54 protein-coding genes (2 of these 54 only partly in view) are annotated in these 55840 nt (G+C 75.6%); 33 read left to right on the top strand and 21 right to left on the bottom strand.

The window, feature by feature from the left end; genetic code table 11:
- The 4 genes from EYB28_RS00515 to EYB28_RS00500 form a co-directional block, all read right to left on the bottom strand.
- Window positions 1-842 carry the 5' portion of a cation diffusion facilitator family transporter gene (locus EYB28_RS00515; RefSeq protein WP_166851436.1) on the bottom strand. The gene continues 70 nt to the left of window position 1, outside the view, so the window shows 842 of its 912 coding nt (coding positions 1-842); it begins with the start codon at window positions 840-842; the stop codon falls past the left edge of the window.
- Between the two features lie 2 nt (window positions 843-844).
- Window positions 845-1564, bottom strand: coding sequence for a cation diffusion facilitator family transporter (locus tag EYB28_RS00510; protein ID WP_166843933.1), 720 nt, complete (start codon window positions 1562-1564; stop codon window positions 845-847).
- Entirely contained in the window at window positions 1561-1953 is a 393-nt protein-coding gene (locus tag EYB28_RS00505; RefSeq protein WP_166843931.1) for a helix-turn-helix transcriptional regulator, read from the bottom strand. The genes EYB28_RS00510 and EYB28_RS00505 overlap by 4 nt, the downstream gene beginning before the upstream one ends.
- Window positions 1954-2066: 113 nt before the next feature.
- Window positions 2067-3002: an oxidoreductase gene (locus EYB28_RS00500; RefSeq protein WP_166843929.1), complete on the bottom strand. Its 936-nt coding sequence runs from the start codon at window positions 3000-3002 to the stop codon at window positions 2067-2069.
- Window positions 3003-3098: 96 nt separating this feature from the next.
- On the opposite strand from EYB28_RS00500, the gene EYB28_RS00495 reads away from it, so the two are divergent.
- Window positions 3099-3755 (top strand): response regulator transcription factor, encoded by a 657-nt coding sequence (locus tag EYB28_RS00495; protein WP_205710799.1) that lies wholly within the window; start codon window positions 3099-3101, stop codon window positions 3753-3755.
- A gap of 21 nt (window positions 3756-3776) precedes the next feature.
- On the opposite strand, the gene EYB28_RS00490 is transcribed toward EYB28_RS00495, so the two are convergent.
- Both EYB28_RS00490 and EYB28_RS00485 read right to left on the bottom strand, forming a co-directional pair.
- Window positions 3777-4433, bottom strand: coding sequence for a response regulator transcription factor (locus tag EYB28_RS00490; RefSeq protein WP_166843925.1), 657 nt, complete (start codon window positions 4431-4433; stop codon window positions 3777-3779).
- Window positions 4434-4539: 106 nt separating this feature from the next.
- Window positions 4540-5700, bottom strand: coding sequence for a sensor histidine kinase (locus tag EYB28_RS00485; protein ID WP_166843923.1), 1161 nt, complete (start codon window positions 5698-5700; stop codon window positions 4540-4542).
- 137 nt (window positions 5701-5837) lie between these two features.
- On the opposite strand from EYB28_RS00485, the gene EYB28_RS00480 reads away from it, so the two are divergent.
- The 5 genes from EYB28_RS00480 (at window position 5838) to EYB28_RS00460 (ending at window position 10649) form a co-directional block, all read left to right on the top strand.
- On the top strand, window positions 5838-6278 hold the full coding sequence (locus EYB28_RS00480; protein ID WP_166843921.1) for a hypothetical protein: 441 nt from the start codon (window positions 5838-5840) through the stop codon (window positions 6276-6278).
- Window positions 6275-7774 carry a multicopper oxidase family protein gene (locus EYB28_RS00475; protein ID WP_240930319.1) on the top strand — a complete coding sequence of 500 codons (1500 nt, stop codon included), beginning with the start codon at window positions 6275-6277 and terminating at the stop codon, window positions 7772-7774. The genes EYB28_RS00480 and EYB28_RS00475 overlap by 4 nt, the downstream gene beginning before the upstream one ends.
- A 30-nt stretch (window positions 7775-7804) precedes the next feature.
- On the top strand, window positions 7805-8239 hold the full coding sequence (locus EYB28_RS00470) for a GNAT family N-acetyltransferase (protein ID WP_166843919.1): 435 nt from the start codon (window positions 7805-7807) through the stop codon (window positions 8237-8239).
- A 169-nt stretch (window positions 8240-8408) separates the two neighbouring features.
- Entirely contained in the window at window positions 8409-9677 is a 1269-nt protein-coding gene (locus EYB28_RS00465; RefSeq protein ID WP_166843917.1) for a mechanosensitive ion channel, read from the top strand.
- Between the two features lie 177 nt (window positions 9678-9854).
- Window positions 9855-10649: an SDR family oxidoreductase gene (locus tag EYB28_RS00460; protein ID WP_166843916.1), complete on the top strand. Its 795-nt coding sequence runs from the start codon at window positions 9855-9857 to the stop codon at window positions 10647-10649.
- A 97-nt stretch (window positions 10650-10746) separates the two neighbouring features.
- Here EYB28_RS00460 and EYB28_RS00455 read toward each other — a convergent pair whose 3' ends face one another.
- Window positions 10747-11292, bottom strand: coding sequence for a GNAT family N-acetyltransferase (locus tag EYB28_RS00455; RefSeq protein ID WP_166843915.1), 546 nt, complete (start codon window positions 11290-11292; stop codon window positions 10747-10749).
- A 76-nt stretch (window positions 11293-11368) separates the two neighbouring features.
- On the opposite strand from EYB28_RS00455, the gene EYB28_RS00450 reads away from it, so the two are divergent.
- From EYB28_RS00450 to EYB28_RS00435, 4 genes are all read left to right on the top strand, one after another.
- Window positions 11369-12568 carry a winged helix DNA-binding domain-containing protein gene (locus tag EYB28_RS00450; RefSeq protein WP_166843913.1) on the top strand — a complete coding sequence of 400 codons (1200 nt, stop codon included), beginning with the start codon at window positions 11369-11371 and terminating at the stop codon, window positions 12566-12568.
- A complete protein-coding gene (locus EYB28_RS00445; protein WP_166843912.1) occupies window positions 12565-13509 on the top strand; it encodes a GlxA family transcriptional regulator in 945 nt (314 codons plus the stop codon). The genes EYB28_RS00450 and EYB28_RS00445 overlap by 4 nt, the downstream gene beginning before the upstream one ends.
- Before the next feature lie 166 nt (window positions 13510-13675).
- Window positions 13676-14671, top strand: coding sequence for a type I glyceraldehyde-3-phosphate dehydrogenase (gene gap / locus EYB28_RS00440; RefSeq protein WP_166843910.1), 996 nt, complete (start codon window positions 13676-13678; stop codon window positions 14669-14671).
- Window positions 14672-14740: 69 nt separating this feature from the next.
- The gene (locus EYB28_RS00435; RefSeq protein WP_166843909.1) at window positions 14741-15886 is read left to right on the top strand and encodes a GNAT family N-acetyltransferase; all 1146 of its coding nucleotides are present in this window, start codon (window positions 14741-14743) and stop codon (window positions 15884-15886) included.
- Between the two features lie 12 nt (window positions 15887-15898).
- Here the strand turns inward: EYB28_RS00435 and EYB28_RS00430 are convergent, their stop codons facing one another.
- Both EYB28_RS00430 and EYB28_RS00425 read right to left on the bottom strand, forming a co-directional pair.
- The gene (locus tag EYB28_RS00430; RefSeq protein ID WP_166843907.1) at window positions 15899-16780 is read right to left on the bottom strand and encodes an alpha/beta fold hydrolase; all 882 of its coding nucleotides are present in this window, start codon (window positions 16778-16780) and stop codon (window positions 15899-15901) included.
- A gap of 209 nt (window positions 16781-16989) precedes the next feature.
- Window positions 16990-17946: an endonuclease/exonuclease/phosphatase family protein gene (locus EYB28_RS00425; RefSeq protein ID WP_166843906.1), complete on the bottom strand. Its 957-nt coding sequence runs from the start codon at window positions 17944-17946 to the stop codon at window positions 16990-16992.
- Between the two features lie 214 nt (window positions 17947-18160).
- On the opposite strand from EYB28_RS00425, the gene EYB28_RS00420 reads away from it, so the two are divergent.
- On the top strand, window positions 18161-18523 hold the full coding sequence (locus EYB28_RS00420; protein WP_166843904.1) for a DUF3817 domain-containing protein: 363 nt from the start codon (window positions 18161-18163) through the stop codon (window positions 18521-18523).
- A 102-nt stretch (window positions 18524-18625) separates the two neighbouring features.
- Window positions 18626-20956 carry a bifunctional UDP-sugar hydrolase/5'-nucleotidase gene (locus EYB28_RS00415; protein WP_205710798.1) on the top strand — a complete coding sequence of 777 codons (2331 nt, stop codon included), beginning with the start codon at window positions 18626-18628 and terminating at the stop codon, window positions 20954-20956.
- A 51-nt stretch (window positions 20957-21007) separates the two neighbouring features.
- Here EYB28_RS00415 and EYB28_RS00410 read toward each other — a convergent pair whose 3' ends face one another.
- On the bottom strand, window positions 21008-21466 hold the full coding sequence (locus EYB28_RS00410; RefSeq protein WP_166843903.1) for an Lrp/AsnC family transcriptional regulator: 459 nt from the start codon (window positions 21464-21466) through the stop codon (window positions 21008-21010).
- 117 nt (window positions 21467-21583) lie between these two features.
- Here EYB28_RS00410 and ddaH point away from each other — a divergent pair, with 117 nt between their 5' ends.
- The 3 genes from ddaH (at window position 21584) to EYB28_RS20465 (ending at window position 25241) form a co-directional block, all read left to right on the top strand.
- Window positions 21584-22498: a dimethylargininase gene (gene ddaH / locus EYB28_RS00405; protein WP_166843902.1), complete on the top strand. Its 915-nt coding sequence runs from the start codon at window positions 21584-21586 to the stop codon at window positions 22496-22498.
- Window positions 22495-23703, top strand: a complete 1209-nt coding sequence (locus tag EYB28_RS00400) for an ornithine cyclodeaminase (RefSeq protein ID WP_166843900.1) — start codon at window positions 22495-22497, stop codon at window positions 23701-23703. Before ddaH ends, EYB28_RS00400 begins: the two co-directional genes overlap by 4 nt.
- 107 nt (window positions 23704-23810) lie before the next feature.
- Window positions 23811-25241, top strand: a complete 1431-nt coding sequence (locus EYB28_RS20465; RefSeq protein ID WP_166843899.1) for an RNA polymerase sigma factor — start codon at window positions 23811-23813, stop codon at window positions 25239-25241.
- 4 nt (window positions 25242-25245) lie between these two features.
- Here EYB28_RS20465 and rlmC read toward each other — a convergent pair whose 3' ends face one another.
- Window positions 25246-26490 (bottom strand): 23S rRNA (uracil(747)-C(5))-methyltransferase RlmC, encoded by a 1245-nt coding sequence (rlmC, locus tag EYB28_RS00390; RefSeq protein WP_166843897.1) that lies wholly within the window; start codon window positions 26488-26490, stop codon window positions 25246-25248.
- Between the two features lie 88 nt (window positions 26491-26578).
- Here rlmC and EYB28_RS00385 point away from each other — a divergent pair, with 88 nt between their 5' ends.
- Complete coding sequence (locus tag EYB28_RS00385) at window positions 26579-27103, top strand: excalibur calcium-binding domain-containing protein (RefSeq protein ID WP_166843896.1); 525 nt, start codon at window positions 26579-26581, stop codon at window positions 27101-27103.
- A gap of 16 nt (window positions 27104-27119) precedes the next feature.
- On the opposite strand, the gene EYB28_RS00380 is transcribed toward EYB28_RS00385, so the two are convergent.
- Window positions 27120-27737 carry a DinB family protein gene (locus tag EYB28_RS00380; protein ID WP_166843895.1) on the bottom strand — a complete coding sequence of 206 codons (618 nt, stop codon included), beginning with the start codon at window positions 27735-27737 and terminating at the stop codon, window positions 27120-27122.
- A 205-nt stretch (window positions 27738-27942) separates the two neighbouring features.
- Between EYB28_RS00380 and EYB28_RS00375 the strand changes: the two genes are divergently transcribed.
- Complete coding sequence (locus tag EYB28_RS00375) at window positions 27943-28590, top strand: heme oxygenase (biliverdin-producing) (RefSeq protein ID WP_166843893.1); 648 nt, start codon at window positions 27943-27945, stop codon at window positions 28588-28590.
- An 18-nt stretch (window positions 28591-28608) separates the two neighbouring features.
- Here the strand turns inward: EYB28_RS00375 and EYB28_RS00370 are convergent, their stop codons facing one another.
- The gene (locus EYB28_RS00370) at window positions 28609-30381 is read right to left on the bottom strand and encodes a SpoIIE family protein phosphatase (RefSeq protein WP_166843892.1); all 1773 of its coding nucleotides are present in this window, start codon (window positions 30379-30381) and stop codon (window positions 28609-28611) included.
- 111 nt (window positions 30382-30492) lie between these two features.
- On the opposite strand from EYB28_RS00370, the gene EYB28_RS00365 reads away from it, so the two are divergent.
- The gene (locus EYB28_RS00365) at window positions 30493-31368 is read left to right on the top strand and encodes a CPBP family intramembrane glutamic endopeptidase (protein ID WP_166843891.1); all 876 of its coding nucleotides are present in this window, start codon (window positions 30493-30495) and stop codon (window positions 31366-31368) included.
- 6 nt (window positions 31369-31374) lie between these two features.
- Here the strand turns inward: EYB28_RS00365 and EYB28_RS00360 are convergent, their stop codons facing one another.
- The gene (locus EYB28_RS00360) at window positions 31375-32364 is read right to left on the bottom strand and encodes an iron-siderophore ABC transporter substrate-binding protein (protein ID WP_166843889.1); all 990 of its coding nucleotides are present in this window, start codon (window positions 32362-32364) and stop codon (window positions 31375-31377) included.
- A gap of 106 nt (window positions 32365-32470) precedes the next feature.
- Between EYB28_RS00360 and EYB28_RS00355 the strand changes: the two genes are divergently transcribed.
- Both EYB28_RS00355 and EYB28_RS00350 read left to right on the top strand, forming a co-directional pair.
- The gene (locus EYB28_RS00355) at window positions 32471-33499 is read left to right on the top strand and encodes an iron ABC transporter permease (RefSeq protein ID WP_166843888.1); all 1029 of its coding nucleotides are present in this window, start codon (window positions 32471-32473) and stop codon (window positions 33497-33499) included.
- Window positions 33496-34539 (top strand): iron chelate uptake ABC transporter family permease subunit, encoded by a 1044-nt coding sequence (locus tag EYB28_RS00350; RefSeq protein ID WP_166843887.1) that lies wholly within the window; start codon window positions 33496-33498, stop codon window positions 34537-34539. The genes EYB28_RS00355 and EYB28_RS00350 overlap by 4 nt, the downstream gene beginning before the upstream one ends.
- A gap of 12 nt (window positions 34540-34551) precedes the next feature.
- Here the strand turns inward: EYB28_RS00350 and EYB28_RS00345 are convergent, their stop codons facing one another.
- Entirely contained in the window at window positions 34552-35571 is a 1020-nt protein-coding gene (locus EYB28_RS00345; RefSeq protein ID WP_240930318.1) for a DMT family transporter, read from the bottom strand.
- A gap of 51 nt (window positions 35572-35622) precedes the next feature.
- On the opposite strand from EYB28_RS00345, the gene EYB28_RS00340 reads away from it, so the two are divergent.
- Window positions 35623-36975, top strand: a complete 1353-nt coding sequence (locus EYB28_RS00340; RefSeq protein ID WP_166843884.1) for a YibE/F family protein — start codon at window positions 35623-35625, stop codon at window positions 36973-36975.
- A gap of 9 nt (window positions 36976-36984) precedes the next feature.
- On the opposite strand, the gene EYB28_RS00335 is transcribed toward EYB28_RS00340, so the two are convergent.
- Window positions 36985-37833: a hydrolase gene (locus tag EYB28_RS00335; RefSeq protein WP_166843883.1), complete on the bottom strand. Its 849-nt coding sequence runs from the start codon at window positions 37831-37833 to the stop codon at window positions 36985-36987.
- Between the two features lie 61 nt (window positions 37834-37894).
- On the opposite strand from EYB28_RS00335, the gene EYB28_RS00330 reads away from it, so the two are divergent.
- Window positions 37895-39301, top strand: coding sequence for a sensor histidine kinase (locus EYB28_RS00330; protein WP_166843882.1), 1407 nt, complete (start codon window positions 37895-37897; stop codon window positions 39299-39301).
- Complete coding sequence (locus EYB28_RS00325; protein ID WP_370459415.1) at window positions 39298-39990, top strand: response regulator; 693 nt, start codon at window positions 39298-39300, stop codon at window positions 39988-39990. Before EYB28_RS00330 ends, EYB28_RS00325 begins: the two co-directional genes overlap by 4 nt.
- A 40-nt stretch (window positions 39991-40030) precedes the next feature.
- On the opposite strand, the gene EYB28_RS00320 is transcribed toward EYB28_RS00325, so the two are convergent.
- Entirely contained in the window at window positions 40031-40366 is a 336-nt protein-coding gene (locus EYB28_RS00320) for a hypothetical protein (RefSeq protein WP_166843880.1), read from the bottom strand.
- A 151-nt stretch (window positions 40367-40517) separates the two neighbouring features.
- Complete coding sequence (locus EYB28_RS00315; RefSeq protein ID WP_166843878.1) at window positions 40518-41012, bottom strand: type IV toxin-antitoxin system AbiEi family antitoxin domain-containing protein; 495 nt, start codon at window positions 41010-41012, stop codon at window positions 40518-40520.
- Between the two features lie 185 nt (window positions 41013-41197).
- On the opposite strand from EYB28_RS00315, the gene EYB28_RS00310 reads away from it, so the two are divergent.
- The 8 genes from EYB28_RS00310 (at window position 41198) to EYB28_RS00275 (ending at window position 51341) form a co-directional block, all read left to right on the top strand.
- A complete protein-coding gene (locus EYB28_RS00310; RefSeq protein ID WP_166843876.1) occupies window positions 41198-42133 on the top strand; it encodes an ABC transporter ATP-binding protein in 936 nt (311 codons plus the stop codon).
- The gene (locus EYB28_RS00305) at window positions 42130-43350 is read left to right on the top strand and encodes an ABC transporter permease (RefSeq protein ID WP_166843874.1); all 1221 of its coding nucleotides are present in this window, start codon (window positions 42130-42132) and stop codon (window positions 43348-43350) included. Before EYB28_RS00310 ends, EYB28_RS00305 begins: the two co-directional genes overlap by 4 nt.
- Before the next feature lie 148 nt (window positions 43351-43498).
- Entirely contained in the window at window positions 43499-44782 is a 1284-nt protein-coding gene (locus tag EYB28_RS00300; RefSeq protein WP_166843872.1) for a cytochrome ubiquinol oxidase subunit I, read from the top strand.
- Window positions 44779-45789, top strand: a complete 1011-nt coding sequence (locus EYB28_RS00295) for a cytochrome d ubiquinol oxidase subunit II (RefSeq protein WP_166843870.1) — start codon at window positions 44779-44781, stop codon at window positions 45787-45789. Before EYB28_RS00300 ends, EYB28_RS00295 begins: the two co-directional genes overlap by 4 nt.
- Window positions 45790-45866: 77 nt before the next feature.
- The gene (locus EYB28_RS00290) at window positions 45867-46127 is read left to right on the top strand and encodes a hypothetical protein (RefSeq protein WP_166843868.1); all 261 of its coding nucleotides are present in this window, start codon (window positions 45867-45869) and stop codon (window positions 46125-46127) included.
- Window positions 46128-46259: 132 nt separating this feature from the next.
- Window positions 46260-47873, top strand: coding sequence for a PQQ-binding-like beta-propeller repeat protein (locus EYB28_RS00285; RefSeq protein ID WP_205710797.1), 1614 nt, complete (start codon window positions 46260-46262; stop codon window positions 47871-47873).
- Window positions 47870-49543, top strand: a complete 1674-nt coding sequence (locus tag EYB28_RS00280; protein ID WP_166843864.1) for a PQQ-binding-like beta-propeller repeat protein — start codon at window positions 47870-47872, stop codon at window positions 49541-49543. Before EYB28_RS00285 ends, EYB28_RS00280 begins: the two co-directional genes overlap by 4 nt.
- 55 nt (window positions 49544-49598) lie before the next feature.
- Window positions 49599-51341, top strand: coding sequence for a PQQ-binding-like beta-propeller repeat protein (locus EYB28_RS00275; RefSeq protein ID WP_166843862.1), 1743 nt, complete (start codon window positions 49599-49601; stop codon window positions 51339-51341).
- Window positions 51342-51352: 11 nt separating this feature from the next.
- Here the strand turns inward: EYB28_RS00275 and EYB28_RS00270 are convergent, their stop codons facing one another.
- Window positions 51353-52108 (bottom strand): PadR family transcriptional regulator, encoded by a 756-nt coding sequence (locus EYB28_RS00270; protein WP_240930317.1) that lies wholly within the window; start codon window positions 52106-52108, stop codon window positions 51353-51355.
- A 139-nt stretch (window positions 52109-52247) separates the two neighbouring features.
- Here EYB28_RS00270 and EYB28_RS00265 point away from each other — a divergent pair, with 139 nt between their 5' ends.
- The gene (locus tag EYB28_RS00265) at window positions 52248-54155 is read left to right on the top strand and encodes a sodium:proton antiporter (protein WP_166843860.1); all 1908 of its coding nucleotides are present in this window, start codon (window positions 52248-52250) and stop codon (window positions 54153-54155) included.
- On the opposite strand, the gene EYB28_RS00260 is transcribed toward EYB28_RS00265, so the two are convergent.
- Window positions 54085-54999 carry an alpha/beta fold hydrolase gene (locus EYB28_RS00260; RefSeq protein WP_166843859.1) on the bottom strand — a complete coding sequence of 305 codons (915 nt, stop codon included), beginning with the start codon at window positions 54997-54999 and terminating at the stop codon, window positions 54085-54087. The two genes, EYB28_RS00265 and EYB28_RS00260, sit on opposite strands and share 71 nt — an antisense overlap.
- 57 nt (window positions 55000-55056) lie before the next feature.
- Here EYB28_RS00260 and EYB28_RS00255 point away from each other — a divergent pair, with 57 nt between their 5' ends.
- A complete protein-coding gene (locus tag EYB28_RS00255; RefSeq protein WP_166843857.1) occupies window positions 55057-55521 on the top strand; it encodes a MarR family winged helix-turn-helix transcriptional regulator in 465 nt (154 codons plus the stop codon).
- A 55-nt stretch (window positions 55522-55576) separates the two neighbouring features.
- On the opposite strand, the gene EYB28_RS00250 is transcribed toward EYB28_RS00255, so the two are convergent.
- Window positions 55577-55840, bottom strand: partial view of an ABC transporter permease gene (locus EYB28_RS00250; RefSeq protein ID WP_166843855.1) — the final stretch only. Its footprint extends 501 nt past the window's final position; the window shows 264 of its 765 coding nt (coding positions 502-765); its start codon lies beyond the right edge, outside the window; the stop codon is at window positions 55577-55579.

Raw genomic sequence — 55840 nt, 5'->3', positions numbered from 1 at the left:
TCGAAGTGCTCGGCCACGCACGCCTGCAGCTCGTCGAGGATGCGCCCCGCGTGCCCGTCCGTGAAGCACCCGGAGTCGACCACGACGTGCGCCGAGAGCACCGGCAGACCCGTGGCGATCAGCGAGGCGTGCACGTCGTGCACCTCCCGCACGTGCTCCACGCGCATCAGGTGCGTGCGCACCTCGCCCAGATCCAGGCCCGGAGGCGTCGACTCCAGCAGCACCGCGCCGGCCTCGCGCAGCAGCTTCAGGGCGCGCGGCAGGATGAGCGCGCCGATGAGCAGCGCGGCGACGGCGTCCGCGCGCTGCCACCCGGTCGTCGCGATCACGATCGCCGCCACGATGACGCCCACCGAGCCGAGCGCGTCGTTGAGCACCTCGAGGAACGCCGCGCGCAGGTTGAGGCTCGCGCCGCGCCCGCCGGCCAGGACGGCCAGCGCGACGACGTTCCCTGCCAGGCCGACCACGCCGAAGACGACGAGCTCCGTCGACGGGATCTCCGGCGGGTCGAGCAGCCGCAGCACCGTCTGGACCAGCACGTACACGCCGACGACCAGCAGGATCGCGGCCTGCGCCAGCGCCGCCAGCACCTCCGCGCGCCGCAGGCCCCACGTGCGCCGCGGGGACGGCGGCCGCAGCGACAGGTGCGCGGCGAACAGCGCCAGGCCCAGCCCGCCGACGTCGGTGAGCATGTGCACGGTGTCCACCAGCAGGGCGAGGCTGCCGGTGAGGACCGCGCCGGCGAGCTGGACCAGCAGGATCGCCGCGCTGATGCCGAACGCGGCCGCGAGCCGGCCGCGGTGGTCGGCCGCCCCGTGCGCGTGCGAGTGGTCGTGGCCCACGGTCACCGCCCGGCGCCGTGCTCGTGGTGGGCGTGGGAGTGCTCGTGCTCGCCATCGTGGTCGTGCACCAGCTCGCCCTCCCACGCCTCGCGGCCCTCGTGGATCGCGAACCCGGCGACGACGAAGCCGGCGACCGGGTCGATCCACGCGGCTCCGGTCAGCTGGAACGCCACCAGCCCGAGCAGCGTGGAGACCGACAGCAGCACGCACACGCGGGTCTCGGCGGCGTCGGCGAGGACGAGCGGGTCGCGCAGCGCCCGCCCCACGCGAGTCTTGGCCGCCGCGAGCACCGGCATCACGACCAGCGACGCGGCCAGCACCGCGATCCCCACGGGGGAGGTGTCCGGGGTCTCGCCCGTGACCAGCGCACGGACGCCCTCGACCGTCACCCAGGCCGCGAGCAGGAAGAACGTCGTCGCGACCAGGCGCAGGGCGCGGCGCTCGCGGCGCAGCTCGCGCTCGTCGGGCTCGGCGTCGGGCCCGACGCCGCGGCGCAGCCGGGCGGACAGCCGCAGCGCGACGAGCACGGCCGCGACCGTCTCGATGCCGGAGTCGATGCCGAAGCCGACGACCGAGACGAGGCCGGCGGCGGCACCGGCGGCGATCGCCACCACGCCCTCGACGACGTTGTAGCCGATGGTGAGCCGGGCCAGGCGCAGGCCCCGGCGGGTGAGGGTCTCCGTCGTGCCGGCCGCGGGGACGCGGGTGCCGTCCGTGCTCATGCCGCGTCCGTCTCGTCGTCCGCACCGGCGTGCGCGGGCGAGGCGCCGTCGGACGGGCCGGTGGCGCACGTGCAGTCGGGGCCGCAGCAGTCGGGGTCGACGACGAGCGTGAGGCGCAGCAGATCGCCGAGCGCGTGCGCGAGGTGCGGGTCGGCGAGCCGGTACTCGGTGCGGCGGCCGTCGCGGCGCGTCGTCACGAGTCCGCAGCCGCGCAGGCAGGCGAGCTGGTTCGACATCACCTGGCGGGAGACCCCGAGGGCGTCGGCCAGGTCGGCGGGGTAGCCGGGACGCTCCCGCAGGGCGAGCAGGATGCGTGCGCGCGTCGGGTCGCCGAGCGCGTGCGCGATCCGCGCGAGCGCCTCCGTGTGGGTGAGCGTCACCGTCTCCATGGGGCCGACGGTACATGATCCCGTGTACTCACGGAATGGTCGTCGGGTCGGCAGTCCGTCCCCGGGTCGGCACACATGTCTGCCGACCCGGGGACGAATTGCCGACCCGGGGGTCAGGCGGGCGGCGCGATGGCGTCGAGCCGCGCCAGGTCGTCGTCCGTCAGGCGCAGCGCGCCCGCGGCGACGTTCTGCTCCAGGTGCTCCAGGCTGCCGGTGCCGGGGATCGCCAGCACGTGCGGCCGCCGGTGCAGCGTCCAGGCCAGGCGCACCTGGGAGGGCGTCGCGTCGTGGGCGGCAGCGACCTCGGCGACGACGTCGCCGCCCGTGTCGTCGGCGGTGCCGCCCGGCACGGCGCCGGGGACGGCCGCGCCCATCGAGAAGAACGGGACGAACGCGATACCGAGCTCGCCGCACCGCTCCAGCAGCCCGTCGTCGGCCCGGTCGGTGAGGCCGTACCGGTTCTGCACGCACACGACGGGCGTGATCCCGACCGCCTCCTCGAGCTGCTCCGGCAGCACGTTGGAGACGCCGACGTGCCGCACCAGGCCGGCGTCGCGCAGCTCGGCGAGCGCCCCGACGTGCTCGGCGACGGAGCCGGGCTCGCGCTCCAGGCCGGTGCCCCAGCGCAGGTTGACGACGTCCAGGTGGTCGAGGCCGAGCTGCCGGATGTTCTCCTCGACGTGGCTGCGGAGCTGGTCGGGGCGGGCGTACGGCTCGAACTGCCCGTCGCGGGACTGGCTGGCGCCGATCTTGGTGGTGATCACCAGGTCGTCCGGGTAGGGCTGCAGGGCCGCGCCGATCAGCTCGTTCGCCGAGCGGGTCGGGAAGAAGTAGAAGGCGGCGGTGTCGATGTGGTTCACGCCGAGCTCGACGGCACGGCGCAGGACGGCGATCGAGGCGGCGCGGTCCTGGGGGACGGGGTCGCCGAGCCGGCCGATGAGCCGCATCGCGCCGAAGCCGAGGCGGTTCACCGTGCGGTCGCCGAGCTGCCAGGTGCCGGCGGCGCCGGCGTCGAGGGTCGTGGCGGAGGTCGTGGTGTTCGTGGTCATGCCGCCAGCATCGGACGGGCGGCGCGCGCGGCCACCACGGTGGCAGCTTGTTGCCGACGCTGGCAGGGCCCTGCCACGCGGAGCAGAATGGTGGCTGTGCAGACCGGTGAGACCGTCACGATCGTGCGCGGCGACGAGGAGCTGCTCGCCCGCACGGCGTCCCTGTTCGCCACGGCGACGGAGATCAGCTGCGCGGCGAACGACCTCGGCACCTGGACGCTGACGCACGGGTCGGCCGACCTCGACGAGCTGGCCCGGACGCGCCGCGACGACGTCCGCGTCCGGAAGGTCTACCGGCCAGGCGTCCTCCTCGACCCGGCGTCGGCGCAGGGTCTGGTGCGCGTGCAGGAGGTGCACGGCGCGCAGATCCGCATCACGCCCGACGAGCTGAACGAGACGATCCTCTTCGACCGGCGGGTGGCGATCCTGGCCGGGGACGTCCACGCCGGGCGGCGCAGCTACAGCGTCGTCACCCAGCCGGAGACGGTGCAGGGCGTCACGTCGCTGTTCGAGGCGGTGTGGCGGTCGGCGACCGACCTCGCCGTCTACGACGCGCGGACGGCCGAGCTCCGCCAGCTGGCGCCGCAGGTGCTGGACCTGCTGGTGCAGGGCTGCAAGGATGAGACCGCGGCCCGTCGGCTGGGACTCGGAGTGCGCACCTATCGCCGTCGGGTGGCGGAGCTGATGGCCGCACTCGGAGCGGAGTCGCGGTTCCAGGCCGGCGTCCGGGCGCGGGAGCTCGGCCTCGTCTGAGTGGGCTCCGCCGCCGGGCAGTCAGCCGCCGGGCCGCACCAGGCCCGTCTCGTAGGCGAGCACCACCAGCGCCGCCCGGTCGCGGGCGTCGAGCTTGGTGAGCAGGCGGCTCACGTAGGTGCGCGCGGTGGCCGGGCTCAGGTACAGCGCCCGCGCGATCTCGTCGTTGGTGAGCCCCCGCCCGACCTGCTCCAGCACCTCGCGCTCCCGCTCGGTCAGCGTGCCGATCCGGCCGTCGTCCGGCGGGCGGGGGCCCCTGGCGGCGGCCTGCATCACGGCCGCAGTGACGGCGGGCGACAGCAGGGAACCGCCGGCCGCGACCGTGCGGACCGCGTCCCGCAGGTCGGTCGGGGAGACGTCCTTGAGCAGGTACCCCGAGGCGCCCGCGCGGATCGCCTCGACGACGTCCTCGTCGTCGTCGAACGTGGTCAGCACCAGCACGCGGACGTCGCGCAGGGTCTCGTCGGCGACGATCGCGCGCGTCGCCTCGATGCCGTCCAGGGCGGGCATGCGGACGTCCATGAGCACGACGTCGGGGCGCAGCACGCGCACGCGGGACAGCCCGGTGCGCCCATCGGCGGCCTCCCCGACGACGGTGATGTCGCCGTCCAGCTCGGCCAGCGGCCGCAGCCCCGCGCGCACCAGCTCCTGGTCGTCGACCAGCACGATCCGGATCATGGGTCCCCAGTCTGGCGGCTCGGCGCCGATCGCGTCGGCACTTCGGGATCTGGGCGGCAGTCCGGGCTGCCGCCCAGATCCCGAACTGCCGCGCTGACCGGAGGCGTCAGCCGGGCGTCGCCGGGAGGTCGGCAGCGACGGCGAACCCGCCGCCGGGCGCATCGCGGGCGGTGAGCGTGCCGCCGAGCAGCCCGACCCGCTCGCGCATGCCGGCGATCCCGGCGCCGGCGGGGGCGCCCGCGGAGCCGCGCCCGTCGTCGGAGACGGACACGTGGAGCCGGTCGCCGGCCACGCCGGCGGACACCCGCGCCCGGCGGGCGCCTGCGTGCCGCAGCACGTTCGTCAGCGACTCCTGCACCACCCGGAACGCCGCGGCGTCGACGGCGGCGGGCAGCCCGTCCGGCACGTCGAGCGCGACGTCGACGTCGAGGCCCGCCTCGCGCGCCGGGCGGACCAGCGCGTCGATCCCGGACAGGCCGGTCGCCCCGCGCGGGCCCGCCGGGCCCGAGCCCGCCACGTCGGCGCGCAGGATCCGCACGGTCGCCCGCAGCTCGTCGAGCGTGCCCGACGCCGCGGCGCGCACCTGGTCGAGCGCGCCGCGCGCCGCGTCGTCGTCGCGCCCCACGGCCTCGGCCGCGACGCCGGCGTGCAGCGAGACCACCGACAGCGTGTGCCCCAGCGTGTCGTGCAGGTCGCGGGCGATCCGCAGGCGCTCGGCCTGCAGGCGCTCGGCCGCGGCGTGCGCCTCCTCGGCGGCGGTGAGGGCACGGACCTCGTCGGTGCGTGCCCGCGCCTCGCGCGCCAGCCGGACGGCGGCCCCGAGCGCGACGGCGGCGGCCGTCAGCGCGATGTTCGTCACCAGGTCGTACGCGGTGAGGTAGGCGCTGGGGTCGTCGTCCACCGCCCGGAAGTAGGTGGCGACGGCGACGAGGACGCCGCCCGTCCCGACGGCCCAGCCCGTGCGCCCCCGCTCGGCCGCGGAGTACAGGGCGGCGACGGCGGGCAGCACCATGCCGATCGGCGCGAAGCCCAGCGCGTAGTACGTGCACACGCCGAGGAACGTCGCGACGAGCATCGCGCGCGGGGCACGGCGCCGCAGCAGAACGAGCGCCCCGAGGCCCACCGCGAAGAGGTAGGCGGCCGGGCCGGTGCTGCCCACGCCCTCGGTGTCCGCCGCGATGACGACCGCGATGACCAGCGCCGTCGCCAGCGCGAGCACGACGTCCGTCACCCAGGGGCTGGGGGACGCCGGGGCGCGCGGTGCCATGCCGCCCAGGCTAGAGGAGCCCCGCGCCCACGGCCCGGGGCAGGGGCCGGGTCAGGGTCGGGTGTCGCTCCCGGGCGACACCGGGAGACGCTCTCGGGCCGATGTGGCGTGCGGGGCCGCCGGGTGATCGTCGGGACATGACCTCACCCCAGCACCCTCAGCACCCCCGGCAGCACCCGTCCCCGCAGCACCCGGCGCCGCAGCCGCGGCCGGGGATCCCCTGGGCCGTCGTGGCCGGCCTGGCGTCCATGGCGCTGCTGTGGCCGCTCACCGCGCTCACCGGCATCGGCGGCACCGGCGCCCCCCGCGCGCTCACCATCGTCGCGATCACCGCCGTCGTGTGGATCGGCGTCGTCGGGTTCGGGCGCGTGCCGCGCCCCGTCGCGACCCTGACGCTCACCGGCCTGGCGTTCGGCGTCGTCGCCATGCTGGTCTCGATGCTGTTCGGCGGCGTCGGGATGCCCGGCGACGGCGCCGCGTGGACGGTGATCCCCGCGCTCGCGATGGACACGGTGTGGGGCGCCCTGGCCGGGCTCGTCGCCCTCGCCGTCCAGAAGGCGCGCGGGGAGGCCCGGTGAGCCGCGCTCGTACGACGGCGGCGCTCGCGGCCGTCGCGGCCGCCGCCGTCACCCTCGCCGGCTGCGGCATGATCCCCGGGTCGGTGACCGGTGTCGACGAGCCGGAGTTCACGCGCGAGCTGGTGATCCCGCCGCTCGCGGAGTCCGACGTCGTCGACGGGGTGCGCACGTTCCGCCTCACCGCGCAGCGGGGCACCAGCGAGCTCGTCGACGGCATGACCACCGAGACGTGGGGTTTCGACGGCTCCTACCTGGGGCCGACGCTGCGGGCCCATCGCGGCGAGAAGGTCGCCGTCGAGGTGACGAACGACGTCGGCGAGACGACGACCGTGCACTGGCACGGCATGCACCTGCCCGCGGCGATGGACGGCGGCCCGCACCAGACGATCGAGCCCGGCGAGACGTGGCGTCCGACGTGGACGATCGACCAGCCCGCCGCGTGCCTCTGGTACCACCCGCACCTGCACGGGAAGACGGAGGAGCACGTCTACCGCGGCCTGGCCGGCATGTTCCTCCTCGACGACGACGCCTCGCGGGCCGCGGACCTGCCGAGCGAGTACGGCGTGGACGACCTGCCCGTCGTCGTGCAGGACAAGGTGCTCGACGACGACGGGCGGCTCGTGCTGGAGGACGACGGCGCGGAGCCGGGCCAGCTCGGCGACACGGTGCTGGTCAACGGCGTCGCCGGCGCGTTCCAGGAGGTGACGACCGAGCGGGTGCGGCTGCGGCTGCTCAACGGGTCGTCGGCGCGCACCTACTCCCTCGGGTTCGCCGACCGGGCGATGGACCTGGTCGCGACCGACGGCGGCCTCCTCGACGCCCCGGTGCGGCTCGACCACGTGCGGCTCGCCCCGGGCGAGCGGGCCGAGGTCGTCGTGCGGATGGCGCCGGGCGGGACGACGCGGCTGCGCTCCTCCGAGGCCGACCTGGGCGGCGTCGCGGCGCCGTTCGCGATGGGCGGCAACGACGCGTTCGACGTGCTCGAGCTGCGCGCGGCCGACGAGCTCGCCCCCTCCCCGGCGCCGGCGTGGGGCCCCTCCGCCCACGCCGAGGAGGACGCCCTGCGCGAGGAGGACGCGACCGTGACGCGGACCTTCGAGCTCGACCAGCGCCGGATCAACGGCGAGCTCATGGACATGGGCCGGATCGACGAGGTCGCGACCGTCGGCGACACGGAGGTCTGGGAGGTGCGCAACACCGTGCCGATGCCTCACAGCTTCCACGTGCACGACGTGCAGTTCCGCGTCCTGTCCGTCGACGGCGAGCCGCCGCCGCCCGAGCTCGCGGGGCCCAAGGACACCGTGTACGTGGAGCCGCGACGCACGTACCGGCTGCTGCTGCGCTTCGAGGACTACACGGACGACCGGGTGCCGTTCATGTACCACTGCCACATGCTGCGGCACGAGGACGAGGGGATGATGGGCCAGTTCCTCGTCGTCGAGCCGGGGTCCGACGCCGTGCCGGGGCGCTCGCCGCACCTGGCGGGGCACGGCTGAGCGGCGGCGGGGCCGTGCCAGGATCGCGGCATGCCCGTCCTGCTGCCGCCTCCGTTCGCGCCGTTCGCCCGGTGGCGGACGGGGTGGTCCGAGGGGCGCGAGTCGAGCTGGGCCGTCGCGGGGCCGGGCGACGGCCTGCTCGGGCGGGTCGCGGTGAAGCTGTTCGACCCCCAGGGCGTGGGTGTGATCGCCTACTGGACGGTGCCGGCGGCCCGCGGTCGGGGTGTCGCGCCGGCGGCGCTCGCCGTGGCGTCGGCGTGGGCGTTCGACGTCGGGTTCCACCGGCTGGAGCTGGCGCACTCGACCGCGAACGCGGCGTCGTGCCGGGTGGTGCAGAAGGCCGGGTTCGCGGCCGAGGGGGTGCTGCGCGGCGCCGTGCGGCACACCGACGGGTGGCACGACATGCACCTGCACGCCCGGACCGCCGCCGACGTGGCACCGGCCGACCTCGGGACACGCCGCTGACGCCGCGGCGTGCGAGGTCACGATGAGGTCACGCTGCTGTGGTGAAGATGTGCCCGAGATGCGGATTCCGGACAGTTCGGTAACGTCGCACTTCGTAGAGATGTGATCCCCAGCACACCTCGACCGCCGGAGTGAGTTCGCACCGCCCGAGGAAGGACCTGGAGACCCCATGGACATCGCAGACAGCTACGACTGGGCCGGGATACTCGGCAAGGTCGTCCTCGCCGTCGTCATCCTCATCGCGACGTGGATCGTCGCGCGCCTCGTCAGATGGATCGTCGCGAAGCTGGTCGCACGCATCGGCTTCCTGCAGAAGGAGGGCGCGAACGGCCAGGAGATCGGTGACTCGATCGGCAAGATCGCCGCCCTGCTCGTCTGGCTCTTCGGCCTCATCGCCGTGCTGCAGGTGTTCCAGCTGCGGGACGTCCTCGGCCCGATCCAGGGCATGCTCGACACGATCATGGGCTACCTGCCGAACATCATCGGGGCAGCCTTCGTCTTCTTCATCGGCTACGTCATCGCGACGATCATCAAGCAGCTCATCGAGGCCGTGCTCGGCACGGTGGACTTCGCGGCGCTGTTCGGCAAGGCCAAGGGTGCGGCGTCCTCCGTCGGCGCCGACGGCACGACGCCGGTCGAGGCCGGGGACGCCGCGACGGCCACGTCGACCCGTGAGACGAACGCCCGCATCGTCTCCGTGATCGCCAACCTCGTGTTCGCGATCATCCTCATCGTCGTCGCCATCGCTGCTCTGCAGATCCTCGGCATCTCGTCGATCTCCGCGCCGGCGACCGCGATGCTGGAGATGATCCTCGCGGCCGTGCCGCGCATCATCGCCGCGCTGGTCGTCCTGGGCATCGGCTTCCTCATCGCCAAGTTCGTGGGCGACATCCTCGAGGGCACCCTGCGAGGCGTCGGCACGGACGACGCCGTCGCCAGGCTCGGCGTCACGACGGGCCGCACGAGCCCGTCGGCGGTGATTACCCTGGTCGTCAAGATCGCGATCCTCGTGTTCTTCGCGATCATGGCCGCGCAGCTGCTCGGCTTCCCGACGATCACGAACCTGCTCAACGAGATCCTCGTCCTGGGCGGCAAGGTCGTCATCGGCGGCGCGATCATCGCGGCCGGCGTGTTCATCGCGAACCTGCTGGCGAAGATCGTCGAGGGCACGGCCAGCACGATCATCCGCTACGCGACCATCGTGCTGTTCTCCGCCATCGGCCTGCAGTACATGGGGCTGGCCGACTCGATCATCACGCTGGCCTTCGGCTCGCTGGTCGTCGGCGGCGCGCTCGCCGCGGCGCTCGCCTTCGGGCTCGGTGGCCGGGACGCGGCGGCCCGCTCGCTGGCGAAGCTGGAGACCAAGGCGGAGACGCCGGGTGGCGGCACGGCGCCCCCCGCTCCGCCCGCTGCTCCGCCTGCGGCCCCGGGGGTATGACGACCGCAGGCGGTACCCGAGGCGCGTCCTAGCTCCCCGCGCCTCGTGCAAGGACGACGGGGTGGAACCGGACCACGGTTCCACCCCGTCGTCGCGTCCGCCGTCACGTCCGGGCGCGACGCCCCGTCGAGGGTGGGGCAAGGTGTCCCGCGGGACCACGAGAAGGAAGGACGACCGATGACGCGCATCCTCGTGACGGGCGGGACGGGCACGCTGGGCTCGCTGGTGGTGCCGCGGCTGCGGACGGCGGACGTGGAGGTCCGGGTGCTGAGCCGTGGCCCGCACGCCTCCGGGGACGGCGTGGAGCACGTCGTCGGCGACTGGGGGACCGGCGAGGGCCTGGCCGAGGCCGTGCGGGGCGCCGACGTCGTCGTCCACCTGGCGGGCGACGAGCGGCACAACGCGTCCGTGGCGTCGGCGCTGGTCCGGGCGATCCGCGACGCGGGGGAGACGCCGCACCTGGTCAACGTCTCCGTGGTGGGCGCCGAGCTGGTGCCGGTGCGCTCGGCCCTCGACCGGCGGGCGCTGGGGTACATGGCGGACAAGGCCGCCGCCGAGCGGGTGCTGGAAGGGGCCGGGCTGCCGTGGACGAACCTGCGCGCCACGCAGTTCCACGAGCTCGTGCTCGGCGCCGCCCGCACCCTCGCGAGGCTGCCCGTGCTGCCCGCGCCCACCGGGTGGAAGGCGCAGCCGATCGCGGCGGACGAGGTCGCGGCCCGCGTGGCGGAGCTCGCGCTCGGCGCCCCTCGGGGGCGGGTGCCCGACGTGGCCGGCCCGGAGGTCCACACCTTCCGCGACCTGCTCCGGGCCTACCTCCGCGCGGCCGGGTCGCGCCGGCCGACGGTGCCCGTCCGGGTGCCGGGGGCGGCGTCACGCGCCTACGCCGCGGGCGCCAACCTGGCGCCCGACCGCGCCGTCGGCAGGCAGACGTGGGCGGTGTTCCTCGCCGAGCGCGTCCGCACGGCCGGCTGACCATGTCCTTCCCGGCTGCCGAACATGTGGTTCGTCCGGGACTCGGACCCCGAGTCCCGGACGAACCACATGTTCGGCAGGGAGGGGGCCTGGTGGGTCAGCGCTCGGAGGCGAGCAGGCCGAAGACGAGGGTGTCGGTCCACTCGCCCTTGGACCACCAGTCCTGGCGCAGGTGCCCCTCGCGGCGCATCCCGACCCGCTCGCACAGGAGCGCCGAGCGCTCGTTGCGGGCGTCGAGCTGGGCGACGACGCGGTGCATCCGGTAGAAGTCGAACGCCAGGCCGAGCACGGCGCGCACCGCCTCGGTGGCGAACCCCCGCCCGGTGTGGTCCGGGTGGAACACCCAGCCGATCTCGCCGCGCGAGGTGGTGTCGCCCGTCGTCCACAGCACGACGTCGCCGACCACCGTCTCCTCGTGCTCCACGACCAGGGCCAGCGCGGACCCGGGTTCGCGGATCCCCGTGCGGGCGATCCGCTTCGCGAGCTGGAGCTCGGCCTCCTCGGGCGTCCAGGCGTCCTCGAGCAGGTACCGCGACACCTCGGGGTCCGAGTAGTACGCGTGCAGCGCGTCGAGGTCCTCGTGCCGGTGGGCACGCAGGACCAGCCTGTCCGTGGTCACCGGCAGCGGGGTCTCGGTCGTCATCAGGGAGACGGTAGCCGCACAGGGGCGCGTTTGTCAGAACGCGGGCCTTGTCGGACGGGGCTGCGATGCTCGGGCCATGGGTGCCGAACCTCTCACCGCGCGCGAGCTCAACCGGGCCACGCTCGCCCGGCAGCTCCTGCTGGGCCGCGAACGGCCCGCCGACGGCGACGGCCTCGCGGGCGTGGTACGGCGCGTCGTGGCGCTCCAGGCGCAGCACCCCGCCTCCCCGTACCTGGCGCTGTGGAACCGGGTGGACGGGTTCGACCCCGCCGCGCTGGACGCCGCCTACGCCGACCGGGAGCTCGTGCGCGGGACGTCGCTGCGCATCACGCTGCACACGGTGCACGCCCGCGACCATCCCCGCTTCCGCACGGCGATGCAGCCGTCGTTGCGCGGGGCGCGGCTCGCCGACCGCCGGTTCACCGAGACGGGCCTGACGGCGGCCGACGCCGACGCCCTCCAGCCGGGCCTGCTCGCGCGGCTCGACCGCCCCCGCACCACCGACGACCTCGTCGCCTGGATCGAGGAGCAGCACCCGGGCGGCGGCAAGCGGGCCTGGTGGGCGCTGCGGCACTACGGGCCGTTCGTGCACGCGCCCACGGGCGACCCCTGGTCGTTCCCGGCCCGGGTCTCCTGGGTACCGGCCCCGGGGCTGGACGACCCGCGCCTCACCGGCACGGGGCTGACCGGCGACCCCGACGACGCGCTCGTGCCGCTCGTGCGCCGCTACCTGGAGGCCTTCGGGCCGGCATCGGTCGCGGACGTCGCGCACTTCCTCACGGTGCAGCGGTCGCGGGCGCGCGCCGCCGTCGCGGCCCTGGCCGGCGAGCTCGACGTGCTGGAGGGGCCCGACGGCACGGCGCTGCACGACGTCCCCGGGGCGCCCCGCCCGCCCGCCGACGCCCCGGCCCCGCCGCGGCTGCTGGGGATGTGGGACAACGCCCTGCTGGCGTACGTCGACCGCGGCCGGATCATCCCGCCCAAGTACCGCAGGCTCGTGACCCGCGTCAACGGCGACGTGCTGCCGACGCTGCTCGTCGACGGCTACGTGGCGGGGGTCTGGCGCACGGTCGAGGGGGCCGACGGCGCCCCCGTCGTCGAGGCGTCCGCCTTCCGGCCGCTGCCCGACGACGCGTGGGCGGCGCTGGACGCGGAGGCATCCTCCCTGGCGGGCATGCTCGCCGGCCGCGACCCGCACCCGTACCGGCGGTACGACCACTGGTGGGCGAAGCTCCCCGACGCGGCCGAGGTGCGGCGGCTCGGCGAGGCGCGATGAGCGCGAACCACCTCGTCGCCGTGCTCGTGCTCGACGGTGCGAAGCCGCTCGACGTCGGGATCCCCGCCCAGGTGTTCTCCCACCGGCCGAGCATGCCGTACGAGGTGCGGGTGTGCGGCGCGGCGCCGGGCCTGGTCACCGGCGGCGACGGCCTCGCCTACCACGTGGCCGACGGGCTGGAGGCGCTGGAGCACGCCGACACGGTGTTCGTCCCCGGCTACCGCGCCCCTGCGACGACGGCGCCACCCGGCGCGGTCGTCGACGCCCTGAGGGCCGCCCACGCGCGCGGTGCGAGGCTCGCGGCCATCTCGACGGGGGCGTTCGCGCTCGCGGCCGCGGGGCTGCTCGACGGCAAGGGGGCCACGACCCACTGGCACTACACGCGGGCGCTCGCCGAGCGGTTCCCGCACGTCCGGGTGGACGAGAACGTGCTGTTCGTCGACGAGGGCGACGTGCTCACCTCGGCGGGCGCGGCGTCCGGGATCGACCTGTGCCTCCACCTGGTGCGGCGCGACCACGGCGTCGGCACCTCGAACCACGTGGCGCGCCGGCTGGTTGCGGCTCCGTACCGCAGCGGGGGCCAGGCGCAGTACGTGCCGCGCAGCGTGCCCGAGCCGCTCGGCGACGTGTTCGCGAGCACCCGCGAGTGGGCGCTACGGCACCTCGCGGAGCGCCTGACGCTGGAGACGCTCGCGCGGCACGCGCGGGTGTCGCCGCGGACGTTCTCCCGGAGGTTCGTGGAGGACACGGGCTACACCCCGATGCAGTGGGTGCTGCGGGCGCGGGTGGACGTGGCCCGCGAGCTGCTGGAGCGCACCGACCTGGGGGTGGAGCAGATCGCGCATCGCGTCGGTCTCGGGTCCGGGGCGAACCTGCGCCTGCACTTCCAGCGGATCCTCGGCACGTCGCCCACGGAGTACCGGCACACGTTCTCGGCGTGACTACCGGCCCGGGCACTTCCCGCCCGGTGGCGAGATCCTTGCGCCCGGTGGCGAAACATCGGGCGAGATCCTTGCGCACCGGGGCGCTCGCGCCACTGTCCGCGGTGCCGGCGGACGCCGAGCATGGAGCCCGACACAGAGATCGGCCCAGAGAGGGGAACACTCCATGACCCGCATCGCCATCAACGGCTTCGGCCGCATCGGCCGCAACACCCTGCGTGCCCTCATCGAGCGCGGCAGCGACCTCGACGTCGTCGCGATCAACGACCTCGCCCCCATCGAGACGCTCGCCCACCTGCTCGCCCACGACAGCTCGCTGGGCCGGCTCGACCGGCCCGTCGACGTCGACGGCACCGACCTGGTGGTCGACGGCCGCCGCATCGCGGTGCTGGCCGAGCGTGATCCCCGGTCCCTGCCGTGGGCCGACCTCGGCGTCGACGTGGCGCTGGAGGCCACGGGCCGCTTCACGGCCGCGGCCGACGCCCGCGCCCACCTCGACGCCGGGGCCCGCCGCGTGCTGGTCAGCGCGCCGTCGTCCGGCGCCGACGTCACCCTCGCCTACGGCGTGAACACCGACGTCTACGACCCGGCCGCGCACACCGTCGTCTCGAACGCCTCGTGCACCACGAACGCGCTCGCGCCCCTGGCCGCCGTGCTCGACGACCTGGCCGGCATCGAGCACGGCTTCATGACGACGGTGCACGCCTACACCCAGGAGCAGAACCTGCAGGACGGGCCCCACCGCGACCTGCGCCGCGCCCGCGCGGCGGCGGTGAACATCGCGCCCACCACGACGGGCGCCGCGAAGGCGATCGGGCTGGTGCTGCCTCGGTTGGACGGCCGCCTCTCCGGCGACTCGATCCGGGTGCCCGTGCCCGTCGGGTCGCTCGTCGAGCTGAACACGACCGTGGCGCGCGAGGTCTCTCGCGACGACGTGCTCGCCGCCTACCGCGCTGCGGCCGACGGGCCCCTCATGGGGATCCTCGAGTACACCGAGGAGCCGCTGGTCTCCAGCGACATCACCGGCCGCCCCGCCTCGGCGGTCTTCGACTCGGCCCTCACGCGGGTCGACGGCCGGCACGTGAAGGTCGTCGCCTGGTACGACAACGAGTGGGGCTTCTCGCACCGGGTCGTCGACACCCTGGAGCTGCTCGCCGGCTGACGCGGTGGTTCGGCCGAGCCGGCCGGAAATACCGTGGCGCGCGGGCGGGGCCGGGAGCACCGTGGGGACATGACCACCGCACCTGCCCCGCCCGCGTGGCGCGTCGTCGAGCCGCCGCGCGCCGACTCGCTCGACGCCCCGGACGCCTGGACCTACCACGGCGTCGCCGCGGTCGAGCGCGCCGTCGCGCTCGCGGACCTCGGCCACGACGACTTCGCCCCGCCCGCGGTCGACGTCCTCGTGAGCGACCGCCACCAGGAGCACGCGCGCCGGCACCGCCTCGTCGCCGTGGAGGACCCCGGCGACGGCGGGACGCCGCGCGTCGTCGGGCACGGCGTCCTCATGCTGCCCGTGCGGGACAACCGGCACCTCGCCGTCGCGCGGGTCGCCGTGCTCCCGTCGCACCGGCGCCGCGGCATCGGCGGCGCCCTGGCCGACCGGCTGCGCCGCGTGGCGCTCACGGAAGGACGCACGACGCTCTTCGCCGAGGTGGAGTTCGCCACCGAGCCCGCGGCGGGAGCCCCGGACGCGATGGTGCCCCGCGAGGGCGACGGGCTGGTGTCCGCCGACCTGCCCGGCATGCGGTTCGCCCGGCGGGCCGGGCTGGGCCTGGAGATCGTGGCGTGCCGCTCGGTGCTCGATCTGCCGCTGCCGGACGGCGTCGCCGAGCGCTTCGCGGCCGAGGCCGCCGCACGGGCCGGGGACGCGTACCGCGTGCACACCTGGAGCGACGGGGTCCCCGAGGAGTGGCTCGTCCAGTACGCGGCCCTGGAGCAGCGCCTCACCGAGGACGAGCCGAACGGCGGCCTGGACCTCGAGGTCGAGCGCTGGGACGCCGAGCGGGTGCGCACCGAGCAGGTCAAGCTCGCCGAGGCGGGCAAGACGCTGCTGGTCACGGTGGCCGAGCACGTCGCGACGGGCACCCTCGTCGCGACGACGGAGCTGATCGACTCCCACGACCGGCCCGAGCTCACCGAGCAGGAGAGCACGGTGGTGCTGCCCGAGCACCGCGGGCACCGGCTGGGGATGCTCGTCAAGGCCGTCAACCTGCGCGAGCACGCCCGGCTGCGCCCGGAAGCGCGGCGCGTCTCCACCTGGAACAACGAGACCAACGGGCCGATGCTCGCCATCAACGTCGCGCTCGGCTTCCGGCCCGCCGGCGGGTCGGCGGAGCTGCAGGCCCCGCTCGACCAGGTGCGGCCGCTCGCCCGCTGACGCCCCCCGCGGTCAGGCCGTGTGCCGGACCAGCGCGGGCAGCAGCACGTCCCACGACTCCGGCGGCGGCACCTGGTGGCCCACGCCGTCCAGCGTCAGCAGCCGCGCGCCGGGGATCGCGGCGGCGAGCGCCGGGCCGTGCCCCGGGAACAGGGGGTCCTCCGTGCCGTGCACGACGAGCGTGGGCACGGCGAGCTCCGCGAGCGTTCCCGTGAACGGCCGCCCGGGGGAAGCGGCGACGTGGTTGCCCCCGGCCGTGGGGTCGACGGACCGCGCGACGGCGCGCGCCGCGACGGCGCGGGTGCGCGCCTCGTTGAACCGGCCGCGGCCGGTGAGCGCCCGATCCTCGGCGACGAACGCCTCGACGAGCGCCGCCGTGTCCGCGGGATCCGGCGGCGGGCCGTCCCAGAGGCCGTCGAGGTCCGGGGACGACGGCGGCAGCGCCGCGTCGTGCGGGCCGTCGAACGCCCGGGACGTGGCGACGAGCGTCGCGGTCGCGACGCGGTCGGGGTGCTCGAGCGCGAGCTCCTGCACGACGGCGCCGCCCATGGACAGGCCGACCAGGTGCGCGCGCCGGACGCCCACCGCGTCGAGCACGCGCAGCGCGTCCTCCGTGACGTCCCGGCCGGTGTAGTCCGGCTCCCCGGGCGGGCAGGTGGTGGAGCGCCCGGTGTCGCGGTGGTCGTAGCGCACCACGTGCCGTCCCGCGGCGGCGAAGGCGGCGCAGAGGTCCGCAGGCCACCAGTCCATCGAGGACCCCACGCCGCCGACCAGCAGCACCGTCGGGTCAGCGGGGTCGCCGACGTGCTGGTAGCAGAGGCGGACGCCGTCGGCCTCCGCGAACAGCTCCGGGCCGAGGGCGTCGCCGTCGGCGGGTCCGATGTCGTGGGTCATGCGGTGCCGACGGCTGTGGAGGCCCGCACTCATCGGTGCGCGTCTCTGTTCGTCAGGTATCCACCGTGCATCCCTGACGAACAGAGACGCTCACCGTCGGTCAGCCGATGGTGTTCGTCTCAGCCGGTGCTCTCCGTCGGCTGAGCCTGCGGTTCCGCTGCGGGCGGGTGCCTCGTTCCTCGGCCCCCACCCTGCGCTGCACCTCCGTCTCAGCCGAGGCGGAGCAGGGCCTGGACGGGAGTGTGATCGCTCGGGTACCGGTCGTCGTGCGTCCACGTGTTGATCGTCGCGGCCCGCACCCGCGTGCCGGGCGTGGCGAGGATCCAGTCGATGCGGGTGCCGTCCGGGTCGGGCTCGCCGTAGTTCGGGAACGTGCCCACCTCGGGGGTGAGCCGGTCGTCCGCCTCGCGCCAGGTGTCGAGCAGGCCGCCCTCGGCGACGAGCGCGTCGTACGGCGCGGACGCCCCCGCGGCGGCGTTGAAGTCCCCGGTGACGACGGCGGGCAGCCCCGCCTCGGCGACCTGCGCCGCGACGACCCGCGCGCTGCGCAGGCGCGCGTTCTCCGACTGGTGGTCGAAGTGCGTGTTGACGTGCAGGAGCTCGGTGCCCGTCCGCTCGTCGCGGAACCGGGCCCAGGTGACGATCCGGGTGACGGAGTTGCCCCACGTCGCCGAGCCGATCACCTCGGGGGTGTCCGACAGCCAGTACTGGTCCCACCAGAGCAGCGTGAGCCGGCGCGCGTCGTAGAAGATCGCGGAGTACTCGCCGCCGGCGCCGCCGTCACGCCCGAAGCCGACCGTGCGGTAGTGCCGGCCGAGCCCCTCCTCGACGGCGGCGAGCTGGTGGAACTCCGCCTCCTGCACGCCGAGGAGCGTGGGCTGCTCCAGCGCGAGGAACGCCGTCACCAGGGGCGCACGCTCCGGCCAGTAGTCGGCGTCGCCGGGCCGGGTCGACCCCTCGCGGTCGTAGCGGATGTTGAAGCTCATCGCGTGGACGTCGCGGCCCGTCGCCCGCCCGATCAGGGGCTCGTCGCGCGGGCGGGTCGTGGCGGCGGCACCCGGGGCGGTGGCCGTGGCGACGGCGCCGAGCGCCCCGAGGGCTCCGGCCGCGGTGAGGGCCGAGCGGCGGGTGATGCCCCGGGGCGCGCCGGTGCGGGTGCGGTCCATGTGATCCTCCTCGACGAGACGGCCGTGCTGCCGGAATGCGCTGTCATCCCACCCGCGCCAGGTGTCGCGCCGGCGACCCGGCGGTGACGCCGGGACGAAGGTCTGGTGGCGCGGGCGCCGTGACCAGGTCCCGACGACCTGTCACCTCGCCGGGGCGGCCTCGCGCCGTCGTCGTGCACACTGGGGCCACCGCCGTCCGACGAGAGGTCTGCCGATGCCCACCCCGCCCACCACCCGGCCCGCGCTGTCCACGCTCGGGCGTGCCTTCGCCGTCGTCGCCGTCATCGAGGCGTTCACCTGGGCGGGCCTGCTCGTCGGGATGTACCTCAAGTACGTCCCCGAGACGACGGAGGCCGGGGTGTGGCTGTTCGGGCGCCTGCACGGCGCCGCGTTCGTGGCGTACGTCGTGGTCGCGCTGGTCGTGGCCGTGCGGCACCGCTGGGGCTGGTGGCGCACGCTGGTGGCGCTCGCCGCCGCCGTCCCGCCGTTGACGACGCTCCTCGCGGAGTGGTGGCTGCGCCGCACCGGGCACCTGTCGGCCCCCGCCGTGCCCGAGCCGGAGCCCGCGACGGCCTGACGGTGGGCGAGTTTCCGGATCGTTATCCGCCGCGACACGCACGCGAGGGCCCGCGTGGCTAGGTTGGCATCGGCCACAGCCACCGCATCCTCGGGAGCGCCCATGTCCATCGCCCGTCCCACCCTCCGACGGCGGATCGCCGCGGCACTGAGTCTCGGCCTCGCGGCCACCGGTGCCGCGGCCGTCGCCCCGGCGCAGGCCGCCGACGCCGTCGACGTCCAGATCCTCGCCACGAACGATTTCCACGGCCGCATCCAGGCCAGTCGCAGCGAGGCCGGCGCCGCCGTGCTGGCCGGCGCCGTCCAGCAGCTGCGCGACGAGAACCCGAACACCGTCTTCGCGGCGGCCGGCGACCTCATCGGCGCCTCCACGTTCGAGTCGTTCATCCAGCACGACCGCCCGACGATCGCCGCCCTCAACGCCGCGGGCCTCGACGTCTCGGCGGTCGGCAACCACGAGCTGGACCAGGGCTACGACGACCTGATGAACCGCGTCATGGAGCCGTACGACGCCGAGACCAACCCCTACGGCGGCGCGGAGTGGCAGTACGTGGCCGCGAACCTCAAGGTGAAGGCCACCGGCGACGACGCCGTCCCCGCCACCTGGATCAAGGACTTCGGCGACGTGCAGGTCGGCTTCGTCGGCGCGGTGACGGAGGAGCTGCCGGCCCTCGTCAGCCCGTCCGGGATCGCGGACCTGTCGGTCGAGAGCATCGTCGAGACGACGAACACCGAGGCCGACGCGCTCAAGGCCGAGGGCGCCGACGTCGTCGTCCTCCTGGTGCACGAGGGCGCGGAGTCCACGGACTGCGCCTCGATGCCGACGGCCGGCAACGCCTTCGCGAGCATCGTCAACGACGTGAGCCCCGAGGTGGACGCGATCGTCTCCGGGCACACGCACCTCGCCTACGACTGCGCCTTCGGCGTCGACGAGTGGTCCGGCGAGGCGGTCACCGAGCGGCCGGTGGTCTCCGCCGGCCAGTACGGCTACAACCTCAACCAGCTCGTCTACTCGGTGGACCCGGCGTCGGGCGACGTGCAGGGCGTGACGACGGACGTGCTCCCGCTGGCCGGCAACTACCCGGCGGACCCGGAGGTCCAGCAGCTCGTCGACGACGCGGTCGCCGAGGCCGACGTGCTCGGCGCGGAGCCGCTGGGCCAGATCGGCGGGGCGTTCGACCGGGCGCAGCGCTGGGCCACGGACAGCGAGACGGGCGAGGACGTGCTCGTCGAGAACCGCGGCGGCGAGTCCACGCTCGGCAACCTCGTCGCGGAGGTGCAGCGGTGGGCCACCGAGGCCGCGGAGACTGGTGGCGCGCAGATCGCGTTCATGAATCCCGGCGGCCTGCGGGAGGACCTGGTCGGCACCGGCGACGACGCGTTCCCGCGCACGGTCACCTACAAGCAGGCCGCGGTGGTGCAGCCGTTCGCCAACACGCTGGTGAACATGCGGCTCACCGGCGAGCAGATCAGGACGGCGCTGGAGCAGCAGTGGCAGCGGGACGCCGACGGAAACGTCCCGTCGCGGCCGTTCCTGCGGCTCGGCGTCTCCGCGGGCTTCACCTCCACCTACGACCCGGCGCGGCCCGAGGGCGACCGGGTCACCGGGATGTGGCTCGACGGCGAACCGATCGACCCGGCGGCGTCGTACTCGGTGACGGTCAACTCGTTCCTCGCCACCGGCGGGGACAACTTCCGCGTCTTCGCCGAGGGCGCGGACGCCCGCGACACGGGCAAGATCGACCTGTCCGCGTTCGTCGACTACATGGCGACCCGTGCCGGCGACGCGGCACTGCCGGTCGACCCGGCCCAGCGCGCCGTCGGCGTCTCCTTCCCGGCCGACGCCCCGGAGGCCTACACGCCGGGCGCCACCGTGACGTTCGACGTCTCCTCCTGGTCGATGAGCGGAGACGCGGACGTGACCGACGACGAGCTCGTCGTGGCCCTCGGCGACCGCGAGCTCGGCACGGCGGCGGTGGACAGCACCGTGGGCCGTGACGCGTTCGACGAGGTCGGCACGGCGTCCGTCGAGGTCACGCTGCCCGACGACGTAGGCGTGGGGGAGACGGCGCTGACGCTCACCGGGCCCGCCACGGGCACCCGCGTGACCGTGCCGCTCGCGGTCGCGAAGGCCGAGCCGGTCGTGACGGTCGAGGGCCCCGCGGTGATCAAGCACAAGAAGGGCGTCGCCGACCTGGCGGTCACGGTGGACGCCGGCGCCGTCGTCCCGACGGGCACCGTCGAGGCCGTCGTCGGCGGCGAGGTGCTCGACTCCGCGGAGCTGGTCGACGGCGCGGCCACGCTGCGGGTGGGCCCGTTCCGCAAGGGCACCGTCGAGGTCGAGGTGCGCTACTCCGGCGACGTCGCGACCGAGGCGGGCACGACGACCACGACGGTCGACGTCACCGCGAGCGGCAAGCCAGGCCGCGGCTGACCTCGCTGCCGAGCACGACCTGACGGCCGTCACCGACCGGGGTGGCGGCCGTCAGGTCGTGCTCGGCGCCGGCCCGCCGACGGGGCGGTCGATGACGCGCGTCATGACGAGCGACGTGCGCGTCTTGTCCACGCGGGCCCCGGCGCGGATCGCCTCGACGGTGCGCTCGACGTCGCCCATGTCGCCCGCCATGATCTGGACCATCGCGTCGGCCTCGCCGGTGACGGTGTCCACCCGCACGATCTCCGGGATGGTCGCGAGGTCGCGGCGCAGCGTGGCGGGGGAGACGTTGCCCCGGCAGAACAGCTCGACGTAGGCCTCCACGCCCCAGCCGAGCTGCTCCGGGGCCACCCGGACGGTGAAGCCGGTGATCTCCCCGCGCGCCAGCATGAGGTCCACGCGGCGCTTGACGGCCGGCGCGGACAGGCCCACCGCCTCGCCGATCTCGGCGTAGGTCGCGCGGCCGTCGCGCATGAGGTGCCCGACGATCCTGCGGTTGACGGCGTCCATCCTCGCTCCCTCCGTGCGTCAGATTCTTCACCTGAAGGTTCAGATCCGCTAAGTCGAGGCCCGGACGCGCAACGAATCGCGCGCCTCGCGCAACGACCGGACCCCTAGCGTCCGAGTATGACGGCCATCACACCCACCACGGTGCCTTCGACCGAGCCCACGATCGCCACGGAGCCCGGGGCCGCGCACCGCACCGCCACCCCGCGGCACTTCCTCATGTGCCCGCCCACCTACTTCGACGTGCTCTACGAGATCAACCCCTGGATGGACCTCGCGGTGCCCGTCGAGCCAGGCCGCGCCATGGCCCAGTGGGAGGCGCTGCGGACCGCGTACGAGGACCACGGCCACACCGTGCACGTCATCGACCCGGTGCCCGGCCTGCCCGACATGGTCTACGCCGCCAACGGGGGCGTCGTCGTCGGCGGGCGCGCGCTCGCGGCACGGTTCACGCACGACGAGCGCCGGCCGGAGGGCGCCGCGTACGAGGCCTGGTTCGCCGCGGCCGGCGACCTGGGCGTCACCAGCCTCGGGCAGGCCGCCGAGCTCGACGAGGGCGAGGGCGACCTGCTCCTGGCCGGCGACGTCCTGCTCGCCGGCACCGGGTTCCGCACCTCCCGCGCCGGGCACGCCGAGGTCGCGGAGCGGCTGGGGGTCGAGGTCGTCACCCTGGAGCTCGTCGACCCGCGCTACTACCACCTGGACACCGCGCTCTCGGTGCTCGACGCGGCGGACGGCACGGTCGCCTACCTGCCCGAGGCGTTCAGCCCCGCCTCGCGGGCGGTGCTGCGCGAGCGGTACCCCGACGCGATCCTCGCCACGCCCGCCGACGCCGCCGTCCTCGGCCTCAACGCCGTCTCCGACGGTCGGCACGTGTTCCTCACCGACCGGGCGACCGGCCTGCACGACCGGCTGCGCGAGCGCGGCTTCGAGCCCGTCGGCATCGACCTGTCCGAGCTGCTCAAGGGCGGCGGCTCCGTCAAGTGCTGCACCCTCGAGCTCCGGCCGGCGGGTGCCGTGGAGGGATCCGCATGACCACGGTCAGCTTCCTCGACGTCGCCTCGGCCGCGCGCTGGGTGGCCCGGCGCGGGCCCGAGCGCGTCGTCGCCGCCCTCACCGACGCGCTCGCCACCGACTTCGCGCGGTGGCCCGAGCTCGACAAGCGGGCCCGCGTCGCGTCCCACTCCCGCGACGGCGTCATCGAGCTCATGCCCGCCGCCGACGACGTCACCTACGGGTTCAAGTACGTCAACGGGCACCCGCGCAACCCCGCCCGCGGCTACCAGACCGTCACCGCGTTCGGCGTCCTGGCGGACGTGCACAACGGCTACCCGACGTTCCTCGCGGAGATGACGCTGCTCACCGCGCTGCGCACGGCGGCGACGTCGGCGCTCGCCGCCCGGCTGCTCGCCCGCCCGGGGGCGCGCACGCTCGCCCTGATCGGCACCGGCTCCCAGTCGGAGTTCCAGGCGCTGGGGATGCGCGCCGCGCTGGGCGTGACGCACCTGCGCGCCTGGGACACCGACCCCGCCGCCCGCGCCAAGCTGGTGCGGCACGCTCGCGCGCTCGGCTTCCACGTGCACGAGGCGACCAGCGCCGAGGACGCCGTGACGGGCGCGGACGTCGTCACCACCTGCACGGCCGACAAGACGAACGCGACCGTGCTCACCCACGACATGGTGACGCGGCTCGCGCACCCGGGGGTGCACGTCAACGCCATCGGCGGCGACTGCCCGGGCAAGACCGAGCTCGACCCGCGGATCCTCGCCGACGCGGACGTCTACGTCGAGTACGAGCCGCAGACCCGGGTCGAGGGCGAGCTGCAGCAGATGCCGGCGGACTTCCCCGTGACCGAGCTGTGGGAGGTCGTCGCCGGGCGGGCGCCGGGCCGCGACGTCACCGGGCGCCCGGCGGGCGTGGGCGAGCCGTTCGAGAGGCGCGCGGGCGACCGGGTCGCGCCGGACGCCTCGCGCGTGACGGTCTTCGACTCGGTGGGCTTCGCCGTCGAGGACTGGACCACGCTGCGGTTCGTGCGCGACGACGTCCCGCCGGACCTGCTGCGGCAGCTCGACCTCGTGGCCGAGCCCGCCGACCCCAAGGACCTGTTCTCGCTGGTCAGCGACCTCGACGAGGGCGCCGGCGGTACGCGCCCCGGCGGCGGGGCGGTCGAGCAGGGGGCGCTCGACCGGCTCATGGGGCTGCGGGGGAGGGGCCGGTCCGGCGCGCTCACCGGTGCGTGACGCCCAGGAGATTTGCCTCGGCACCACTCCTCGCTGAGATCATGTCCCCCGGCCCGTGCACCGCGCGGGCGTGAGGATCGGCTCGGACGGCAGGGACGGGGGAGCAGGTGACCGTAGTCAAGGGCCGCCACCGGCGACCTGACCGGTCCGCCGTCGAGGCCGTCATCCATCGGATGCGGGCGGCCGCGGTCGCCGCCGGGCACGACGACGGGCCGGGCGCGGCGGGGACGGCGGACCCGGACGTGCTCCGGACCGCCCTGGCGACGCTGCCGCACGACGACCAGCGGGTGCTGTGGCAGCGTCACGTCGCCGGGCGCGAGGTCTCGCGCATCGCGGCCGAGCTCGGTGTGCACGCCCGGTCGGTGGCCCGCCGCCTCCGGCAGGCCGAGGAGCGGCTGGCCGCGGCCTTCGCGGACGCGCACGCCCGCGCCTGCCCGCCGGGATGCCTGGACACCCGGCAGGAGCTGCACTCGTACGTACGGCACGCCCTCGCGCCGCGGCGCCGCACCGTCCTCGAGGACCACCTGTTCGCGTGCACCGGCTGCATGCGCGCCTTCATCGACGTGCGCGAGGCGTCGTGGGCGCTGCGCGACGCCGGCCCGCTGCTGCTCACCGGCGCCGCGGCCACCGGTGCGGCGGGGCCGGTCGTCGTGGGCGCGCTCGGCGCCGGCACGTCGGGTGCCGGCGTGCTGGCGTGGGGCTCGCTCGGCACGGGCCTGGCGGCCGTGTGGGCGTGGCTGCGCCTGCAGGTGCTCAAGGTCGCCGAGCTGGGCAAGGCGGGGATCGTGGGGGCCGGTGCGGTCGCGGGGCTCGCCGTCGCGGTGGTCGCCGTGGCCGTCTCGGGCGGCGGCCAGCCGCCGGAGCGGGCCTCCGCGTCCGTCGTCGAGCCGTCGGCGCCCGCGCCGGAGGTCGCCGTCGAGACGGCGCCGCCGGCAGACCCCGAGCCCGCCGAGGAGCCCGACCCGCAGCCGGACCCGACCTCGCCCGCAGACCCGGCGCCGCCTGCCGATCCGGCGCCGCCCGGCGACGAGGCCGTGCCGCCCCCGTCGCCGGACACGCCGTCGCCCGAGCCGCCGTCCCGGGAGCCGAGCCCGGACCCGACGCCCTCTGCGGACCCGACGCCGTCCCCGGAGCCGACCCCCACGCGGACGCCGGACCCCACGCCGACACCGACCCCGACGTCGACCCCCGCTCCCACCCCGACTCCGACGCCGACCCCCACCCCGACGCCGGAGCCGGAGCCGGGGCCCGTGACGCACACGCTCACCGTGGACGTGCCGGCGAAGTTCCGGCTCTACCGCGTGGTCGCGGAGGGCGACGACGTCACCGTCACGCGGGCGAGCACCCCGGCCCGGCACTGGTGGATCAGCGCCTACCCGTTCGCCCGCGAGTGGCACGTGTGGTCGTCCGGGTACGACACGAGCACCGTCACCGTCGAGGTGGAGGCCCCGGCGGGGCAGGCGCCCCGCGTCCGGCTGGAGCGCATCGTGGACCCGAGCGAGACCGTGGAGGCCCGGAGGCCGCCCTCGACCCCGTAGCGGGTCAGGCCCGCTCGAGCAGCACGAGCACCTCGTAGTGGTCGGTCTGCGGGAACATGTCCAGCAGCCGGGCGCGCCGCGGCCGCAGGGACGGCATGCGCGCGAGGTCGTCGGCCAGGGTCACCGCGTTGCAGCTCGAGTAGAGCACGTGCGACGCCCCCGAGTCCTCGAGCCAGCCGGACAGCCCCGGGCCGATGCCGCGCCGCGGCGGGTTCACCACGACCATCTCGGGGGCCTCGCCGTCCGGCGTGACGGTGGCGTCCCCAGCGGCGAACCGGACGCCGGCCATCGCGTCCGCCCACCACGCGGCGTCGCGCCCGCCGACGACGGCGCCGGCGGGCAGGTGGGCGAGCTCGTCGCGGGTCGTGGTGGCGCTCGCGACCGCCTCCGGCGAGATCTCGACGCCTGTCACGGTGCGGCCCGGGGCGGCGCAGTGCAGCGCGAAGCCGCCGACCCCGCAGTACAGGTCCCACAGGGACGCGGGGGCGACGTCGTCCACCCACGCGCGGGCCTGGGCGTACAGCGCCGCGGCGACGGCCGTGTTCGTCTGGAAGAAGCTCTGCGGCCGCAGGTGCAGCGTGATGCCGTCGTCCCCGACAGGGACGCGCATCGGGAGGGTCCGGCGCTCGGTGAGCACGATCTCCTCGGTGCCCTCGAGCACCGCGGCGTGCGCCGGCTGCACGTTCACGCTGACGACGTCGACCTGCGGCAGCGCGTCGAGCAGCCACGGCAGGTGCTTGCGGACCCGCGCCACCGGTCCGGTGCTGCGCAGGACGAACCGCACCATGAGCCGGCCGTCCGGCGACAGCGTCACCAGCAGGTGCTTGAGCTCGCCGCGCCACGCGGACTCGCGCGGCGACTCACGCCGTCGCCGGCCGCGCGACGGGGAGGCGGCGTCGTACGGCTGCAGCCGGGCCCGCGCGACGAACGCGGCGAGCGGCCCGAACGCCGCCTGCAGCTCCGTCGGGTACAGGCCGCAGTCGGTGAGGTCGACCGGCTGACCCGCGGCGGGCCCGCCCGCCGGTCCGAGGATGCCCAGCACGGGGTCGTCCGCCGTCCCGCCGACCACCATCTTCGCCTTGTTCCGGAACCCTGAATCCGGCCCGGTCGCCGGGGGCAGCCACGCGATGCCGGGGTCCGGCAGCAGCGCCGCCACCCGCGCGGCCTTGTCGCTCACCTGTGCCGGGTACGGCGTGGCGAGGAGGGTGCACGAACGGCAGCGGCCGGCGTCGTAGTGGTCGCACTGCACCGCACCATTTTCACCCCTGCGGGCGCTGCGTCGTGCGGTCGCGGTGTGCCTACGATCTGCTCCACCTGCTTCGAGAAAAGAGACCATCGTGCCCCGTCGACTCCTCGCCGTGACCCTCGGCGCCGTACTCGCCCTCGGCGCCCTCGGCGCCCCCGCCCAGGCGGCCACGCCCCATCCCACCTCGCTTACGGTCAACGCCAAGCCGGAGCCGGTCGCGAAGGGCGGCACGGTGAAGATCGCCGGCACCCTGAAGGTGAAGAAGTCGGGCACGTGGCGCCCGGCAAAGGGCCGGACCGTGGTGGTCCGCTTCGACCCGGCCGGGTCCCGCGCGCCGTACACCGTGAAGAAGGTGACCACGAACAGCAAGGGCGCGTACAGCCTGAAGCGCACGCAGAAGCGGTCCGGCACCTGGGTCGTGATCTACCGCGGCACCAGCACGCTGCGGGCCGACCGGGCGGCCGACTACGTGCGGACCTACGTCTCGGGCCCGTGGAACCGGCGCGGGCCGGACCTCGACTGCTCGGACGTCCGCAAGACGGTCTGGGTCGGCAGCACCGACTACCACCGCCTCGACGCGGACGGCGACGGGTGGGGCTGCGACTCCTGGGGCTGAGCCGGCGGCGGGCGGGTCACGCCTCCCGCGGGAACCGCTCGGCGATCTCCCGCAGGCGGGCGGTGTACGCCGGGTAGTCGACGTCGCCCGGGACGTTGGTGTTGCCGGCTCGCATCCCGACGGCGCCGTCGACGCCCTCGCGGAGGATGTCGGCGTGCCCGGCGTGGCGGGAGAGGTCGACGGTCACGTGCACGAGGACCTGGTGCAGGGTCACGCCGCCGCGCACGCCCCACCAGGCGACCCGGCCCGGCGCGTCGAGCGGGAGCGCCTCGATCGTCTCGTCGGCGAAGGCCCACACCCGCCGGTACAGGTCGGTGACGAAGCCGGCGGACTCGTCCGGCGTCGCCCAGAAGTCCACCTGCGGGTCCTCGGGCCACGGCTCTCCCGGGCGCGGCAGCCACGGCACGTCGTCGGGCGCGGGCCACGTGCGCCCGAACGTCTCGCCGAAGTACCCGAGCTCGACGCCGGCGGCGTGCTTGACCAGGCCCAGCAGGTTGAGGCCGGTCGGGGTGCGGGGCATCCGCAGCTCGCGCTCGGAGAGTCCCTCCGTCTTCCACAGGAGCGCCTCGCGCGCCCCCTGCAGGTAGCGGTGCAGCGTGGCCTTGGCGTCCGGGGGCGGGGTCGGTGTCGTCACCGGGTCAGCCTGCCGCAGGTGCCGTGGCGGCGCACCGGGATCTCACCCGCTCGGGGGCCGCCCGCCCGGCATCCGCGCGTCCGACGTTCCCGCAACCAAGGTAGGCAAGCCTTACCTAGGCTGCTACGGTGGGCCCATGTCATGACACGGTGTCAGGACGTGCGGTGGCCCGTGCCCCGCGAGAGCCGATCGAGGAGGTCGCACGATGTCGGTCGTCGCCCAGGCCGCCCCGCTGTCCGCCCGGCTGCGCGAGGGGACCCGCGCCGAGCACGCCGAGGCCGAGTCCGAGGGATTCGTGGAACGGCTCCTCGCGGGGGACCTCGACGTCCACGCCTACGCCGACCTCGCCGTGCAGCAGCACGCGATCTACACGGCGCTGGAGCGCGCGGGCGAGCGCATGCGTCACGACGACAGGGGCCGCGCCCTGGTGTTCGACGCGCTGACCCGCGTCCCGGCGATCGAGCGCGACCTCGCGCACCTGTACGGGCCGGGCTGGCGCGACACCGCGCGCGTGCTGCCCGCGACGGAGCAGTACGTGGACCGGCTGCGTGCCGTGGGCGGGGACCTGCCGTCCTACGCGGCGCACGCCTACACCCGCTACCTCGGCGACCTCTCCGGCGGGCAGGTGGTCAAGCGGATGCTCCAGCGCCACTACGGGCTCTCCGTCGCCGGGCTGGAGTTCTACACCTTCCCGGCCATCGACAAGGTCAAGCCGTTCAAGGACCTGTACCGCGAGCGCCTCGACGCCCTCGCGCTGGACGCGGCGGAGGCGGACGCCGCCGTCGCCGAGGCGCAGGTCGCGTTCCGGCTCAACCGGGCGATGTTCGTCGACCTCGGCGTCGCACACCCCTGACCGGGTGCCCGGCGTACCTCAGCGTGCCCGTGCCACCAGCACGGCGACGTCGTCGCGCTGCTGCCCCTGCACCATCCGGTCCACGAGCGCCCGGGGCAGGTCCGGCACCGGGCCGCGCGCGAGGTCCCGCAGGGCGTCGTGCAGCTGGGCGGTCCGGGTGGCGTAGTCGACGGTGCGGGACTCGACGAGCCCGTCCGTGTACAGCACGAGGGTGTCGCCCGGCGCCAGCCGCGCCGCGTGGTCGCGCCGCGCCGTGGCCGGGTCGACGCCGAGCATGAGGTCGGTGCGCCCGGCCAGCTCCTCCACCCGCCCGTCGGCCCGCACCACGACGGGCCGGGGGTGGCCCGCGCTCGACCAGCGCAGGCGGTACGCGTCGGGGGGCGGCGGCGCCGCTCCGCCGTCGGGGGCCGCCTCGTCGTCCGGGTCCGGGCAGCGGTCCACGCGGGCGACGAGCGTCGTCCCGCTGGCGGCCAGCCCGAGGCCCCGGTTGGCGCGGTCGAGCTCGCGCACCAGCGCGGCGGGCGTCGCGTCCTGGCACCACACGAGGGTGCGCAGCATCGAGCGCAGCTGCCCCATCCGGGCCGCGGCCTGCATGTCGTGTCCCGTGACGTCGCCGATCATCAGCACGCACGACCCGGAGTCGGGCACGACGGCGTCGTACCAGTCGCCGCCGACCTGGTCGGTGCGCGTCGCCGAGGCGTAAGTGGACGCGAGCTCGAGGTGCGGCACCTCGGGCAGCTCGGTGAGCATCGCGGTCTGCAGGGTGGTGGCCACGCGGTGGCGTTCCTCCAGCACCCGGATCCGGGTGAGGGCCTGCACCACGCAGGACGCGAGCGCGCCGGCGGTGCGGCGGCTCTCCGCGTCGTGGTCGCGCGGCCCGTGCCACAGCAGCGCCGCCAGGCCGAGCAGCCGGTCCTCCAGGACGAGCGGCAGGAACGCCATCCCGCCCATCGAGTCGTCGACCCACGGGGCGAACCACGGCAGCTCGCGCAGCAGCGCGGCGCCGTCGCGGTAGAAGGTGGGGCGCATGCTCCGGGTGACGGCCGCGATGCCGTCGTCCTCGAACCGCCAGTGGCGGGGCAGGTGCGGGTAGGTGCCGTCGCGCTCGACCAGGGTGAGCCCGGTGCCGGACTCGTTGGTCAGCGCCATGCCCGCCCACATGGTGCCGATGCCGGTCCCGGCGGTGCGCAGGGACTCCACCGTCTCGGTCAGCGTCGTCGCCCCGGCGAACCGCTCGGTGAGGTCGAGCAGCAGGCGGGTGCGGCGGGTGGCGTGCACGGCGACCCGCTGGATGCTGTGCGCCCGCTGCCGCTCCAGCCGCAGGCGCAGCTCGGCGGTGCAGGCGGCGGCGAGGTCGGCGAGCGTGGCGAGGTCGGTGGGGCTCCACGCGTGCGGCGCGTCGTCCAGGGCGCAGACGGTGCCGACGACGGTCCCGTTGCGGTCGTGGACGGGGAACCCGGCGTACGCCGACACACCGAGCTGCGTGACCGTGGAGGTGGCCGCCAGGCGCGGGTCGGCGTGCAGGTCCTCCACGACGAGGGGCTGCCCCGTCTCGACGACCTCGCCGCACAGCGGGTCGGGGAAGGTGGTGCGGCGCGTGTGCTGGAACGGCGCGGGCAGCCCGACGGCGCCGGGGTAGACCTGCGCGCCGGGCAGCACGATCGTCACGAGCGCGGTCGGTGCGCCGAGGTGGCGCTGGACGAGGCGGGCGATGCGGTCGAACGACTCGTCGGCGGACGGGCGGGCGAGGCCGGCGGCCTCGAGGGCGCGGGTCGGGTGCGGGGGGATCACGGGGCGCACCCCTGTGACCGTCGGCGCCCTCCGCGACCTGCTCGCATCCTCGGATTCTCGCACGGGGCCGTCCGGGGAGGATCGGCCGAACGGTGGATATCCTCGCTGCAGATGGACGCCGACGCCCGCCCCGGGACCGCCAGCCCGACGCCCCGCCCCGCCCCCGGCGGGCGGTGGGGCGCGCGCGGCGTGCTGCGGCTGACGGCGGCCGCGCTGGTGTCGGCGTCCGCGGTGCTGCTGTTCGCGGTGCACGTGCGCCCGCTGGGCTACGTGCCGCTCGTGGCGGGGGTGGTCCTCGGGCTGGTCGTGGACCGGCGGCTGGGGCGCGACCTCGGCCTGGTCGCCGTCTCCCTGGGGATCATCTCCACCATCTCGCTCGAGGCCGACCTGTCCGACGCCGGCATCGCGCGCTTCGCCGTCGTCCTCTCCCTGGCCGTGCTGGTGCCGTGGGCGGCGTCGCGGTGGTTGTTCGCCGACGACGGCGGGGCGGGCGCGGTGCGCTTCCCGGTCGGCACGGGGCGGCGCTGGTCGCGGGGGCAGTGGCTGTACCTGGTGCTCGTCGTGCTGGTGGGCTACCTGGTGCTGCCCTGGTACTTCCTCGGCTCGGGGGCGTACCTCAACTGGCCGCCGCTCGACGGCGGGCAGGACGTCGCGCGCCTGTTCCTGGGCGTCAACGCGGTGGGGATCTGGGACGAGCTGTTCTTCGTGTGCACGGTGTTCGCGCTGCTGCGCCGCCACTTCGGGGTGACGACGGCGAACCTGCTGCAGGCGGCGGTCTTCGCGTCGTTCCTGTGGGAGCTCGGCTACCGGGAGTGGGGGCCGCTGCTGACCGGGCCGTTCGCGCTGGTGCAGGGCTGGATCTTCAGCCGCTACAAGAGCCTGAGCTACGTGGTGGCCGTGCACCTGCTGTTCGACCTCGTGGTCTTCGGCGTGCTGGTGCACGGCCACCACCCGGAGCTCTTCGACGTGTTCGTCACCGCCCCCTGAGCAGGGTCAGCTGCCGAGGGCGTCCTCGATCATCGGGACGAGCTGGTCGATCGCGAACTCCTGGGACTCCGGGGTGCTGAGCGCGTACGCCTGCGACAGGTCGCCGTCCATGACGAGGGCACGGCCGTCCTCGACGGCGGGGATCGCCTGCCACTGCGGGTCGTCCGTGATCTGCGACGTCTCGATGAAGATGGGGAAGGCGACGAGGAGGTCGGCGTCCAGCAGGTCGAGCTGCTCGTCGGAGACGTCGACGGAGAACCCTCCCGCGTTGGGCTCCAGGTCGGCGATCGTCGGGGACAGCGTGAACCCGAGCCGCTCGAGGAACTCCACGCGGGCCGCCCCGTCCACGTACGCGCCCCAGCCCTCCGAGGTGCGGGTCGCGGCGGTCGCCGTCCGGCCCTCCCACCCCGGGTGCGCGGCGGCGGCGTCCTCGAACGCCGTGTCGAGGTCCGCGAGGATCGCCTCGCCCTCGTCGGGCACGCCGAGCGCCTGCGCGATCATCGTCGTCTGCTGCGCGGTGGTGGTGAGGTAGTTGTCGCCGCCCTCGGGCACGCCCACGGTGGTGGCGATCTGCGAGAGCCGGTCGTGGCGCTCCTGCTCGCCCGAGCCCTTGACGTCGAGGATCAGGTCGGGCTGGAGCGCGGCGATCGCCTCGTAGCTCGGCTCGAGCGTCTCGATGATCTCGGGCGAGGTCTCGTAGCCGGCGGACCAGGGGCCGACGCCGTCGCCGCCGAAGCCGAGCCAGTCCGACGCCCCCACCGGCTCGGTGCCCAGCGACAGGGCGATCTCGGCGTCGCCCCAGCCCAGCGCGACGACCCGCTCCGGCTGCTCGTCGATCGTGACCTCGCCGAACTTCGTGTCCACGGTCGCGGGGAACGCGCCGTCGGACGACGCCGGCTGCCCGCCGTCGCCCTCCGGCTCGTCCGCGGGCGCGGTGCAGGCGGCGAGCGCCAGCGCGGCGACGGCCGCCACGGCGAGCTGTCGGGTGTGCTTCATGGGGGATGATCCTTCGTCGATGATGGTGTCGTCGTGCGCCGGGCACCCCGGGCATCGACGACTCATAGGTTAGCCTCATCTAATTTCGTGGGGAATGCGAGGGTCTATGGCAGGCGTCACCCGGGCGCACGTGCGCACCCGGCGTGGCCGGTGGGGCGTGCTCGCCGTGGCCGCGGTCGTGCTGCTGGTGGCCGTCGTCGCCAGCCTCGCCGTCGGGTCGCGCCCCGTGCCGCCGGCCGGGGTCTGGGCCGCCCTCACCGGCGGCGACGTCCCGGCCGCCGACGCGGCCGCCGTCGTCGGCCTGCGGCTGCCGCGCACCGTGCTCGGCCTGCTCGTGGGCGCGGCGCTCGCGGTGGCGGGCGCCGTCATCCAGTCGCTGACCCGCAACCCGCTCGCCGACCCGGGGATCCTCGGCGTCACGGCCGGCTCGGGGTTCGCCGTCGCGATGTCGATCGCGGTCCTCGGCGTCAGCACCCCCGCGGGCTACGTGTGGTTCGCCCTCGGCGGCGCGTTCCTCGCCACGGTGGCCGTCTACCTGGTGGGCACGCTCGGCCGGGCGCGGGTCGACGTCGCCCAGATGCTGCTCGGCGGCATGGCGCTCACCGCGGTGCTCGCCGGGATCGTCTCCGCGATCCGGCTGACCGACCCCGAGGACTTCTCCGCCCTGCTGGTGTGGGAGGCGGGGTCGTTCCAGGCGCGGGGCTGGGACGTGATCGTGCCGGTCCTGCCCTTCGCCCTCGTCGGCCTGGCGGCGGCGCCCCTGCTCGGGCCCGCCCTCAACGCCCTCGCCCTGGGCGACGACGTGGCGTCCTCGCTCGGCACGCCCGTGGTCGCCACCCGGCTCGGGTGCGTCGCCGTGATCGCCGTCCTCGCCGGCAGCGCGACCGCCCTCGCCGGGCCGATCGCCTTCGTCGGGCTCATGATCCCGCACGCCGCGCGCTGGGTCACCGGGCCCGACCAGCGGTGGGTGCTCGGGCTGTCGGCGGTGCTCGGTCCCGTGCTCCTGCTGGTGTCGGACGTCGTGGCGCGCGTGATCCTGTGGCCCGGCGAGGTGCCCGTCGGGATCGTCACCGCGTTCCTCGGCGCGCCGGTGCTCGTCGTGCTGGTGCGGCACCGCCGGATGGTGGGCCAGTGAGCGGCGTGGGCACCGGGGACACGACGGCGGTGCGGACGCACCCGCACCGGGCGCGGGCCGCGGTGGTCACCGGTGCGCTCGCGGTGCTGCTCGGGGTGCTGGTGCTGCTCGGCCTCGCGCTCGGCGACTACCCGCTCGGCTCGCTCGACGTGCTCCGCGTCCTCGTCGGCGCCGGTGGCGACGACTTCGCGTCGACGATCGTGCTCCAGTGGCGGCTGCCCCGGGTGCTGGCGGCCGTCGCGATCGGTGCGGCGCTCGCGGTGGCGGGGGCGCTGTTCCAGTCGATCACCCGCAACCCGCTCGGGTCCCCGGACATCGTCGGCTTCACCACGGGCGCCTACACGGGGGTGCTCGTGGCGATGACGCTGGTGCCCGGCTTCGTCGGCGGCTTCGCCGGGACGGCCACCGCGGCGCTGGTCGGGGGGCTGCTCACCGCCGCCGCCGTGCTGCTGCTCAGCTATCAGCGGGGCGTGCAGGGCTTTCGGCTCATCGTGGTCGGGATCGCGGCCTCGGCCATGCTGCAGGCGGTGAACACGTACCTGCTGATGCGGGCGCAGACCGAGGTGGCGATGACGGCCGCGGCGTGGGGAGCGGGGTCGCTCGACCTCGTCGGCTGGGCGCAGGCGGCGCCCGCCACCGCCCTGTTCGCCGTCCTCGGCGTCGGGGTCGTGCTGGCGTCGCCGCTGCTGCGCCAGCTCGAGCTCGGCGACGACTTCGCGGCGGCGCACGGGGTGCCGGTGGAGCCGGCGCGGCTCGGGATCCTGGGCGTCGGGGTGGCGCTCACCGCGGTGGCGACGGCCACGGCCGGGCCGATCGCGTTCGTGGCGCTCTCCGCGCCGCAGGTCGCCAAGCGGCTCGTGCGCGGCGCGGGCCTGCCGCTGGTCGCGTCCGCGCTGACGGGCGCCGTCCTGCTGACCGGCGCGGACCTGGTGGCCCAGCACGCGCTGCCGGTCGCGCTGCCCGTGGGGATCGTCACCATCGTGCTGGGCGGCGTCTACCTGCTCGCGCTGCTGGTGGGCGGAGCCCGCGCCCGCCGCTGACGTTCGCTCGCGTCAGCGACGGCGCAGGGCCCCCTCGGCCAGCGGGACGGCGACGGCGACCAGGGTGAGCGCGGCGCCGGTGTACGTCGCCGCGCCGGGCGCCGTCGCGCCGGGCACGACGATGTCCAGGACCAGCGCTCCGACCACCTGGCCGGCGATCATCCCCAGCCCGAGCAGGAGCACGCCGATGCGCTGGACGACCGCGGCCTGCAGGGCGATGAACGTCACCCCGAGCAGGCCGCCGGAGTAGAGCAGCAGGTCGGCGGACGCGACGGCGGGCCACGTCCCGCCCGCCGGACCGGTCACCGCCAGGGAGACGAGGAAGACGACCAGCAGCGCCGCCGTCCCCACGAGGAAGCTGACGAACGTCGCGGCGAGCACGCCCCCGTCGTGGCCGGAATCGCGCTCCCAACCGTCGGGGGAGGGGCGGACCGCGGCGCGCACCCGGCCGTTGAGCGCCTGCTGGAACGACTGCAGCACCCCGGCCAGCAGCGGGAGGACGGCCAGCGCGAGCGCCGCCGTCGTCGCCGCGGACCCCGACACGACCGCCACGGCCACGACGGTCAGCACCGGGCCGAGCGCGCGCCCCACCGTGACGAGCCGCACGCCGCCGGGAGCGAGCCCGGCGCGGTCGATGACCAGCGAGCTGACGGACTGCCCGGCCACCAGCGCGACCGTGAACGTCGCCACGCCGAGCGTGGCGACCGTCAGGCCCTGCGATGTGACGAAGAACGCGCCGCCGAGGCCGCCCAGGCACTCCCACCAGCGCACGCGTCCGGCACGCGGGCGGCGGGACAGGCGCACGCACGCGGCGCGGCCGGCGCGCGAGAGCAGCAGGGCGAGCGTCAGCAGCACCAGGCCCACGGCGAAGGAGAGCAGCGCCACGGCGAACGCGTTCTGCGTCTGCTCGGCGAGCGTCCCGTTGACGCGGCTCTGCGCCGCCGCGGCGAGGCCCGCGACGAGGGCGAGCAGCACGCCCAGGGTGCGGCCGGCGGCCCCGCCGCCGGAGAGGTCGGCGGGCTTCTCGGTCACCACGGGAGTGTACGTCCGGGCTCGGGCCCCGCCGCGTGTGACCATCCGGTCATGACGCCTGACACGCGCGCCGACGCCGCGCCGCAGGACGCCGCAGCACCGGACGCCGCAGCACCGGACGACGTGGCGCCGCGGGCCGGCCGGGCCCGCGGGGCGAGGCACGCGCGCGGCCGGTTCCCCGCGGGGGCGCACGGCCACGCCCACGGGCATGCGCACGGGCACGGTCACGACGCTCCCGTCGGCCCGGCCCCTCGGCGCACCCGGGTCGTGCTGGCGCTCCTGCTGCTGCCGGCGCTGCTCGCCACGGCGCTGGGCATGTGGGCGCTGTGGCCGGCGGACGACGCGATCCCCGAGCGGATGCCGGTCGTCGTCGAGGGCAGCGCGTTCGTCGACGTCACGGTCACCGGGCCGCGCCAGGGCAGCGACGTCGGGCCCACCGTGCCCATCGAGCTGCCGGACGGCGGGACGTCGGCCATGCAGGCCGACCCGCGGTTCGACCTGCGCGAGGGCGACGGCGTGGTCGCGCTGCTCATCGGCGACCTGGAGCGTCAGGGGGCGCCCGCGCCGTACGTGTTCATGGAGCACCAGCGCGAGCTGCCCCTCGGCCTCCTCGCCTGCGCGTACGTGCTGGTCGTGCTGCTGGTGGCCCGCTGGCGGGGGCTGGCGGCGATCGCGGGCCTGGGCGTCGCGTTCGCCGTGTTCCTCGGCTTCACGTTTCCGGCGCTGCTCGCGGGGGAGAGCGCGATGGCGGTGGCGCTCGTGACGTCGTCGGCCGTGATGCTCGTGGTGCTGTACCTCGCGCACGGGCTCACGGCGCGCACGTCGGTGGCGCTGCTCGGCACGCTCGGCGGGCTGGGGATCACCGCGGCGATCGGCGCCTGGGCGACGGAGGCGTCGCGGCTCAGCGGGGCGTCGTCCGACACGGCGCAGACGCTGCCGTCGCTCGCGCCCGGCGTCGACCTCGCCGGGATCGCGCTGTGCGGCCTGGTGCTCGCCGGCATGGGCGTGCTCAACGACGTCACCATCACGCAGGCGTCGGCCGTGTGGGAGCTGCGGGCGCTGGCCCCGCAGGCGTCGCGCCGGGCCCTGTTCGCGCGGGCGATGCGCATCGGCCGCGACCACATCGCGTCCACCGTGTACACGATCGCGTTCGCGTACGTCGGGGCGGCCCTGCCGCTGCTGCTCACCGTGTGGCTGCTCGACCAGTCGGCGGTGATGTCGCTGACGTCCGGCGAGATCGCCGAGGAGGTCGTGCGCACGCTCGTCGGCTCCATCGGGCTGGTGCTCGCCATCCCGCTCACGACGGCGATCGCGGCGGTCGTCGTGCCCGGCCCGGGCCCCGGCACCGAGGTGGAGGCCGCGGAGCCGGGCCCCGCGGAGGAGGAGGCGGCGCCCGCCCGGTGAGGCCGCGGCTCAGGTGAGGTGGTCGAAGTCGCCGCGCACCCACGCGGCGTGCCGCTCCGCCGAGCGCAGGACGACGTCGCGGGCCGCCGCCGGGACCACCCCGTCGAAGTTGTTGTAGAGCCGGTCGAACGGCCGCCGCGCGACGTGCTCCGCGACTCGGGTGACCACGGCGCCCGACAAGGGGATGCGGTTCGGGTAGCTGCGCATGAAGCTCACCGACGTCCGGTCCGGGTTGGCGAAGATCGTGTCGCCCGAGAGCAGCACACCGCGCCCGTCGGCGGCGCCCGACCAGTGCGCCACCGCCGAGCCGGGGAAGTGCCCGCCCGGCTGGCTGAGCACCACGCCCGGCAGCACCTCCCGCTCGCCCGACCACGTGGAGACCACGGCGTCCGGCCGCGCCACCCAGCCCGCGTCCGCCTCGCTGACCAGCACGGGGACGTCCCGGCCCGTGGCGGCGGCGAGACGGCGGCTCCACTCCACCTGCACCCCGAACATGTGCGGGTGGCTGGCCGCGACCACCACGTCGCCCCCGCCGGCCGCCGCGACGACGGCCGCCACCCCGGCGTCGTCCACGAAGCCCAGCGGGTCCCACAGCAGCGCGCCCGCCGGGGTGCTCACGACCTTGGACCGCTGCCCGATGCCGACGCCCGGCGCCGTCCGCAGCGCGAGCAGCCCGGGCTCGAGCTCGCTCGCCTCGGTCGCGAGGCCCTCGCCGGCCAGCTCGTCCAGCGTCGTCCACTCCTGGCCCGTGGCGGGCACCCACTGCCGCTCGTCGGCGCAGATCGCGCAGACGTCCGGCCGGTCCGCGTGCTCGACGGCGCAGGTGCGGCAGATCCAGAAGGTCGCGTCAGAGGTCATGGCACCAGAGTTCCACCTCCGGACGGAGGCGGCAGGCGGTGCCGCTCCCTACGCTGGTCGGATGCCGCAGCAGACTCCGGGCGCGACCGCGCGCGTCCTCGACTGGTTCGGGGTCGACACCGACTGGGAGCGCGTCCCCGCCGACCCCGCGCGCGCGTACCGCCGCGACGTGTGGCTCGGGGCGCTGTACGTCGGCGTGACGGTGCTGGGCACCGAGCTCGCGCGCAGCATCGGGTACTTCGAGCAGGGGGACGTGCCCGCCTGGGGCCTCTACCTCCTGGCGGCCGCGGGCGCCGCCCCGCTGATGTGGCGGCGCCGGTACCCCCTCGTGGTGCTCGTCGTGGCGTACGCGCAGTTCCTCGCCGTGGGCCTGACCGTGCCGATGGTCACCCAGGTCGTGCCCCTGCAGGTGGCCTACTTCGTGGCGATGTTCAGCGCCGTCGCGTGGGCCCGGGACCGGCGCGCGATGCTGCTCGTCGTCGGCGGCGCCGTCCTCGTGATGTTCGTGTGGCTGGCGTGGCAGTTCGCCGTCGGCTCGGGCGTGCAGGAGGTCGTGGACCAGATGAACCCCGACGGCGGCCGGCCGGGCCTCATCAGCCCGGCCGTCGCCCTGGTCGCCCACAACTGGCTGTTCAACATGGCGTACTTCTTCGGCGCCGTCGCCGCCGGGCAGCTGCGCTGGCACGCCGCCCGTCGGCAGGACCAGCTCGCCGCCCAGGCGGCGACCATCGAGCGGCAGGCGGCGGAGCTGCAGCGCCAGGCGGTCGTCACCGAGCGGCTGCGGATCGCCCGCGAGCTGCACGACGTCGTCGCGCACCACGTGTCCGTCATCGGCATCCAGGCGGCCGCCGCCCGGCGGCTGCTCACCCGCGACCCGGAGGCGGCGGCGGGCCCGCTCGCCACCATCGAGGGGGAGTCCCGCGAGGCCGTGGCGCAGATGCGCGGCCTGCTCGGCACGCTCCGCGGCGCCGACGACGGCGGGGCCCCGGCGGAGCCCGCCGAGACACGCGCCCCGGAACCGGTGCTGGCGGACATCCCGCGGCTCGCCGACGCCGCCGGTGACTCCGACGGCGGGCTCGACGTCGTCGTGCGCGTCGTCGAGGAGCCGGCGGGCGCCGCCGCGGACGTGCCCGGGCCGGTCGGGCACAGCCTGTTCCGGACGGCGCAGGAGGCGCTCGCGAACGTGCGCAAGCACTCCACGGCACGCTCCGCGAGCGTCGTCGTGCGGGTGGACCGGCGCCCCGTGTCGTCCCGGGCCCCGGACGGCGACCGCTTCCCCCACGGGTACGCCGAGGTGGAGGTGCTGGACGACGGGCGCCCGCGCGGCGGCTCCTCGGGCACGGGGCTGGGGCTGCTCGGCGTGCGCGAGCGGGTGGCCACCCACCACGGCGTGGCCGAGGTCGGGCCGCGGGCCACCGGCGGCTACCGTGTGCGGGTGCGACTGCCCCTGCCCGAGGACCACGCGTGAGCGGCACGGTGCCCGGCCCGGGGCCGGTGACGCGGCTGCTGCTCGTCGACGACCAGCAGCTCGTGCGGTCGGGCTTCGCGATGATCTGCTCCGTCGAGCCAGACCTCGAGGTCGTCGGGGAGGCCGCCGACGGCGCCGCCGCCGTCGAGCGGGCGCGGGGCCTGCGGCCCGACGTCGTGCTCATGGACGTCCAGATGCCGGTGATGGACGGCATCGAGGCGACGCGCCGCATCGTCGCGGAGGACCTCGCCAAGGTGCTGGTCCTCACGACGTTCGACGACGACGCCTACGTGGACGACGCGCTGCGCGCGGGCGCCTCCGGGTTCCTGCTGAAGAACTCCGACGCGGACCGGCTCGTCGACGCCGTGCGGACCGTCGCGGCGGGGCACGCGCTCCTCGCCCCGGAGGTGACCCGCCGCGTCATCGAGCGGATGGTCGCGACCGGTGGCGACGCCGGCCCGCCGCCGGCATCGGGGGCGGTCGCGCCCGACCCCGGCCTGGCCCGGCTGACGCCCCGCGAGAGCGAGGTGCTGGCGCTCGTCGGCCAGGGGATGTCGAACACGGAGATCGCGGGCGAGCTGTTCCTCGGCGAGGCCACCGTCAAGACGCACGTGTCGAACGTGCTGGCCAAGCTGCACCTGCGCGACCGGGTGCAGGCCGTCGTCTACTACCACCGCACGCTGACGTAGCGCTTGCTGACACTTCTCACGGGGGAATCGTCAGCAAGCGCTACGTCGGCAGCCGGTAGGCGCCGTCGAACGGCCGCGGCGACCACCCCGCGCCCCGGAGGAACCCTGCGACCTCGGCCCCGAGCGTGCCGTCCCAGGCGTCGGCCCCGCTGAAGCGCAGCAGCGTGGTCTGCCGCGTCGCGATCCGGTTCTGCCGGCGCCGGTCGTCGACGAGCGCCTCCAGCCGCGAGTGCGCCTCCCGGCCGTCGACCTCCACCAGCAGGACGCCGTCCGGCAGGTGCCACGCCATGTCGACGCGTGCGCGGAACCGGCCCGCCGCGTCCCGGACCACGAGCTGCAGCGCGTCCGGTGGCGCCCCGTGGTCGACCGCCGACACCCGCCCCACGACTCGGCAGGCGACTCCGCGCGCGGGTCCGACTCCTCCCAGCACCGCGCGACGCGCGCCGCCCCGCGCCGGCCCCGGGCGAGGTCTCGTGCGCGACGGAAGGCGTCCTCGGTGAGGACCCTGCGGTGGCGGGCCGAGTCCATCAGAGCCACGGCACGGCGTCGGTCGAGACCCGGGACCGCCTGGGCGAGCGCCAGCTCCGGCGGGACGCACGGGATGCCGTCGACGACGACCCGGCGCCGCAGCGGCTCGCGACGGACGCGAACATGGCCGCGGCTCGCGCGGGGGATCCGTCGGGGAACCCGACGTCGGGGAGGATGCGCTGCGGTGCGCCCTGGACGTCCTGCAGCACGAGCGCGGCCAGCCCGGTGGCGACGGAGCCGGGGTACGCGAGCGTCCCGAGGATCGCGGCGCGCCGCCGTACCAGGTCGTAGGCGTCGTGGACCAGCGCCGCCCGGTCCCGGGACCCGGTGTCGAGGACGCCGCGCACGACCCGTTCCCACCGGCCGTCCGCGACCAGGGCTCCGACCTGTCGGTACGTCATGCCGTGCGTGCGGCACTGCCCGGTCGAGACCAGGCCGTCCTGGAAGGACGCGACCCGTTGCAGCGGCGCGGGGACGACGATCCTGCGGGGCACCCGGACACCGAACCAGAGAACGCCGCGCGCCCGCCGGCGTCGTCCACAGCCCCGCACGAGCCGTCGTGACGTAGCGCTGGCTGACGGTTCCTGCCGTGGAACCGCCAGCGAACGCTACGTCAGGGGGAGGGATCTCCGTCGTCAGACGGATCCGCCCGTCTCCGGGGCTCCGTAGCGTCGGAGCCATGACCAGTCTCACGACCACCGCCACCCGGGAGCGGGCCCCGCGGGCCGACGCGGCCCTCGAGGTGCGCGGGCTCACCCGGACGTTCGGCGACCTCGTCGCCGTCGACGACGTCTCGTTCACCGCCCCGCCGGGCCTGCTCACGGGGTTCGTGGGCGGCAACGGCGCCGGCAAGACCACCACGATGCGCATGATCATGGGCGTCCTGGCCGCCACGCGCGGCGAAGTGGCCTTCGGCGGGGCGCCCGTGACGCGCGCCGACCGCCGCGAGTTCGGGTACATGCCCGAGGAACGCGGCCTGTACCCCAAGCAGGCGGTGCTCGACCAGCTCGTCTACCTCGCCCGGCTGCGCGGCATCCCCGCCGCGACCGCGCGCACCGAGGTGCTGGACCACCTCGACCGGCTCGGCCTCGCCGGCCGCGCCAAGGACCACGTGGAGAAGCTGTCGCTCGGCAACCAGCAGCGCGTGCAGATCATCGCCGCCCTCATGGGGTCCCCGCGGATGCTCGTGCTCGACGAGCCGTTCAGCGGCCTCGACCCGGCCGCCGTCGACGGGATGGTCGACCTCCTGGCCGAGCACACCGCGCGCGGCGTCCCGGTGCTGTTCAGCTCCCACCAGCTCGACCTGGTGGAGCGGCTGTGCGAGCGGCTCGTCATCCTCTCCGGCGGCCGCGTCATGGCCGACGGCACGCCCGCCGCGCTGCAGGAGACCGGCACCGTGCGCCACCGCCTCGTGACCGACGGCGACGCCGGCTGGGTGCGCGGCGTGCCGGGCGTGCACGCCGTCGACGTCGACGGTCCCGCAGCCCTGCTCGAGCTCGCCGACGACGCGACCGTCCAGCGGCTGCTCGCCGCCGCCCTGGAGCGCGGCGGCGTCCGCGAGCTCACCCCCGTACGGCCCACGCTGGCCCAGATCTACCGTGAGGTGACGGCATGAGCACCCCGACCACCGGCCACCGGCCCGACGGCGAGGCGGCGCGCGGCGCGTGGCTCGTCGTGATGAACCGCGAGATCGTGGTGCGCGCCCTCAACAAGACGTTCCTCGTGGGGCTCGCGGTGTCCGTGGCGATCATCGCGGCGCTGGCCGCGTTCTTCGCGTGGCAGAACAGCAAGACCGACGAGTTCACCGTCGCCGTCCCCGCCGGGGACGCCGTGGCCGCGGCGGCCGTCGCGACGGCCGGCGTCGTGCCCGAGGGCCAGGGCGGCGGCGCCGAGCTCACCGCCGTCGAGGTCGCGGACGACGCGGCCGCCCGGACGGCGCTCACCGACGGCGACGCGGACGCCTGGCTGCACCCCGCGGACGACGGGGACGGCTGGGTCCTCACCGGCGAGGCCGACCCCGACGGCACGCTCACCCGCCTGCTCACGGTCGGGATCGAGCAGCAGACCCTCGCGAGCAACGCCGAGGCCGCGGGCACCTCCGTCGAGGAGCTGACCGCGGGCGGCGGGCTCACGACCGACCGGCTCGACGGGGACGCCGTCGACCCGCAGGTGCTGTTCTTCGCGTCCTTCGGCCTCGCGCTGCTGTTCTTCATGGGCGCGCTGGGCTCCGGGCAGATGATCGCGGGCAGCGTCGTGGAGGAGAAGCAGTCGCGCCTCGTGGAGATCATGGCGACGGCGGTGCCGCTGAGGCACCTGCTGGCCGGCAAGATCCTCGGCAGCTCCGTGGTGGCCCTGGCGCAGAACGTGCTGTTCGCCGCCGTCGGTCTGGTGGCGCTGTCGTTCACTCCCGTCGCGTCGATCCTGCCGGCGCTGTCGACGTCGCTCGTCTGGTTCGTGCTGTTCTTCGCCGTGGGGTTCCTGGGGCTGGCCGCCCTGTACGCGGTGGCCGGGGCGCTGGCGTCGCGGGCGGAGGACCTGCAGCACACCACCACCCCGATGACGATGGCGGTCATGGGCATCTACTTCCTGACGTTCTCCGCCAGCGGCACCCTCGCGACCGTGCTGTCGTACGTGCCCGTCGCGAACGTGGTGGCCATGCCGGTCCGCGTGCTGTCCGGGGACGCGGCCTGGTGGGAGCCGATCGTCTCCCTGGCGATCCTCGCGGGGTTCACCGTCCTCGCCCTCCTGGTGGGCGAGCGGGCCTACCGCGGCGCGCTGCTGCAGACGGGCGGGCGCCTGAGCTGGAGGCGTGCGCTCGCCACGGCGGCGTGACGCCAGGGCCGGCGGCCGCCGCACCGGCCGCCGGTCCCGGCGCGGGTGGGGATTTCCCCCGAGCCGCCTCAGGGTTGTCCCCCGAACCCGCCCTGAACCTGGGAAAAAGCGCAGAACTCCGGGCCTCGCCGGCGCTAGCGTCGCACCCGTGACCGCCGTCGACGCCGCCCGCCTGCAGTTCGCGCTGCTGGCCGGCATCCACTTCTCCTTCGTCCTCGTCACGCTGGGGCTGGGGCCCGTCGTCGCCGTCCTGCAGACCCGGTGGACGCTCGCCCGCCGCGCCGACCGCCGGGCCGTCCTGGAGCGCGCCACCCGGTTCTGGGGCCAGCTCTACCTCGTCAACTACGCCCTGGGCATCGCCGCCGGCATCGTCATGGAGCTGCAGCTCGGGCTGAACTTCCCGGGCCTGCTCGAGGTCGCCGGCGGCGTCTTCGGCGCCCCGCTGGTGATCGAGACGATGGCGGCGTTCTTCCTCGAGTCCACCTTCCTGGGGCTGTGGGTGTTCGGCTGGCACGTGCTGCCCCGCTGGGCCCACACGGTGTCGTTCTGGCTGGTGGTCCTCACGGGGTACCTGTCCGCGTTCACGGTGATGGTGGCCAACGGCTTCCTGCGCAACCCGGTCGGCGTGACGGTCGAGGACGGCGTCGTCCGGGTCACCGACGTGGGCGCGGTCGTCACCAACCCGGCCGTGGTCGTCTCGGGGATGCACGTGGTCGGGGCGTGTCTGATCACGGGAGGCTTCCTGCTGGTGGGGGTGAGCGCCTGGCACCTGCGCCGGGCACCGACCCGGCTGTCCGGTGTCGTCGCGGCCGGGCTCCCCGGCGCCGTCATGTCGGAGGAGAACGACGTGTGGCGCCGGTCGATGCGCGCGGGCGTCGTCACGGGGACGCTCGGGTCCGTCCTGGCGATCGGCGCCGGCTTCGGCCAGTACGCCTACGTGGACACCGAGTCGTCGTTGGCGAACGCCCCCGGCGTCATCGGCGTCGCCTACGGCGTCATGGACATGGTCGGCTTCCTGACGTTCCTCGTCGGGAGCGCGCTGCTCCTGCTGCTCGTCCGCGACGCGCTGTTCCGGATGTGGCGGCCGCTGCGCCGTGGCCTGTACGGCACCCTCGTGGTGCTGCTGCCCGTGCCGTTCCTCACCGCGCTGCTCGGCTGGGTGGCGCGCGAGGTCGGCCGGCAGCCGTGGGCGATCGCCGGCATCCTGCGCACGGAGGACGCCGTCACCGACGCCCCCGCGGGGCAGGTCGTCGTCTCGCTCGTGGTGCTGGTCGGCGTCATGCTGGCGCTCGCCGTCGCCGACGGGGTGGTCCTGGCCCGCCTCGCGCGCCGCGGGGCCGACCGGGTGGTGCTCGGGGCGCCGCCGCGCGCGGCCCTCGTCGGACCCGGACCCGAGATCGAGTCGACCCTGACCTTCGGAGGTACCCGATGAACGCGCTCGGCTGGGGACTGCTGCTCGCCCTCCTCCTGGTCGGCTGGGTGGTGCTGGACGGCGCCGTGTCCGGCGGGACGCAGCTGGTGCGGCGCGTCGGCGGCGAGCTCGACGGCCGTCGCCGCACCGTGCTCGCGGTGCTGGCGCCGTTCCTCCTGCTCGGCGAGGTGTGGCTCGTCGCCGCCGCCGGCGTGCTCCTGTTCGCGTTCGGGCACGTCGAGAAGGTGCTGTGGGAGGCCGGGTACCCGGTGGTGGTGGCCCTGATCGCCGCCTGGGTGGTGCGCGACGCCGCACTCTGGCTGCGCAGCCGCCTCGCCTCCCCGCGGTGGCGGCGCGCGTGGGACGTGGCGGCGCAGGCGGCCTGCGTCGCGTTCCCGGCGGCGTTCGGGGCGCTGGCAGGCGTCGCGTGGGTGGAGCTCTCGGCCGTCTCGCCCGACGTCACCGGCGCCGGGGCCGCCGGCCTCGGCGCCGGCGACGGCACCGCGGCCCTCCTGGCGCTCGCGCTGCCCGTGGTGCTCGCCGCCCTCGTCGCCGTGGCCGTCCGCGTGCACGGCGGCCTCGTCGTCGCGCGCCGTGCCCCCGCCGACCTGGCGGTCGCGGCACGACGGCGGGTGCGGGCCGCGCTGGTCCCCGTGGCGGCGCTCGCCACGCTCGCCGCCCTGGGCGCCCTCGGGGCGGCGGCGCTGGGCACGACGTCGGCGCTCGTCGGCGCCGTGGTCCTCCTCGGTGCGGCGGCGCTCGCGCTCGCCGCCCGGTTCGACCTGGACCGGGGGCTGCACCGTACCGCCACGGTCGACGCGGCGTGCGTGGCGGTGGTCGTGGCGCCGGTGGTCGCGACCGCCGCCGTCGTCGGCCCGCAGGCGCTGGCCCTGGCCGCCCCGGCGACCGTGCTGCACGGGCTGACGTGGCCGGTCCTCGGCGCGTTCGCGGCCGTGCTGGTGGCGCAGGCGGTGTCGTGGCGGGTGCTGGTGCGGCCGCTCGGGCCGCGGACCGCTGTCTTCCTGTGACGCGCGCCGGCCGGGCGGTCGTCGGATCGTCACGGTGAGGCAACGCGGGGGAAACCGGCGCCGCGCACGATGGGGTCGTGCGGCCGCCGGGCCGCGAGGAGGAGGCGACGACCGTGCGTGGAACCCCGAGCGTGACCCCGTCCGTGCTGGCCGGCAGCGTCCGGTCACCCGACCTCGTCAGCGTGCCCGTGCCGGACGAGCGGCCGCGTGCCGCGGACACGTCCCTGAGCCGGGGCGACCTGCTCACCGTCGACCCGGACGACCGGCGCCGCCGGGCCCGGATCGCCCTGCTGGAGCTGTCGATCTCGCGGACCACGGAGCGTCGCCGGGCGGTCTGACCGCTCGGGTCTCGTTCGGCAGTCCGGTGCTCGTTCGGCACCTGCAGGGCCGAACGAGCACCGGACTGCCGAACGAAACCTGGTCCATGGGTGGCTGGCACCGACCGGTCGCCCCATGGTGAGGTAGTGCTCGTGGCACGAAGGCGTCAAGAGAGGCTCGTCGTCGAACTCGTCCCGGACGAGGACGACGACGCCGCGGCGGCCGGAGCGCCCTCCGAACCTGGCGAGCCCGGGCACGCCGTGTCGCCGGCCCGCGCGGCTCTTGCCCGGTGGCGTGGGCTCACGCGACGCACCCGCGTGCTGGTCGCCGCCGGGACCGCGGTCGCCGTCCTGGCAGTGGGCGGTGGCGCGGCCGTGGCCGACGCGGTCGGCGACCACCGGCGCGCCGTCGCCATGCGGACGGTCGCGGGCGGCGTCACCGACCTGTCCGTCCCGCCGGTCCAGACGTGGGAGGCCGACGTCGTGCCGTTCGGGGCCGTCCCGGTCGAGGGCGGCGCCGTCGTCGTCCGCGACGGCGAGGACGTCTTGGCCCTCGACGCCGCCACGGGCGAGGAGCGCTGGCGCCACCGCGTCGGCGAGTCGGACGACGTCGCGGCGTCCTGCGGTCGCGGCTCGGGCGACCCCTCCGCCCCGGCGGCCCAGGTCGTCTGCCTCGCCGGGACCGACGGCGATCTCGTCGCCACCGTGATCACCGCCGACGGTGCGGTGCTCGGGTCGCGCGACCTCGGGGCGGTGGCGCAGTGGGGCGGTGGCCGGGACGGCGACGCCGAGGGCCTGCCCCAGGTGATCCCCGTGGCCGACGACATGCTGGTTGTCCTGGAGGACCCCGTCGACCCGACCCGGACCTTCGACGACCTGGCAGGGGCGCGCGCCGAGCTGCGCAGGCTGCGGGAGGCCGGGAGCCTCCCGGCGGTGCGCCTCGACGACGCCCTGACCGGCGAGGTGCTGGCCCGCGGCGAGATCGACCTCGACGTCGACGGCCTCGATGGGGACGCTCTCGCCTCCTGCGCTGTCTACCAGGGCGCGACCGCCACGAGCCCGTCGCTCATGCAGCACTCGAGCGTCATGCCCGGAGCGGTGTGGACGACCCTCTGCGGCGCCGGGGTCGCGGTCACCACCGAGGGAGACGTCGTCGAGTTCGAGTCCGACGACGCCTGGAGCATCGGGCGCACGGACGCCGGCCTCGTGGTGCCGTCACCGTCGGGCAGCACGCTGCGCACCGACGACGGCGACGTCGAGCTCCCGGGCAGGCTGATGCCGGCTCTGGTCGACGACGGCTCCGACGACGTGCTGCTGGTCTCGGAGGAGGCCGGCGGCCTGCGCGGGGTCAAACGGGACGGCACCGTGCGGTGGTCGACGGGTTCCTCGGGGTGGGTCCTGGCGCGCGCGGGCGGGGTCGGCGTCGCTCTCGGCGGCTCAGACGGATCCGGCGGCCGCGACGGCCCCGAACTCGTCGGCCTGGACCTGTCCGACGGGGCGGAGCGCTGGCGGCGGCACGACGTCCTCCCCGAGCTGACGGAGGACACCTCTCTGGTCGGTGTCGCGACGGACGGGGTGCGCGTGCTGCTCGCGGTCGGACGCTCCGACGGGTTCGAGCTGGTGGCCGTCGACGCCCGGACCGGGGCGCGGGTGTGGCACGAGGCCTACGACACCGGCCCCCTGGTGAATCTCACGACGGTGGACGGGAACCTCATGATGACGACCATGGAGGACGGCGGCGGCGTGCTGCGGGGGCTCGCCTCGTGAGCGAGGAACGAGCAGGCAAGGCTCGGCGCTCCCGTGGCGAGACGGTCGAGGTCGAGCTCGTCCCGGACGACGGGGAGGGCGGGCCCGGCACCCCGGCCGCGGTGGACGGGCACCGGACCGGGGGCCGCCGGTGGCCGGCGTGGTGGGGACGGCTGTCCCGGCGCACCCAGGCGGTGGTCGGCGCCGCCGCCGTGGCCGTCGTGCTGGTCCCCCTCGGCACGGTGGCCGCGCTCGACTCGGCCGCGGACCGCGAGCGCGCGGCGAGGATGCCAGGCCTGCCCGGGGGCGTCGCGGACCTGTCGGTCGCGCCGGAGCCCGGCTGGGAGGTCGCCACGGACGAGGGCGTGCTGTCGGTGCTGCCCGACGGCGGGATCCTCACGCGTGCCGGGACGGACGTGCTCGCGCTGGACGCCGCCACCGGCGCCGAGCGGTGGCGCCACGAGCTCGGGATGCTGGCCGAGTGCGGCCCGGCCGGCGGTGCCGTCGAGGCCGGGGACCCCGTGGTGTGCCTCGCGGGCCCGCCCGACGACCGGACGGTGACCGTCCTCGGGGTGGACGGGGCCGTGCTCGGGACGCGCGGGCTCGGCGCCGTGGAGTCGGCCGGGACGCAGGTGCCGGGCGTGGGGAGCGTCGCGGGGTACGACGGCGAGCGCTTCCGGTGGTCCCTGCCCTCGGTGTGGCCGGCCGCGGACGGCGCCCTGGTGGTGCTGGATCCCGGCGAGGGGATGGTGCAGGCCGCGGACGCGGACGAGGCGCGCCGTGCCCTGGCGGCGCTGCGGCCGGACGATCTTCCTGAGCTGCGGGTCGTCGACGCCCGGTCCGGCGAGGTCCGCGGTGCGGCGACGCCGTCGCTGCGTACGACCGCTGACCTTGCCGGGTGCCAGGACTCGGTGGCCGGCTGGCTGGTCGACCTCGAACAGCCGTACACCTGGGTCTCCGGGGGTCTCGCCTCCATGTCGGTGTGCGGTACGCCGACCGTCCTCACGACCGGCGGCGAGCAGGTCGACGGGGTGCCCGCGCCGGTCACCGGCCGGACGTGGTCCCTGGACGACGGCCTCGTGGTCGCGACCGAGACGGGAGCCACCGTGGTGCGCGGCGGCGAGGACGGGAACGTCGATCTCCCCGGCGTGCCGCTGCCCGTCCTGGCCGACGTCGACCCGTCGGACGTCGTCGTCGCCGTGGCGCCGGACGGGTCCGTCGTCGGTGCGGCCCCCGACGGCACCGGCCGCTGGACGGCGTCGCTCGACGCCGACGCGTGGAGCCGGCAGCAGCTCGCGCGGGCCGGTGGCACGACGGTCATGACGGGCGCGGACGGTGACCTGGTGGGTCTGGACCTGGCCACGGGGCAGGAGCGGTGGCGCCGGGACGACGTGCTCCCCACCGACGAGGAGACGGACCAGCGCGTGGTCGGGGCCCTGACGGACGGCCGCACCGTGGTGCTCGGCGTGCGGCGCGCGGACGGGTACGACCTGGTCGCGCTGGACGCGGTGTCGGGGCGGACGGTGTGGGAGTCGGGCCACGACGGCCGCCCGCTCGCGGACCTCCGCGCCGTCGACGGGCACGTGGTCGCGGTGCTGCAGGACAGGTCGCCGAGCGTGCGGGTGGGCGGCGACGGCGAGCCGGGTGTGGCGACGTCGGACACCGTCCTGCGGGGCCTGGCGACCGGATGACGCGGACGCGTGCCACCGGTCGCCGGGTGGTGCCCCACGGGCTTAGGTTCGAAGGGTGGCCCGACGCCGCGCCGACCCCGGCACGTACACGTTCGACCTCGAGCCCGACGACGGCGACGAGGAGGACGTGGCTGCGTCGGTGAGCCGGACGGCGCGGCCGGCGCCGCGCCGCCGTGGCCCCGGCCCGCTCCTCATCGACCTGGACCTCGAGGCGGACGCGCCGCGACCCTCCGCGCCCGCGCCGCCGCGCCGCACCGCCGGTGTGCTGCGCGGTGCGGGGCTCCGCGTCCACGAGCTCCTGCGGGGGCGCCGGCTGGTCGCGGCGGTGGTGCTCGCGGCCGTCGCCCTCACCGGGGTGGTCGTCGACACGGTCGGCGACCGCAGCCGGGTGGCGGCGCTCCGGACGGCGCCGGGCGGCGTGCTGGACCTGTCCGGCGCACCGCGCGAGGTGTGGCGGGTCGAGGCAGAGGGCCGCGTGCCGGGCGGGCTGGTCGCGACCTCGGAGGGGCTCGTCGTCGCGCAGCACCGCGACGCGCTGCTCGGGATCGACGTGGCGACCGGCGAGCGGCGGTGGAGCGTCGACCTGCCGGCGGCGACGACCTGCGGCCCCGGGATGGACCTGTGGTCGGGCGTGTATCGGGTGGAGCAGGCGGACCGGGTGGTGTGCCTGACGGCGCCCGTCGGTCGCGGTGCCCGCGACCGTGCTCGCGCCGTGACCGTCGTGGACACGCGCGGGCAGGTGGTCGGCACGCGGGACGTCGCGCCCGACGGCTCCCAGCTCGTGCCCGGCCCGGACGGCGGTCTCCTGCGGATGACGTGGGTGGGCGACGGCCCGCGCGACGCCGCCGTGCCGCCGTCGCTCACGGTGGACGAGCTGTACTCCGGCGACGCGGCCGACGCCGTCCCGGAGGGCTACGACCTGCGGGTACGGCTCGAGGACGCGGCGACCGGCGAGGAGCGCTGGGAGCGCACCGTCCCGTTCGACGCCGGGACCGGGCCGTACCAGTGCGTCTCGTGGGCCGAGGACGGGACCGCCGACGGCGTGAATCTGCGGGGTGACGTGGTCACGCGGGTGCGCGAGCGCACGGTCTGGGTGGGTGGCTGCGGCATCGACGCCTGGCTGACGCACGACGGGGACCGGCTCGACCGGGCGGGGGACCCGAGCACGTTCGAGGGGTTCTCGGTCGCGGCGCTGGACGCGGGCGGCTTCGTGGCGCGCCGCGGGGGCGAGGGGCCGCGGGCGCCCGTGCACAGCGACCGCCTCGTGTCGGCCGACGGGGACCGTTCCCGGGAGCTGGGCGGGCGGTACCTGGCCCCGCAGAGCACGGACGGCAGCGCCCAGGACGTGCAGCTGGTGCGCCGGGACGACGTCGTGGTGGCCCTCGACGGCTCGGGGGACGAGCTGTGGACGGCGCGGGTGCCGGCGATCGCCGTGCCGGTGCGGACCGCCCAGGTCGTGACGGTGGTAGCCGAGGACCGTGCCGTGCACGGGCTGGACCTGGCCACGGGCGAGGAGCTGTGGATGCGCGACGACCTGTTCGAGGGCGTCGACACGGGGATGCTCACCTACGGCCCGTACGTGATGGAGGGCGCGTTCACGGACGGGCGTCTCGCCGCGTTCGTCGTGCCCGACCTGGGGCGCGGCGACGTGCTGCACTGGTTCGCGCTGGACGTCGCCACGGGCGAGGACCTGTGGAGCGTGCGCACGGAGGCGGAGGAGTGGGGTGCGCACCTCACGGTCGACGGCCACCTCGTCCGGTGGTCGCCGACCGAGATCGTCGGCCTGTCCTCCGGCTGACCGGCGCGCGGTCAGCCCTCGGCGGGGCCGTCGGTGGGCCCGCCCGTCGTGTCGTGCGCGGGCCCGGCGAGCAGCAGGTAGATGTCGCGGCGCGCGCGGTCGAGCACGGCCGCGGCGACCTCCGCCTGCTCGGCGGTCCCGGCACGTGCGACCTGCTCGACGGCGCCGCCGAGCGCGCGCATGCCCGCGCGGAGCTCGTGGCCGCGCCGCAGCGGGTCGGCGGCGGCGTAGGCCTCCCAGGGGTTGCCGAGCTCCTCGCGGTGGGACTCGACGTGCTCGCGCCCCGCGTCGGTGAGCGAGGCGAGCCGGCGGCCGCCGTCGTCCGTCACGGCGACGAGGCCCTCGTCCTGGAGCTGGGAGATCGCCGGGTAGACGGCGCCCGGGCTGGGGCGCCAGCGGCCGTCGGTGCGGTCGGACAGCTCGGTGATCACCTGGTAGCCGTGCATGGGTCGCTCGGCGAGGAGCAGCAGGACGGCGGCGCGGATCTCGCCGCGCCCGGCCCGTCGCCCGCGTCCGCGGCCGTGGGGTCCGCGCGGGCCGCGCTCGGGGCCGGACCAGGGGTCGAAGCCGGGGCCCCCGCCGCGCCGGGGGTGCCCGCCGCGGGGGCCGCCGCCGTCGGGTCGCCCGCGGCGTGCGGGTCCCGCGGCGTCGTCCGGGGGGAAGTCGCCGCGCCGCCGGCGGGCGCGGGGGTCGGTGGCGGCGAAGGGGTCGAACGGGTCGCGGCCGCGCCGGCCGCGCTCGGGGTGCATCGGGTGCGTGGGGTACATGGGGTGCTCCTGCGTGTCGTGGGTCGTGAGCGGGCCGCGTGCGCGACCCGACATGTCGAAGATAGATCAACGATATATCTTTGACAAGAGAATGGGCGGTGAGGGGCGTCACCGCCTCGCGCGGCCTACGTTGGTCGGCATGGAGACGCTGCTCATCGCCGTGACGGCGGCCGTCGTCGTCATCGCGGTCACCGCGCTCGCGCCTCGTGCCGGGGTCGCCGCGCCCCTGCTGCTCGTGCTGATCGGCGTCGGGGTGAGCTTCGTCCCCGCCGTCCCTGCGATCGAGATCGACCCGGAGCTGATCCTCGCCGGGGTGCTGCCGGCCCTGCTCTATGCCTCGGCCGCGTCGTTCCCGTCGATGGACTTCCGCCGCGACTTCACCGCCATCAGCGGGATGTCGGTGCTGCTCGTCGTCCTGTCCGCCGTCCTGCTCGGCCTCGTCTTCTCCTGGGTGATCCCCGGCGTCGGCCTGGCGGCCGGCATCGCGCTCGGGGCCATCGTCAGCCCCACCGACGCGGTCGCGACGTCGATCATCAAGAAGCTCGGCGCGCCGCGGCGCGTCGTCGTCATGCTCGACGGCGAGGGCCTGCTCAACGACGCGACCTCGCTGGTGCTGCTGCGCTCGGCGATCGCGGCGACCGCGGCGAGCGTGTCCTTCTGGGGCGTGGCGGGGGACTTCGCCAAGGCGGTGCTGATCGCTGTCGTCTTCGGCCTGGTCGCCGGCCGGCTCGCGCTGTGGGTCCGGGCCCGGTTGCGGCACGCGGCGCTGTCGACCGCCGTCTCGTTCGTGGTGCCCTTCGCCGCCTACCTGCCCGCGGAGGCGCTGGACGCGTCCGGGATCGTGGCGGCCGTGACGGCCGGCCTGGTGACCAGCGCCCTCGCGGCGCGGCACCTGCGCCCGCAGGACCGGGTCTCCGAGCGGAGCAACTGGCACACCGTCGAGACGTTGCTGGAGGGCGGGCTCTTCCTCGCGATGGGGCTGCAGGTCTTCGGGCTGGTCGAGGACGTACGGGCGGCGCACGGCTCGCTGTGGCTCGCGCTCGGCGTGGCGGCGCTCGGGGCCGTGGGCGTCGTCGTCGTGCGGGCGCTGTTCGTGCTGCCGCTGCTGCGCGTGCTCGCGCGCCGGCGCGAGCGCGCGCAGCAGGTGCGCTCCACGCTGGACCGGATGCAGGGGCGCGTCGCGGAGAAGCTCGACGAGTTCGTCGACGCCGACGGCATCCTCACCCCGCAGGCCGCCATGGACTTGATGACGGCCGTCCGGAGCGAGACGGACCCCCGGCCCGTGCAGGGCTCCGGACTGCGTCACCGGCTCGGCCGCCGGGCGAAGCGGCACGAGCTCCGCCTGCGGCGGCGGGTCGGCCAGGCGCCCGGCGGTGAGGACGCCGAACGGGCGTCCCGGCAGCGCCATGACCGCGCCGCCGAGTTCCGGCGCCGCTTCACCCGGCGGGTCGCGGACGTCGACTACCTCCTCGCGGCGCCGCTCGGGCCGAAGGAGGGCGTGGTCATCGTGTGGGCGGGCATGCGGGGCGTCGTCACCCTGGCGGCGGCACAGACCCTTCCCACCGGCTTCCCGCAGCGGTCGCTGCTCGTCCTCGTGGCGTTCGGCGTCGCGGCGGGGACCCTGCTGGTGCAGGGCGGCACGCTGCCGTGGGTGGTGCGCCGGCTCGGCCTCTCCGGCGTCACCCCGCCGCGCCTCGCGGAGGGGACCGCGGGCCTGCGGGAGATCGTGGACCGCACCGCCCGCGACGTGCTCGACGACCCGGAACTCCGCCGGCCGGACGGCACCGCCTACGTGCCCGCCGTCGTCGACCGCGTGCGGGACGTCGTCGTGCGCGAGCAGCACGACCAGGACGAGGAGGAGGCCACGCCGGGGGAGCTCGCGCGGCAGTTCTTCGAGCTGCGGCTCGCCACGATCGACGCCCAGCGCGCCGCCCTCCTGGAGGCGCGCTCCCTCGGGACGTACGACTCCGACCTGCTCAGTCGCTCCCTCGACCTTCTCGACGCCGACCAGATCGCGGTCGAGCTGCGCGCCGGCCCGGAGGAATGAGCCCGCCGGGCGGCTCCTCGCCGAGGTCGTCCAGGAACCGGGTCAGCGCCGCCTCGACCGCCGCGGGCCGCTCCAGGTGCGGGTAGTGCGCGGCGCCCGGCACGGTCACCAGGCGTCCTTGCGGCAGGGGCGCCACCAGCTCGGCGGCCTGCCGCGCGTGGTCCGCGGAGTCCTCCTCGCCGACGACGGCGAGCACCGGCACCGTGAGATGCCTCGCGCGCCCGGCCGCGTCCTCGGCCCACTCCGGCAGCACCGGCGGGCCGGCGGCCACGTGCCGGGCGAGCGTGCTCGTGACGCACTCGCGCAGCAGCGCGACGACGGCCTCGTCGACGTCGTCGAGCGACCGGGACGGGCCTGCGGCGAAGCGCAGGAAGGCCTCGACCCAGGCGGGGGCGTCGCCGGCCCGGGCGGCCTCGTCCTGGGCCGCGAGGACGCCGAGCGTCCACGGGTCGCGGAACTCCGGTCCGCCGGCCCCGGCGCCGACGGCGACGACGCCCGCGACGGCCTCGGGGCGGGTGACCGCGAGGTCGACCGCGGCGGACGCTCCCATCGACACCCCGGCGAGCACCGCCGGCGCGGCGTCGAGGGCGTCGAGCACGGCCGCCACGTCGTCGGCGTGGCGGAAGGGCGCCTTCGGCGTGGAGGAGGCGCCGTGGCCGCGCAGGTCGAGGGCGATCACCCGGTGGGCGCGCCGGAGCGCGCGGGCCTGCGGCTCCCACGAGCGATGGTCGAGGCCCCCGCCGTGCAGCAGGACGAGGGGTGGCCCGTGGCCCTCCCCGCCGTCGAACGCGGCGACGTGCCCGTCCGTGACCGGGACATGGTGGAGCGTCGTGGCGGACGTCATGACACCCAAGGTGTCATGACTCCCCAAGGATGACAACTCAGGTGTCATACTGCCGTGATGGACCCCGCACCGCTCGCCCCGGAACGCCTCGGCCCCCGGCTCGCCGAGATCCTCCTGCTCGTCGGCCCCCTGTACCGCAAGAGCCAGCGCCTCGTCGAGGACGCGGAGGGCGCCGACGGGGTCTCGGTCGGGGTCCGGGCCGTGCTCGACATGCTCCGGGTGCACGGCGACCTCACCGTCCCGCAGATGGCTCGGGCGCAGTCCCTGAGCCGGCAGTTCGTCCAGCGCACCGTGAACGACGCGCTGGCCGGGGGCTGGGCCGCCGTGCGGGCCAACCCCCGGCACAAGCGGTCGTCCCTGATCACCCTCACCGACGAGGGGCGTACGGTCATCACGGCGATCGCGGCGCGGGAGCAGGGGCGGCTCGGCACCGTCGCCGGGGACCTGACCGACCACGACGTCGACGCCTGCGCCCGGGTGCTCACCGCGATCCTGGACGAGCTCCGCGACGTCCGCGTCTGACGGCGGCACGCCGACGCGGGCCGGGACTCCTCGTCCCGGCCCGCGCCCGGGGGGATCAGGACGACGTGATCTCGCTGCGGGCCACGCGCCACAGGCCGCCGGCGAGAGGGGCCACGACCCAGAGGAGCGACGCGGTGGCGAGCCGGGCCCAGCCCTCGCCGTCCAGGGTGCTGCCGAACAGCAGCGGCTCGCCGGCCGTGCCGAGGTCGATCCACGGCAGCACGTCCGCCATGCCCGGCACCAGGCCGCCCACGACGCCGAACAGTGTCGGCAGCACCAGCAGCGTGACGATGGCGAACGGCGTGCTGCGCAGCAGCAG

Origin of the sequence: Isoptericola sp. BMS4, from assembly GCF_011634835.1 — a bacterium.
Taxonomy (GTDB): Bacteria; Actinomycetota; Actinomycetes; order Actinomycetales; family Cellulomonadaceae; genus Isoptericola.
The sequence above is the reverse complement of the archived record's forward strand: the minus strand, read 5'-3'. Positions and strand labels throughout refer to the sequence as shown.

Coding starts and splice junctions, on each gene's coding strand:
- EYB28_RS00270 (WP_240930317.1), bottom strand. CDS start 52,108: ATGTACCCCACGCACCCGATGCACCCCGAGCGCGGCCGGCGCGGCCGC.
- EYB28_RS00335 (WP_166843883.1), bottom strand. CDS start 37,833: ATGACCTCTGACGCGACCTTCTGGATCTGCCGCACCTGCGCCGTCGAG.
- EYB28_RS00500 (WP_166843929.1), bottom strand. CDS start 3,002: ATGACCACGAACACCACGACCTCCGCCACGACCCTCGACGCCGGCGCC.
- EYB28_RS00260 (WP_166843859.1), bottom strand. CDS start 54,999: ATGACGTCCGCCACGACGCTCCACCATGTCCCGGTCACGGACGGGCAC.
- EYB28_RS00465 (WP_166843917.1), top strand. CDS start 8,409: ATGGACATCGCAGACAGCTACGACTGGGCCGGGATACTCGGCAAGGTC.
- gap (WP_166843910.1), top strand. CDS start 13,676: ATGACCCGCATCGCCATCAACGGCTTCGGCCGCATCGGCCGCAACACC.
- EYB28_RS00445 (WP_166843912.1), top strand. CDS start 12,565: ATGAGCGCGAACCACCTCGTCGCCGTGCTCGTGCTCGACGGTGCGAAG.
- EYB28_RS00510 (WP_166843933.1), bottom strand. CDS start 1,564: ATGAGCACGGACGGCACCCGCGTCCCCGCGGCCGGCACGACGGAGACC.
- EYB28_RS00485 (WP_166843923.1), bottom strand. CDS start 5,700: ATGGCACCGCGCGCCCCGGCGTCCCCCAGCCCCTGGGTGACGGACGTC.
- EYB28_RS00365 (WP_166843891.1), top strand. CDS start 30,493: ATGGACGCCGACGCCCGCCCCGGGACCGCCAGCCCGACGCCCCGCCCC.
- EYB28_RS00470 (WP_166843919.1), top strand. CDS start 7,805: ATGCCCGTCCTGCTGCCGCCTCCGTTCGCGCCGTTCGCCCGGTGGCGG.
- EYB28_RS00490 (WP_166843925.1), bottom strand. CDS start 4,433: ATGATCCGGATCGTGCTGGTCGACGACCAGGAGCTGGTGCGCGCGGGG.
- EYB28_RS00415 (WP_205710798.1), top strand. CDS start 18,626: ATGTCCATCGCCCGTCCCACCCTCCGACGGCGGATCGCCGCGGCACTG.
- EYB28_RS00505 (WP_166843931.1), bottom strand. CDS start 1,953: ATGGAGACGGTGACGCTCACCCACACGGAGGCGCTCGCGCGGATCGCG.
- EYB28_RS00340 (WP_166843884.1), top strand. CDS start 35,623: ATGACGCCTGACACGCGCGCCGACGCCGCGCCGCAGGACGCCGCAGCA.
- EYB28_RS00360 (WP_166843889.1), bottom strand. CDS start 32,364: ATGAAGCACACCCGACAGCTCGCCGTGGCGGCCGTCGCCGCGCTGGCG.
- EYB28_RS00410 (WP_166843903.1), bottom strand. CDS start 21,466: ATGGACGCCGTCAACCGCAGGATCGTCGGGCACCTCATGCGCGACGGC.
- EYB28_RS00455 (WP_166843915.1), bottom strand. CDS start 11,292: ATGACGACCGAGACCCCGCTGCCGGTGACCACGGACAGGCTGGTCCTG.
- EYB28_RS00295 (WP_166843870.1), top strand. CDS start 44,779: ATGAACGCGCTCGGCTGGGGACTGCTGCTCGCCCTCCTCCTGGTCGGC.
- EYB28_RS00425 (WP_166843906.1), bottom strand. CDS start 17,946: ATGGACCGCACCCGCACCGGCGCGCCCCGGGGCATCACCCGCCGCTCG.
- EYB28_RS00430 (WP_166843907.1), bottom strand. CDS start 16,780: ATGACCCACGACATCGGACCCGCCGACGGCGACGCCCTCGGCCCGGAG.
- EYB28_RS00460 (WP_166843916.1), top strand. CDS start 9,855: ATGACGCGCATCCTCGTGACGGGCGGGACGGGCACGCTGGGCTCGCTG.
- EYB28_RS00310 (WP_166843876.1), top strand. CDS start 41,198: ATGACCAGTCTCACGACCACCGCCACCCGGGAGCGGGCCCCGCGGGCC.
- EYB28_RS00400 (WP_166843900.1), top strand. CDS start 22,495: ATGACCACGGTCAGCTTCCTCGACGTCGCCTCGGCCGCGCGCTGGGTG.
- EYB28_RS00435 (WP_166843909.1), top strand. CDS start 14,741: ATGACCACCGCACCTGCCCCGCCCGCGTGGCGCGTCGTCGAGCCGCCG.
- EYB28_RS00375 (WP_166843893.1), top strand. CDS start 27,943: ATGTCGGTCGTCGCCCAGGCCGCCCCGCTGTCCGCCCGGCTGCGCGAG.
- EYB28_RS00450 (WP_166843913.1), top strand. CDS start 11,369: ATGGGTGCCGAACCTCTCACCGCGCGCGAGCTCAACCGGGCCACGCTC.
- EYB28_RS00355 (WP_166843888.1), top strand. CDS start 32,471: ATGGCAGGCGTCACCCGGGCGCACGTGCGCACCCGGCGTGGCCGGTGG.
- EYB28_RS00255 (WP_166843857.1), top strand. CDS start 55,057: ATGGACCCCGCACCGCTCGCCCCGGAACGCCTCGGCCCCCGGCTCGCC.
- EYB28_RS00420 (WP_166843904.1), top strand. CDS start 18,161: ATGCCCACCCCGCCCACCACCCGGCCCGCGCTGTCCACGCTCGGGCGT.
- EYB28_RS00265 (WP_166843860.1), top strand. CDS start 52,248: ATGGAGACGCTGCTCATCGCCGTGACGGCGGCCGTCGTCGTCATCGCG.
- EYB28_RS00330 (WP_166843882.1), top strand. CDS start 37,895: ATGCCGCAGCAGACTCCGGGCGCGACCGCGCGCGTCCTCGACTGGTTC.
- EYB28_RS00305 (WP_166843874.1), top strand. CDS start 42,130: ATGAGCACCCCGACCACCGGCCACCGGCCCGACGGCGAGGCGGCGCGC.
- EYB28_RS00480 (WP_166843921.1), top strand. CDS start 5,838: ATGACCTCACCCCAGCACCCTCAGCACCCCCGGCAGCACCCGTCCCCG.
- ddaH (WP_166843902.1), top strand. CDS start 21,584: ATGACGGCCATCACACCCACCACGGTGCCTTCGACCGAGCCCACGATC.